Genomic DNA, 51,587 nt, shown 5'->3' with positions numbered 1-51,587 from the left:
GCGTTTCTCGGGACCAAGGCAGGCCCACAGGGTCTGCCAACCGCCGTGAAGGCAATACCGAAGGCCCTCTTGATGGCCTTTAACCCCGACCGCATCCGATCCACGCGTTGCAGCCGATGCAGACGGCTGCGCGGCAATTCGAGAACAAGGCGATATGACAATCTATTATGTGAATCCGGCGATAGGCTCCAACGGCAACAGCGGAACGAGCGAGGACACGCCGTTTTCGTCGTTCTGGGCGGTGGAAAACTTGAAGCTGCAGCCGGGCGACAGCGTGCTGCTCGCCGCCGGAAGCGTGTTCAACGACCAGCTCGATCTGAAATATTCCGGCACAGTGAGTGCCCCGATCACCATCGGCAGCTACGGGGTCGGCGATGCGCCAGTCATCCATAGCCCTGGCGATGGTATTCACAGCCTTTATGCATCGAACATCGTCATCGAGAATATCAAGATCTCGGACACCGGCGGGGCAGCCATCTATGGCGGATATGTTTCGAACTGGACCGTGCGCAATGTTGAGGTCGATCATACCGGCTTGGCAGGCAAGGCCGGTTCGATCACCTTCCGGACCGGCTCGAACATCACCATCGAAAACAGCACGATCAACGACGTGAACGGCGACGGCGTCTGGATCGAGAAGATCAACGGCGTCAATTTTCTCAACAACACCGTCACGAACAGCCATGGCACCACGGCAGATGCCGTCCAGATGAACGACAGCAGCAATATCCTGATCAGCGGGAATTATATCGACCAGACGGGTGCTGCCAGTCCAAAAGGCGACATCACGCTCATCCGGGCGGTGAATGCCGTGGTCGAGGATAATATGCTGGTCGGCGGCGGCTTCGGGGTCAGCGCGCAGGCGGGCACGAACATCGCCATCCACGACAACGATATCTCCGGATATGGCGGTTACAGCTGGTCCTACGCCATCGGCCTTGGCGACACGGGCGACACGCGGGACTACGATATATCAGGCAACTATATCCATGATGGCGTATGGGGCGTGGCGATCAGCGCTGTCGGCACCCCCACTTACGTTCGCGAAGATATCGATATTCACAACAACGTCTTCGACGACCTGTCACAGGCGGCGCTGAAGGTCGACAGGCCGGCAACCGGCTCGTTTCACGACAATGTCATCGCCAGCGATGTCACGCCCTACAGCATCTCCCCCACCATCATCGCCGCGAACACCTTTCCCGTCAGCAACAACACGACGCTCGACGAGGCCCAGGCGACGATGCTTGCGAGCAGCGATAGTCTCGCGGTCGGCGATGTGACGCACACGGACACGGCGCCTGCGCTTGTCGCAACCCATGACAGCCTGAAAATCTCGTCCGATCTGGACGCCGCCCATTACGGCAATCTCCTCGAAAACGACAGCTCGGCCAACGGAACCCTGCTGCTTCGCCGCTTCGATGGCGAATTCGTCGACAAGGACGGTGTGACGCTGACCGGCAAATACGGCACTATCCATGTCGACAGTGACGGCGATTACACCTATACGGTCGATGCGGCGAAGCTCGCCGGGCTCAGCGGAGACGTGAGCGACACCTTCCACTACAAGATCTCCGATGGGACTTCGTTGCATTTTGACACGGATACTTTGAGCGTCTCCATCCATGTGAATGACTGGCTGAGCTGATAGGGATGCTGGCAGCAAATGGCGTTGCATCATCGCGGCGGCAGTCCGCCCAGCACCTGCGAAGTCTCATTGATCGCCGAGCAGGATCCTGATGACGTCGGCTTCGATTTCCGCGCAGATGATCTCGTATTCGGTGATGATTGCGGGATCGGCCGATCTATCCCGGCGCATGCGATCGAGGACGGCACAGGCTTCGCCATAGGTGCCGCATAATTCGTAAAAATGGGGCTGGCTCGCCGCGGCCACTCTGATCGTTCCCCGCGTCGCAGGCAGCCTCATCATCAGCCTGGCCAGCCCCTGTTCCGCGGTTTGCCGGGTGATATGGGCTACGCTTTCTTTCCTGACCATGCCATCATTCCTCGCTGCCTGTGTTTTCGTATCCAGGGGGTACGCAGTACTCGTCCCCGGAGTAGTACGCAGGAATGTTGCATCTGGTTTCATGCCGGATGAAGGATTGTCGACGCTGCGCCGCAAGCAGCCGGTGCTACCAGCGCAGGAGGCGGGGGCCGAGCAGCGCGCCGATCGCACCGGTCAGGAGGATGCCGAGCGAATACCAGAGGGTGACGAAGGGCAGGCCGTTTTCCGTGCAGAACCAGGAATAGACCCAGGCGCCGGATGCGCCGGCGGCAATGCCGGCGATGAAGCCTGTCACCCCGAGGTTGTTCGGCGCGCCGCCACGCAGCACCCAGGTATTTGCGATCAGGATCGGCATGGCAAAGGCAAAGATCAGCAGCGGGCAATGCAGGGCCGAGGAGCCGAGCACCAGCACGGGGTAGCTTGCGGCCGGCGACAAAGCGAGCTGGATGACCGCCATGACGGCGAGGGCGAGTACGATAGCCGCGGCAACCCCGAAAAAGCGGCCTTCCGAGCCATCCGGCCGGTATAGGCGATAAACGGCTGCGAAGGCGGCGATTGCGAGCAGGGCGTTGTAGGCGGACTTGATCCAGAAGACCGGCAGCATCAGCGCCTGCGCCATGTCGGTGCGAAGGCCGACGACGACCAGCATAAGCAGCAGCGAGATTGCCAGAGCAGGCAGGATGGCGAGCGCGAAGCGGCGTTCGAGTGCATGCCTCGGCACCGGCTTCAGATCCCGGACAAGGCTGTCGATCACGTCCTCAGTCTCTCTCACATTCCACCTCGCAATCTTGCCGCCAGCGCCTTGATGCCTCTGTGAACGCCGACCTTGACCGCCGATTCCGACTGTCCGGTGCGGCTTGCCGTATCGGCCACCGACTGCCCCTCGAGCTTGACCTGACGGATCAGATCCTGCTGGTGCTGCGGCAGGCCGCTCAACAGCCGTTCGACATCCATGCGCGCTGCAATCGCATCCTCCCTGAAATCGTCTTCGATCTCCTCGTCCAGCTCCATTTCCGCCTTGTACCGGCCGCCATGCTTTCGGTGGTGGTCGATCAGCTTGTAACGGGCAATCGAGAAGAACCACGCGGTGAACGGCCGCTCCCTGTCATAGGTCGCCCGGCGCGAATGCAGCGCCAGCAACGTCTCCTGCACGAGATCTTCCGTGTCGGATTTCGCGGCAGTGCCGATACGTCCGCCGTAATAACCGACGAGCAGGGCCCGCAACGTCACGAGCAGACGTCGATAGGCCGCCTCGTCCCCGTCAAGGGAAAGAAGCATCAGCATCTTCAGTGCTTGTTCCGAATGGGCGCTCGTCATGTCGTCTGCAATGTCATTCGCGTGGATGACGCTTTGGTTACAGGTCGATTCAAAAATCTTCCGGCGGCAATTCAAAGTGTACAGCGTCCTTTGCGCGTCTCTAAAAGACGCGCGGCCCTGTAGCGCTATCACATAAGCGTGAGGGCTGTAACCGCCTTCGCAAGGGGATCGAATTCAGGACTGTGAGCCGTCGGCGGGTGCTGGCGGATATGTCAATCGATCCGAGGAGACCCTCATGACCAAGATCCTTTCCAGCCTTGCCGCCTGCACCTTCGTCATCGGCCTGTCGCTCGCCGGCGTCGCCAACGCCCAAAGCAGCGATGCCATGAAGAAAGACAGCATGAAGACCGACACGATGTCGAAGGATGCGATGTCGAAGGATGCGATGAAGAAGGACACGATGGCGACCGGCAGCACCAAGGCCGACTGCATGCACAATGCCGGCATGGAGAAGGACACCATGAAGAAGGACACGATGATGAAGGCCTGCGACACGATGAAGTAAGCTTTGGCCGCGGCCGCTGAAACTATTTGGCCGGCGGCCGCGTCTTTTCTCGCGAAGACCTTTTACGCCGATCCGGAGGAATTACGATGGCCACGACCGATGCCGGCATGGCGAGCGGACGCACGCTCTTCTACCGCCATGGCCTGCTGGTGCGCCTGTCGCACTGGGTGAATGTGTTGTGCATGACGGTGCTGCTGTTCAGCGGCCTGCAGATCTTCAACGCCCATCCGGCCCTTTATTGGGGCCAGTATGGCGCTGATGACGATCCGTCCTTCATTTCCATGGAGGCGAAGCAAGAGGGCGATGCGCTGAAGGGAGTGACGCGCGTCGGCGCATTCGCTTTTACAACGACCGGCGTTCTCGGAGTTTCGAACGTCGACGGCGACGCTACTGTGCGCGGTTTTCCGAACTGGCTGACTTTGCCAAGTTACCAGGATCTAGCATCGGGCCGGCGCTGGCATTTCTTCTTTGCTTGGCTGTTCGTCATCAACGGCTTCATCTATCTCGCTTACGGTTTTGTCAGCCGGCATTTCCGCCGCGATCTGCTGCCGGCGGCCGAAGAACTGAAGCCTTCGCATCTCGGCCGTGAGATCGTCAGTCACGCCCGGCTGCGCTTTCCCAAGGGGGCCGAGGCACGCCACTACAATACGCTGCAGAAACTCGCCTATGTCGCCGTGATCTTCGTGCTGCTGCCGTTGATGATCGGGACCGGGCTTACCATGTCGCCAGGCTTCAATGCGGTTGCGCCCTGGCTGCTCGATCTGTTCGGCGGCCGGCAATCGGCCCGCACGCTGCATTTCCTGACCGCCTTCTCGCTCGTTGCCTTCGTCGCGGTGCATGTGGCGATGGTGATGGTTTCGGGCGTGTTCAATAATCTGCGCTCGATGATCACCGGTTATTACGACATCGGGCAGGGAAGAAAGTCATGAGCCGCATCATCACCAGACGTCGCTTCCTGATCGGCGCGAGCATGACGGCATCGGCGCTGGGGCTTGCCGGCTGCGACGCCCTCGTCGAAAGCGATCGGACGAAATCGGTGCTCAAGATCGCCGAAGGCTTCAGCATGAAGACGCAGCGCTTCCTGCTCGGTGACGACGCACTCGCCCGCGAATTCACGGAAGCCGATATCTCGCCGACCTTCCGCGCCAATGGCACGAGCATGCCTGATAATACCCGGTATATCGACTGGATGAACCAGCGGTTTTCAAGCTGGAAGCTCGAGGTCGGCGGGCTGGTCGACAAGCCGATGCAGCTGTCGCTGGCGGAGCTGAAAGCCCTGCCGGCGCGCACGCAGATCACCAGGCATGACTGCGTCGAAGGCTGGAGCGCGATCGGCAAATGGACCGGCGTGCCGCTCGGCGCGCTGCTGCAGTCGGCGGGTCTGAAACCTGAGGCCCGCTACATCGTCTTCCACTGCGCCGACGAATACGAAAAGACGCTGGATGGCAGTGGCTGGTACTACGAAAGCATTGATCTCGTCGATGCGTTCCACCCCCAGACGATCCTTGCCCACACCATGAACGGCCGCGATCTCGAAGTCGCCCATGGTGCGCCGCTCCGACTCCGGGTCGAACGCCAACTCGGCTACAAGCAGGCAAAATACCTGACCGGCATCGAAGCTGTCGCCGATCTCGGCCAGCTTTACGGCGGCAATGGCGGCTTCTGGGAGGATCGCGGTTATGAATGGTATGCGGGCATATAGGCGGCGTGCCCGGGATAGGCCGTCAGGAAGCTTGCCTGCCCGTTTTCATCCGTCAGCTGGCGGCCGCGAAAGGCAAGCCCGCTGATCGCCTCGGCATCGCCAAGTGTACACATCTGCGCAGCCTCGCGGCCGGAATAGATGCCACGGTGATCGGTATGCCAGATTTCGATATCGGCATTTTCGACCGGCCGGCAATCGGCGGCGTGGACGATCCGAACGGCCAGCCGCAAGGGTAGCCCGGTCTTTCCTTCCGAGACGTCCTGACGGGTCGGAATATTGTTGACATGGCAGGGGCCGAGGGTCTGGGCGACGGTCACGACGCAATTCGGACTGCTGCGGAAGAGCGGCGCGGGCAGCTTTTCCACGGCGATCGACTTTGTGCCGCCGCTTAGAAAATCCGTTCCCTTCCAATCGAATGTCCTGGCGGCAACAGTGATATGCCGCCGTGGCCAGATTGCCGCCGCAGCCACGGATGATGCCACGATAGCCGCACCTCCAAGCACAAGGGTTCGCCTTTTCATCTGTCTTCCTTTGCCTCAAGACGCAGGATTTAAGGAGGGTAGACCAGAAATTCCAATTAAACCTGAGCAGAAAAGCTTTATGCCTGTCAGCTCAGCGAGTTTGTCCATGAGCTGGTCCTGGAAGGCCGGGTCCAGAACGTCGGCGGCGGGCCTGTGCCGTTCGCGGTGATACCAGTAGCCACCGGTTCTGGTGGCGGTATTACGTCATCCTCGGCCTTGCGCCTGACATTTTGCTGCGCGGTCTGCAGATGCTCGGGACCAGCCCGAGCATGACGAAAGAGGAGTTGGTCGCCTCAGGGACGCACGGGTTCGCCGCTGTTCTACGGAATGTCACTTCACCGGCATGACAACCGGAGCGTCCTTCTTCTTCAGCAGCACGACGATGAACTTCGCCGGTTTGGACTTGCTCGCATTGCGGCTGACCAGGTGAATGTCGGAAGGACCTTCGTAAAAGGTCTCTCCCGGCGACAAGGTGACTTCCTTTTCGCCCTTGACCTGCATCACGATCGAGCCCTCCAGAACGTAGACGAATGCATTCGCCTCATGTTTGTGAATAGGCGAGGAACCTCCCGGCCCATACTCGACCGATATCATCAGCCCTTCCTTGCCGGGATAATTCGGAAGGTCCTTTTTCATGAGCGGTGTGACGGCAGCGCCGTCTTCGGCGGCAACCGCCAAAGTGCCAAAAAGGCAAACCGTGGCCGACACGCATAGCGATAACAAAGCTGAATTCATTGTCGTAATCCCTCTGCTTGTTGAATGCCGATGTGGATTTGCCTGGACTTACGTCGGCCGTTGGGACTGTCGAAACCAATCCGCAAAGTCGATCTTGCCGAGCCTCGCGCCCTCGCCGGGCACAAGCGAGCGATCGTCCAGTTCAGACCCGAAGTAGCGCGCATGAGCGTCTGCCTGGACTCTCCTCGGATCGTTGATGGCCTTCAGATACCGGGCAACGATCTCGTGCATGTGACCGCGCTCGGGACCGGCAATCTCGATCGTGCCGTTAAGCGGCTTTGAAAGCGCGACATCCGCCATCGCATCGGCAACGTCATCCGATGCGATGGGCTGGAAAGCTGCGGGAGAAAGACGAGCGACGGTGCCGACGGTCGCTTCATCAGCGATGCCCTTCAGGAATTCGAGGAACTGCGTCGAATGGACGATCGTGTAGGGGATCGGCGATGACTTGATGAGTTTCTCCTGGGCGAGTTTGGCACGGAAGTAGCCGTTCTCAGGCAGGCGCTCCGTTCCGACGATGGAGAGCGCAATATGGTGCTTGACGCCGGCCGTGGCTTCCGCGGCGAGCAGATTGCGGCTCGAGGTTTCGAAAAATTCGAGAACCGCCTTGTCCTCCCACGATGGAGAGTTTGCAAGGTCGACGACGACATCGGCGCCGGCCAGCGCTTGCGCCAGGCCCTCGCCGGTGATGGTGTTGACGCCGGTGCTTGGCGAGACGGCCAGCACCTCGTGGCCTTTAGCGCGCAGACGCGCCGCGGTCTTGGACCCGATGAGCCCGGTGCCGCCGATAAGAACGATTTTCATGACGAACCTCCCTGTTGACGCCCCTTCGGGCCAGATGTCTCAGATCTAGATCACGCAAGTCGGAATGAGCCGCGAAAGACGTTTGAGGCTGGACAAGTCGAAGTCGCCGTATGTCGTCGCCATGGCGGAGGTCATCCGAGACCGAACCTGGCATCGCGGTGCCGGGCAGAATCCTCCTTAATGCGATCAGGCGCAACTCAAATGGCGAGGGCGCGGAGATTCAGCGTCGCCACGTGACATGCGCCGGGCGGGTCATTGAGGTGAGGGCGGTTCCAAGCAAGCTCAATACGGCTAGCCCTCAAGGAAATCGCTAGGTGCAGACCCAGCGTTGATAACACAAAGCGAAAATTGTCTCCGGCTGCCTCTGGAGCAGCCGTTGCCAGGCCGGCGGTGTTTGCAGCGCCAAGCGTCTATTCAGATGTGCAAGGACGCTGTAACACTTTGAATTGCTGCATTCTTCCCTAGATCGATTTCGATTTAAGGAAGAATGCAGCAGGCATCCAAGATTCGTTTGCGAGCCGGGGCAGAGGCATATGGAACCAACCCACTTATTCGAGCTCGTCATCGCGATGTTTCTTGCGATCATCGCGCTGCACTATGCGGCCCACAGGCTCGGATTGCCGCCGTCCGTCGCGTTGCTGACGGGTGGTGCTTCGCTGGCGTTTGTGCCGGGGCTGCCGGCGATATCAATTGATCCCGGGCTGGTGCTGGTCATCTTCCTGCCGCCGCTGTTGATGGATGGCGCCTGGTCCATTGCCGCCGGGCGGTTGCGGCGGCATGTGATCGGCATCGCCTCGCTTGCCGTCGGCGCGGTGTTCTTCACCTGCGCGGTCGTCGCCGTTGTGGCCCACCTCATCTTTCCGTCGCTTCCCTGGGCGGCGTGCGCTGCCCTTGGCGCGATCGTTGCGCCGCCTGATGCGGTTGCGGCGCGCGCTGTGCTGCAGCGGGTCAGGCTGCCGCGGCGGCTTCAGATTCTGCTGGAAGGCGAGAGCTTGCTCAACGATGCGAGCGGACTGGTTCTCTTCCGCTTTGCCGTTGCCGCTGCCGCAACGGGCGCCTTCAGCGCGGGGGAGGCGGCCGGCAGCTTCCTCGTGCTGGCGCTCGGCGGCGCCGTCGTCGGCATCGTTGTGGGAACGGCATGGTACAAACTCGTCCGGCGTCTCGGCGACGAATATCTCATCATCGCAGCCTCGGTGCTGCTCGGCTGGATTGCCTATCTGCTCGGCGAGCAGCTGCATGTTTCCGGCGTCATCGCCACGGTTACCGCCGGCCTGATCATGAGCTGGCACCAGCACACCGTGCTTTCAGCCGCAATGCGCATGCGCGGCATCTCGTTCTGGACGGTGATGATCTTCCTGATGGAAGCGGCGGTGTTCATCCTGATCGGGCTGTCGCTCCGGGATGTCGTCGAACGCGGCGGCGGCTTTGCCACCGTGATCGCGACCATGGGATTGCCGATGCTGGCGATCCTCGTGGCGCTCGTGCTCGCTCGTTTTGCCTGGGTCTTCGCCGCCGATTTCGTCATCAGGTTATGCACTGCCCTGGGGTTCACACGCGCCGCGCCGCTCGGCGTCGGCGGCGCCACCGTTCTCAGCTGGGCGGGCGTGCGCGGCGTGGTGACGCTTGCTTTGGCGCTGAGCTTGCCGGAGGGATTTCCGGGCCGGGACTTCATCCTCGTGACGGCCTTCGCCGTCATTCTCGGAACCGTGCTCATACAGGGCACGACATTGGGGCGGGTGATTGCCTGGGCGCGGCTGGTGGAGCCGGAGTCGGAAAGAGCGCGCCTGACAATGAGCCAGGCCGAAGCCGCCATGGCGCAGGCGCAGTTCGGGATCGTCCAGAGCCTGGCATATGATGCGGAGGGGAAACTCATCCATCCGCAATTGCTGGAGCGCTACCAGCGCCGGGCCACGTCGATCGTCGACTATGCCGAGAGAACCGAGCACTACGTACCGATGCTGCATGCGCACTTCGACGTAGTTCTCGAAGCAGTTGCCACGGGACGCCGGGAACTCATCCGCCTCCACCGCGCCGGCGAGATCGATGATGAGACGTTGCGCGAGCTGGAACGGGATCTCGATCTCGAGGAATTGAGCGCGATCTCGGCCAAAGCCTGATGTTCAGCGCCTCGCGCTTTCGACATCTTCGTCAACGCATTGCGATACCGGGGCTGATACCGGCGCGATCCTGATGTCGCCGAGCGGCGTCCTGACCTAAATGGCGATCTGTTCGCCGAGTTCGACGACGCGGTTGGACGGCAAGTTGAAATAGTCGGAAGGATCAATCGCCAAGCCTTCCAGCGCCATGAATATGCGCTCCTGCCAGGCGGGCAGCCCGGTGTTCGGCGTCCTGACGAGATTTCGGCGGCCGAGATAGAAGGAGGTCCTCATGATCTCGAACTTGAAGCCGCCCTCGCGGCAGAGAGCCAGCGCCCTGGTGACATCAGGGTCGTCCATGAAGCCGAAGGTGATGTCGAGGCGGACGAAACGCGGCGAAAGCTGGCTGATCTTGATGCGGCGGCTGTCGGGGACATAAGGTTCGTCCTCGGTCCACACGGTCAGGATGACGTTCTGTTCGTGAAGCACGTGGTTGTGCTTGAGATTGTGGAGCAGCACGTTCGGCGTCCGGTCCGGAACGCTGGTCAGGAACACTGCCGTTCCCGGAACGGTGACCGGCGAATGGTCCGACTTTCGCTCGATCGACCTGATGAAGGAATCGAGCGGGATCTCGTTGTTGGCTCGCAGCCTCTTCAGATAGGCCTGGCCTCGGGTCCATGTCCACATCAGGATCATGATTGCCAGCGCAAGGGCGACCGGAACCCAGCCGCCATCGTAGATCTTCAGCAGATTGGCCGCCAGGAACATGACTTCGATGGTGAAGAGCGGCAGCAGCCAGGCGGCGGCGAGCACGAGGGAGTAGCCCCAGACGACCCGAAGGAACTGGAAGACCAGCATGGTCGAGATGACCATGGTTCCAGTCACGGAGATGCCATAGGCGGTCGCCAGCGACTCGGAGTCGCCGAAGGAAAAGATCAGCATCAGCACGCCGACCAGCAGGAGAAGATTGACGGCCGGCACGTAGATCTGGCCGGTGTTGGTCTCCGACGTGAACTTGATCCTGAGCCTCGGCAGGAAGCCGAGGTGAACCGCCGAGCGGGACAGCGAAAATGCGCCTGTTATCACCGCCTGGCTGGCGATGATCGTCGCCATCGTCGCCAGAAGAACCATCGGCGGCAAGGCCCAGTCGGGATACATCAGAAAGAACGGGTTGCCGGCCGTTTCGGGATGGGCGAGAACCAGCGCACCTTGCCCGAGGTAGTTCAGCAACAATGCGGGAAAGACGAGTACGAACCATGCCATCTGGATCGGGCGGCGTCCGAAATGCCCGAGATCGGCATAGAGCGCCTCGGCACCCGTCACCGTCAGAAAAACGGCGCCGAGCACGATGAGGCCGACGCTGCCGGCATGGGTGAGGAACAGGAATGCATTGGCCGGATTGAGCGCGGCCAGAATCCTCCAGTCGTCGCCGATATGGATGAGGCCGCCGGCCGCCATGGCCAGAAACCACAACACCGTGATCGGCCCGAAAAGCCTGGAGACGGCGGCTGTTCCCCTCGACTGGACGGCAAAGAGGACGACCATGATCGCTGCCGACGCAAGCGGGACGTATTCGGCAAAGGCGGGTGTGATCAATTTCAGGCCCTCGAGCGCCGACATGACCGACAAAGCAGGCGTGATCATCGCATCGCCGATGAAGAGGGCAGCGCCGATCAGGCCGGCGAAGAAGAGCACCGGCACGTTTCGTCCCATCTTCTTCATCAGGAGGGCAAGGAGCGAAAGCGCGCCGCCTTCGCCGTCATTGTCCGCCCTGAGAAGGAAGAGCACATATTTGAAGGTCACGATGATCGTCAGCGTCCAGACCATCAGCGAAATCAGACCGATGACCTCGGTCTCATGCACGCCATCGGCGGCAAAGGGCCTCAACGCCTCGCGAAAGGCATAGAGCGGGCTAGTGCCGATATCGCCATAGACGACGCCGACCGCGCCGATGACCAGTCCGACAAAGCCCTTCCGGCCGACGCCATCCCCCGTCTTATCCATATGCGTCGACGTCATCGTTCCCCGCTCATGCCACTTGCCTATGAGAACAAACATATGCCGCATTGCAGAACGGCAAGCAAATTGATGCGGGTGCGAGTATTTTTGTGGGGGGCGGATGGGGGGATGGGAGCGTTGCGATCCGTTCAATGTCGTCAGTTCGCATCCCCTTGCGATCGCGCTGTCGCATGGTAAAAAGGATGCATGACCTGCGCCCTGAATCTTTCGAGCTTCTATTACACGCTGCTCCCATAGAGCGGCGCAAGGTCATATTCCTGACACTCGAGACGCCGCACGGTCGGCGGCACGTGTGTCAACAGTAGGTCTCCGGCCTGATCGGCCCAAATGGAGACCCTCGTGATACTATCCTCTCGGCCCGCCGGACCTAGATCCGACTTTCTTCGCACTTTGAGCGAGCGCGGCTTCCTGCATCAATGCACCGACTTGGAAGCACTCGACAGCTGGCTTTGTTCAGGAGCCGGCACAGCCTATAACGGCTTCGATCTCACCGCCGACAGCCTTCATGTCGGGCATCTCATTCCGATCATGATGCTGCGGTGGTTCCAGAAGACCGGCAACAAACCCATTGCGTTGCTCGGCGGTGCGACAAGCCGCCTGGGCGATCCGAGCTTCCGCGACACGTCGCGTCCCTTTCTCAGCGAAGAGCAGATCACGAAAAACCTGATCGGCATCCGGCGTGTCTTCGAGCGGTTCCTCGCTTTCGGGGACGGTCCGACAGATGCTGTCATGGTCAACAATGCCGACTGGTTGGGCGGGCTCAACTATCTCGATTTCCTGCGCGATATCGGGCCGCATTTTTCAGTCAACCGGATGCTTACATCGGAGAGTGTGCGCCAACGGTTGGAACGGGAGCAATCGCTGACATTACTGGAATTCAACTACATGGTCATGCAGGCCTACGACTTTCATGTCCTCGCAGAAAGCCGCGGCTGCCTGCTTCAACTTGGTGGCTCCGACCAGTGGGGCAATATCGTCAGCGGCGTCGAATTTGGACGGCGGATTGGCGGACGCGCCCTGTTTGGATTGACTGCCCCGCTGCTGACGACGTCGTCGGGCGCGAAGATGGGCAAGAGCGTTTCGGGGGCGGTTTGGCTAAACGCAGACCGGTTGTCGCCCTATGAGTTCTGGCAATTCTGGAGAAACACCGGGGATGCGGATGTGGGTCGTTTTCTCAGGCTGTTCACCGAGTTACCCTTAGGTGAAATTGCACGCCTCGATGTGCTTCGGGATTCCGAGATCAACGAAGCGAAAAAGATCCTTGCCGACCAAATCACCAGCCTCTGCCACGGGGCAGATGCGGCAGCGCAAGCTTCCGAAACCTCCCGGCGCGCCTTCGAGGCGGGCGAGGTGCCAGCCGGTCTCCCGACGGTTAGGCTGCCGGATAGCCTTCGCGGCAATTTTCCGCTTGTCGAAGCCATGGTTGTTGCCGGGCTCGCCAAGTCGAAAAGCGAAGCACGGCGGTTGATCGTCGGCGGCGGGGTTCGGGTGAACGGTGGCGGTGTAAACGACGAGGCAATGCGGCTTTGCGACTCCGACATCCAGGACGGCGTGATCCGGCTATCAATTGGCAAGAAGCGACACGTCCTCCTTCAGTCGGTTTAGTGTGGTGTCTTCAACTCGGGGAGCGGGCCAAGTCGACCACTTCGTCGCGCTCCCCATTGTTACAAGCTTGATGTGGCAAGCGGTCTTCATGCAACGAGAAAGAAATGTCCAGCAGCAGGACACCTGAGACGTGGGGCGTTCATTATTTCGGAGAACGCCCTCTTCACCCGGACGACCACGAACCGTCTGTTCAAACCGCTCCAGGCTGTTTCACCACTTCGTAGCGAGCCCGGCTCAGGCTGACCAGGCTCGCTATTGCTGCGCAGCCGCCCGCGGTGACGACCGCAAATTCGAGCGCGTTCGACAACGGCAATGTTGCGAAGATGATCGACATGCAGATCCCACCCAGGGTTTGGCCGAGAAGCCGCGCGGTGCCCTGCATGGCGCCGGCGGCGCCGCTTCTGGCTTTCGGTGCCGACAGAAGGAGAATTCGGTTGTTCGGCGTCTGGAACAGTCCGAAACCGAGGCCGGCGATCACAGTACCGACGAGAAACGCGATACCTCTCGGGTCGGGCGGGGTGAATCCGACCATCAGTAGGCCCAGGGCGAGCAGCGCGCCGCCGATGGCGCAAAGCCATGCCGTCTTGACGCGGTTTGCCAAACGTCCCGAAATGGGCGCGATGATCGCGGTCGCGGCAGGCCAGGGCATCATGTATAGACCGGCCAAAACCGGCGTCATGTGCAACGTGTGTTGAAGGTAAAAGGGTAGCGCGATGTAGCTCAGCATCTGGCCGCAGAAGCACGATATCGAGGCGATGATCGCCACGCGGAATGCTGGTTCCGCCAGCAGGTCCGTGGGAACGATTGGTGCGTCACTGTTCCGTTCAAGGCGCAGCAGGACGAAAAGGCAGGCCAGCGAGGCGGCGATGAGGACGGCACCGCTTATCGGCGCGATCGCTATCCGTTCGGCGCCGCAGAAGAAAAGGATGAACATCAGCGTGTTGGCCAGCATCACTTTTGCGTTCAGCTTTCGCTTTGCGCCCTGAATTTGCCCGAGCAGACCGCCGCCGAGCAGAACGATGGCGCCGAGTGGTATATTGACTGCAAACAGCCAAGGCCAGGTCGTGACGGAAAGGATGGCGCCGGCAATGCCGGGGCCGGCAGCGGAAGAAATGGCGATGACCATGGCGTTGATGCCTATGATCGGACCCAGCATGTGCTGCGGGACGGCCGAGCGCAGGTTCATCATGGCAAGCGCCATGATCGCGCCACCTCCCAAGCCCTGCGCGAAACGAGCAAGGATCAGTAAGGGAAGGTCGCCCGCGAAGGCGCAGGCTGCGGAAGCCGCGGTGAACAGCGCGACGCCGATCAGGAAGACCCGCCGCGCGCCGTAGATTTCACCCAGCGCACCACATGGAAGAATGGCAACAAGCACGGCCAGCTGATAGGCCGAGACGACCCATACGGTGTTACCCGCCTCCGCGTGCAGTGAGACCGCGATCGAGGGTAAGGCGACATTGGCAATGGCTCCGTCCAAAACGACAAGAACAAGCGTAAGGAGCAACATGGCAATAGCCAGGTACCGTCGAGGCGACGCCAGGCCGTCTTGAGAAATTGGTGCGGTGTAGGTGAGGGACATGAGAACTCCTCGATGTTTGTTGGACGGTCGACTACTTAGGCTTTGCTGATTGCCCGCGCCAGACGCAACAAAATCAATCGACCGTTGCGTAATGCGCCATGCTTGAATAGAATTGAGCCATGTCTGATCTCGATCTTAACCTCTTGGTGGCACTGGATGCGTTGCTGCGCGAGCAGAGCGTGTCGGCCGCCGCCCGTCGGCTTGGCCTCAGCACGTCCGCCATGAGCCGGACGCTGTCACGGTTGAGGACCGCGCTAGGTGATCCGATTCTTGTGCCGGCCGGGCGCGGCATGGTTGCGACGCCTCATGCCCTTGCGATTGGTGCCGAGGTACATTTGTTGAAAGAAGCCGTGCAAGCCGTCCTTAGTCCGCCATCGACCGTGGAGATTCGGGAGGTGCGGCGCCACTTCACGATCCGTGCCAATGAAGCATTCGTGCTTCTCTGCGCCGCGGGTCTGAGCGCCGCTGTGACGAACGCTGCGCCGGGGATAAGGCTTCGCTTTGCGCCGAGATCGGACAAGGACGTTCAGGCTTTGAGGGACGCGGCGATAGATTTGGACATCGGTGTCCTCCCGCGAGACAGCGGGGAGCTGCGTTGCCAAACTCTTTTCGAGGATCGCTATGTCGGTCTCGCAAGGGTAGGGCACCCGATATTCGATGCTGATCGGCTAACGGCCGAGCGCTATGCCGCCTGGGGTCACGTGCTCTTCTCGATGCACGAGGATTTCGCCGGTCCGATCGACAGGGCACTCGCCGAATTGGGCCATGTCCGTGATGTCAGGCTGATCGTGCCAAGCTTTCCGGCGGTGATAGCAGTTGCGGCGGCATCCGATTTGATCGGCTCGATTCCGAAGTCATATTGCAAATCCGCCGCGATAAGCCATATCAAAACCTTTGACCTGCCCGTGGCCGTGCCGGGTTTCAACATCGTGCAGGCGTGGCACCCCCGCATGGACGCAGATCCCGTGCATCGCTGGCTGAGGGCGCTGATTTTTGAGACGTTCCACTCGATGAATTGAGTGCGTGGCCCGTCAAATCAAGCGCTTCGTTCCCATTCCGCAGACGTGATCCGCGATCTTATGCAGTGCAGCCTCTCGTTGATGCAGGGAGCGAGAATTGCTGCTCGGCACCGCCGAATGGTGATCGCTGATGGCGCCAATAAGCGGACACCAGTCGTGAGCGGCTGCTGTGAAATTACCGGCGGCTGCATCATGCTGACACTGGCTGTCAGCAATGGTGGTCGATAATCCTGAGACCGCGGGTGTCCGAGCCAGTCGCCATTTCGTCGGAATGTCGGGCTATGCCGTCGGATGCCTGGGCTTCAATCCCGCCCCAATCGGAGCAGAGTCCCCGAGATGAAGCCGCACCAGCGTATTTTCTTCATTCAGTTTGCCGTGGCCCTTTCCCTGGGGGCGTTTGTTTCGCGGCTGCCCGACCTTCAGCTTAAGTTCAGCCTTACGGAAGGGGAGCTTGGCCTGCTGCTCGCCGTCATGTCCTCCGGGGTTCTCTGCGGGTTGACGTTCTCGGTGAGGTTCATCGAGAGGCTCGGTGCGCGCACCACCGCTTTCGTCACCGTCTTCGGTGCGTCGTTGTTTTTCGCGCTGATCCCCTGGATGCCTTCAGCTCTTCTGGCGGTGCCATTGTTCTTCATTGCCGGCGTTTTCACCGGAGCATTCGAGATCAACGCCAATATCGAAACCGATCGCCATGAGGCGCTGCTTGGGTACCGCATCATGAGCCGGGCTCACGGTATGTGGAGCCTCGGCTTCTGCATCACCGCCCTTGTTGCCGCCGGCATGCGGCAGGCTGCCGTCTCCATCGAACTGCATACCTTCATCGTCCTCGTGACGGTCTTGATTGCCGGGTCGATCGTCTTCGCCGGGATCGAGAATGCGCCCCGGCGGCAGGACGCTCACTCCGGAGATACGCCGATCATCGCTTTTCCCACGATCGGACTGCTCCCCCTTTGCCTTGTCGCCGCAGCTCCGCTTCTTGCCGAAGGCGCAAGCGTCGATTGGTCGGCTATCTATATGCGGGACGTGTTCGCGGTCGAACCCTTCGTCGGCGGGCTCAGCGTGACCATTTTCTCCTCGTTCATCGCCATCGGGCGGCTCGGCATGGACCCTGTCATCGACCGCTTCAATCCGCGCCCTGTCGCAATCACTCTGCTTGGGATCGCGGCCATCGGTGTTGTCATGGTTGCGACGGCGACACACCCTGTTGTCGCGCTCGCAGGCTTTGGCCTGACAGGTATCGGCTGCTCTTCAGTTTATCCGCTTGCCATCTCGGCTGCGGCCCGACGCACGGATCGACCCGCACCCGTCAACGTTGCAGCGCTTGGGCAGACGACGTTCCTTGTGTTTTTCGCCGGGCCGCCACTGCTCGGTTTCGTTGCCGAACACTTCGGCATCCGCTTTTCGTACTGGGCGGTCGTCCCTGTTCTCGCCGCAGCATTGCTGGTCACCAGGGCACTTGCCGCTGATCCGGCCCCGGTCACAGGCCAACCCGAACCGGCGCAACCACGCGGTTGACACGCCACGCCGGCCTCCGCTCTCCTAAGCTCCTTCACGTCCGCACCGGAGGGGCAACCTCCGGCTTTCGCTGGTGAATCGGGCGAGCGCAATGTATTTCCCATCGCGCCCAAGTATTATAAGTGGCCATCGGAAATATAGCTCGTATAGGTGAGGAGCTAATTCCGCGTGCTGTCGTCAACTCTTGGCGAATGGTTTTGCTGCTCAAGCATTGCGAACACAGTCCATCTCGTCTGAATGGACCTGATTGGGATGGCGAAACTCCAGCCTTTCCGCCCCGAAAAACATAKGTTTTGCGGGGTTTGTGATGGCCGTGTCCGGCCCCAAAGGGAGGCTCGCCGACAGAGTTCTGCGCCTCGCTTCGGACAAATTTCCGCCGCCAAAATGCCAGTATTAGTTGTTTCTAAATCACGCCATAATTCACATCTACGTTGCCGCGCCTGTTTTATTCTTCGCCACATTTCGGAATTTCAACATTATACAAACAATGGTGGGTAACTATGAAGGTTATTCTCGTCATCGTCCTCACGGTGCTTGCCGTGCCCTGTGAGGCGGACATGCTCGGCACGGCGTCCAAGTACAAGAGCATGCATGAACGCTCCATCTCCTTCCTCAGCATCAATCCGCGCAGAGTATCGTGGTGCGGGGCGTTCCTGGCCTTTGTCGCCAAGCGATCTTCGCGGGAACCGCCGCCCAACCCCAATATGGCGGCGTCTTGGAGAAAGTTCGGCAAGCCGGTGTTCTTCCGCGCCGCCAGGCGAGGGGATGTCGTGGTGATCCGCACCGGTCGACGCTTTCATGTCAGCCTGTTCGATCACATCGACCAGCGCCGCCAGTACGTCTACCTGTTTGGCGGCAATCAATCCAACCGGGTGCAGCTGTCGCGCTATCGCGCCAGCTCGGTGGTCGCCGTGCGACGATGATGTTGGGTGAGAACTCACCTTCCTTCCAAACCTAGATGGCGGCGGGAAAACAGGCCTTACGCCTTGCGCGCCCTGACGTGGAGGAAGATCGGTGCGATGCGGGTATCGGCGACCATTGGCTCGGCGAGAGCCACCTCGACTGACGCCATGGGCTCGCCGAAAGCATCGATCGTCAGTCCCGCTTCGACGATCATCGACACCCAGGTCGACAGCGTCCGGTGAAAGCGCGGGACGGCAAACGGCGTCAGCGTCGCCCGTTCGGCCTCGGGGATAGAGGAGAAGATCCAGCGATCGATCCGGCCGTCGCTCTCGTCGAAATAATCGGCGATCTCAACCGCGACGGGCTCGCCGGCCTGATTGCGGATATTTCGGCGTGTCGGCGGCACGAAACAGGGGTGCAGGATCGAAAACTGCAGGAAGCCGCCCGGCTTCAGGACCCGGTGGATGCCCTTCAGCACCTCGCGCTGGTCGGCCATGTCCATCATCGACATGAAGGCGGTGACGAAATCGAAGCTCGCCTCCGGGAAATCGATGCTCTGGCCGTCGCCGAGCACATAGTCGATGCCGAGCGGCGCTTCTGCCTCGCTCTCGCGGGCATAGCGAATGAAGGTCGGGGCTATGTCGAGCCCGGTCATGCGGGCGCCGAGGCGGGCGACGGCGCGAGTATTGGAGCCTTCGCCGCAGCCTAGGTCGAGCCCCGCTAAGCCGGTGACCGGCGGCAGCATCTCCAGAAAGGCCGGCGTGTTCAGCGCGTCGCGGTATTTGTCGTAGCCGGCGCGGCTGTAGATCGTCCAGGTCTCGGCATTGCTCTCCCAATGGGCGGCGACATCATTGGCGTTCATGGCTCTCCTCCTTGTGCGATCGGAACGGGCGGGGAGCTATAAGCGGAGCGTGTGGCAATGGGAAGACGGGCGGTCCACTGTAAGCGGTTCACGCCTATGGATCATGACCAAGTTCGCGTGCACTATCATTCGATCGAGAGGATAGGGGGCTGCTGTGTCCGACGAAGTGATCATCCGCGAGCTGGTCGGCCTCGATCAGACGATGACAATTATCCCGCGGCCCCCGCAGCTTGGCCGCAAGTGCCACCACTAGCGCAAAGCGGGACGGACGGAAGAATTGCCCGCCTTGTGCTGGCGGCGATTTTACGGTCGCATGAACAGGCTTAGAGATGCCGGGGCACCTTTGCCTTCAGCAGTTGCACGAGCGCGGGGTCCATGAAATCGTAATCATCAGGAATATGAAGGCAGATCAACCGCTTGTCCTTGAGAGCTGACCGGTACTTGCCCTGGACTTTCGCACGGTGAGCCTTCTCCATGACAAAGACGATATCGGCCCATTCGACCAGCTCGTTCGATAACGGATTTTCGGCATCCTTGTTCGTACCTGCCGAGGAGACTTCGATTTCAGGCCAGTTCGCGAAGACCTGTTCGGCCGTCGGGCTGCGAAGCTTGTTCTGACTGCAGACGAACAGCACGTTTTTCACGTTTCTATCTCTCTTCAAGTGAATAGGGCCGGCGATAGCACAATTCCGTGTCCGGGCGAACCAAGGGAGTTGATGCATCACCCTCGGCTGACACTCTTGAACGCAGCGATGATGCTTTGTGCGGCGAGTTGCGCCTCATCTGACGTCGTCTGGAAATTGGTGACGGAGAGGCGCAGGACGTCGCGGCCGCGCCATTTGGCGCCGCCGGCGAAGATCATGCCGTCCGCCTGGATCTTTTCGATCGTCTTTCGCGTCAGCGCGTCGCCTTCTTCGGAGGGCAGGTCCGTTCCGAAGCGGATGACGAGCTGGTTCAGCACGACGTCGTTCAATATGCCGATGCCCGGTTGCAGCGACAGGAGATCTGCGATCAGCCGCGCTGAGGTGCAGCACTGATCGATGAGGGTGGTGATGCCGTCGCGGCCGAGATGTTTCAGCATCGCCCAGGTGGCAAAGCCGCGTGCTCTTCTCGAAAGCTCGGGCACGTAATGGGAGGGATCGCGTTCGCCTTGGCCGGCGAGCGGCAGATAGCTCGCGGCAATCGTCATGGCGCGGCGATGAGCGAGTTCGTCGCGGACGATGGCATAGCCGCAATCATAGGGCGTCTGCAGCCATTTGTGGCCGTCGGTCGCCCAGCTGTCGGCCGCTTCGATGCCGCGGCTGAGGTGGCTGGTCTTCATCGATGCCTGCGCCCAGAGGCCAAAGGCACCATCGACATGCACCCAGGCGCCTTTTGCCTTCAACAGCGGGATGATGGCGGCGAAATCGTCGAAGGCGCCAGTATTGATCTGCCCCGCCTGGAGAATGGCGATGGCGGGACCGGAGACCGTATCGAGCGCGCCCGCCAGCGCGGCCGGGTCTATCCGGCCTACCGGATCGGTGCGCACGCGCAGCACGCGATCGTGGCCGAGGCCTAGGAATTGCAGCGCGGAGAATACCGTCGTGTGGGCATCGTCGCCAATCAGCACGGTAATCTCGGGGGCGCCGAACAGGCCGTTGGCATCGGCATCCCAGCCCACCTGGCGCAGCACCTCGCCGCGCGCGGCGGCAAGGCAGGTGAAGTTCGCCACCGTCGCACCCGTGACGAAACCGACCGAGCTTTCGGCCGGCAGCTGCAAGAGATCGAGAAGCCATCTCGCCGCGACGGTCTCGACGGCGGACGCGGCCGGGGCAACGGCATGGTTTCCGGCATTTTGGCCCCAGGCGCTGGTGAGGAAATCAGCCGCGACGCCGACCGGATGGGAGCCGCCGATGACCCAGCCGAAAAAGCGCGGCCCTGTGGTTGCGTGCAGCCCGGGTTCGGCGCCGTCCGAGAGACGCCTGATGACATCAAGCATATCGGAACCGGCCGCCGGCAGCGGTTCGTCGAAACAGGCAAGCGAGGCTGCGTAGTCGTGGGTGGGCACGTGGCGGGCGGGCGTTGCCTGCCGGAATCCCGCCGCAAGGCGGGCGGCTTCCTGAAACAGAGATGCAATTGCCGTCATGCGGATCCCCCTGCCGCCATCGATCCTGGAGGGGCACACCCTCGAAAGCAGGCTGCCGGCACACGCAATCTAGCCGATATCGCCGGGGCTGTCTTTGCCGTGGGCGATCCCGGATATGGGCTCCGGGGCCTTCCTTGGGCTTGCCCAGACCTCAAGATAAATTGAGCATCGGGGATGCGCTTCCTAAATATCTACAATAACTACCTTATCCCGTTCTGTCCATTTTTGAAATTTCGTGGCTCTTGTTGAAAATGATTGCCTTTTTTTAAGTATCGTTCAATAATGAGGAAATATCATTTGCACCATTGTCAAGTTGGTGCTGCCAATTAGCGAGGGATGTGCACTGAAATATTTCCTTCTCTACGCGCTGACGTGCACGTTGGTCGGGATAGTTCTTCTCTTCATTATCCGTGAAGTTGTGCCATTCGCGATCGACAAGCCAACCGAGCAATCAGCGGCCGGACCAACCGGTGAGCCGTTGAACGCGGCAACCGGCGAGCCGGCGCCCGCGGCAACCGGAGAGTCGGTGCCCGGGCCAACAACCGATCAATCCGCCGTCCAGCCAGCCGATCCCTTGGTCGTCCGGTCTACCGGCCAGCCGGTCGACGGGCCAGCCCGTGAACCGGTGGTCGGGCCAACCGGTGAACCGGCTACGGGGCCGACCGATCAATTGAGGGGCGGTCCGAGCGGTGAACCGGCCGTCCGGAAGGGCGGTCGGCTGGGGAGCCCGGCGCAGTGATCGGCGCTTGAGATGATTGATTTCCGTTCGATCTCGTAACTCCGAGCCTAGGCTGAAGTACGAAGCTTGCTGACACCGGTTGACGGCTGGAGCCATCTGTATTGAGAGTAGCTCTCATCTTGCAGGAGGTCCCGATGGATGGAAGCGGCACGACGATCAGGCATATCCAGGCAGACGAAGTGGAGGCTTTCCGGCGCATCCGTCTGGAAGCGCTTCGCACCGAACCGTCTCTCTTTGCAAGCCGCTACGAAGACTGGGCGGCTCTTTCTCTCGAGGAGTGGCGCAATCGCTTGAACGAGCCGGTTTTCATCGCCTTTCAGGATGGTGAACCCGTCGGCATAACAGGCCTGCTCCGGCAGCGGTCGAGCAAGATGGCTCATCGCGCGACGATCATCATGGTCTACGTCAGACGGAGCCTGCGTGGAACGGGCCTTGCCGCGAAGCTGCTCAGCGCGGTGGCCGATCACGCGCGTGATATCGGTATCCTGCAGCTGGAACTCTTCGTCAGTGCGGAGAACCCGGCGGCAATACGGTTCTATCAGCGGGAAGGCTTTTCCGAGATCGGCAGAATTCCCGGCGGGGTTCTGGAGGAGGGCAGGGAGATCGACGACGTCATGATGGCTCTCCGTCTGGTCGGTTAGCTCTCACGCGATGTTTCGGCGCATATCGGTTTGCCTGAGCTATTGACCTCAAGCGGGGTTGGGGTTGCAGGATGCCGGTATGGGCTGGAGGGTTGGCTGTGACGAAAATCCTGAAAGACGAGGATCTTGTCGGTAGCGGGTTGATGGCGGTCGCGATCGATGCGCTCGAGACCGCTTTTCTCGCCAGAGCCGGCAATCGGCTGATCTCTCCGCCCCGGCATCATATCTCGTTTCCCGATCGGGGCGATCTCGTCTTCACCGTCGGTGGCATCCTTGGCGAGAAACCGCTCGCGGGCTTTCGGGTCTATGAAACATTCGACGGGGTGGAGCATTCGCAGATCGTCGCTGTGTGGTCGGCCGACGACGCCAGGCTCAAAGGCATCGTTCTCGGAGAGCGCCTCGGTAGCCTCAGAACCGGTGCGATCGGAGGTCTCGCCATCCGCCACCTCAGCGCGCCGGATGCCAAGACCGTCGGGATCCTCGGCAGCGGAGCCCAAGCGCAAACCCAGCTTGCCGCGGCTGCCACCGTTCGGAAACTGGACCGCGCACGCGTCTATAGCCGCGACGAGAAAAATCGCACCGCCTTCGCAGCTGAGATGCAGCACGCCTTGGGCATTGAGGTGGAGCCTGCCGGCAGCGCCTCTGAAGCCGTTGATGACGCCGACATCGTCATCTGCGCGACGACGAGCCAAACACCGGTCATCCATGCGCGGGATTTGAAGCCCGGGATGCACGTCAACACCGTTGGCCCGAAAACACATCAGGGATACGAACTGGGCCTGGATATCGCCGATGTCGCAGCCGTGATCGCGACGGACTCTCCCGAACAGACGCGCGCCTATGCTTCGCCCTTTTTCCTCGTCGGCTCCGGGAATGAGCATCGCATGGCCGATCTTGCCGATATCATTGCCGGGAAAGCGGCCGGTCGGGGATCGCCGGAGGATACGACCCTGTTTTGCTCCGTCGGGCTGGCCGGAACCGAAGTCGTCGTCGCCTCGGCAATCCTTGATAGCTTATAGGCCAGTTTCTCAGGCCAGCTCGAGAACATCTCCCATTGTGTATTCGCCGGGTGCGCGCCCTGCGACCCAGCGGGCGGCGGCAAGTGCGCCGCGGGCGAACATGCCGCGATCGAGAGCCGAATGGGAGAGCGTCACGACTTCCTCGGCGGCGGCAAACAGGACGCTGTGTTCTCCGACGATCCCGCCGGCGCGCAAGACGGCGAAGCCGATTTCGCCGGTCGGGCGCTCACCGGTGATGCCGTCACGCCCGCGCCGCTCGACGGATGCGAGGGAAACCCCGCGGCCCTCGGCGGCGGCTTCGCCGAGCATCAGCGCCGTACCGGACGGCGCGTCGATCTTCCTGTTGTGATGGGCTTCGAGGATTTCGATATCCCAGGCATGCGCGGGAAGGGCGCGGGCCGCCTGGGCGACGAGGCCGACCAGCATGTTGACGCCGATGGAGAAATTGCCGGAGCGCAGGATCGGAATCGTGCGAGCAGCCTCTGCGATCCGTTCGAGTTCATCCGGCTCGAAACCCGTCGCCCCGATCACCAGGGCCGGTCCACCGGCCAAAGCGCACAAGCCGGCAAGTTCGGCGGCAGCGTTTCCCGTCGTGAAATCCAGGATCACGTCGGCCGCTCCGATCGCGGCCGACCGGTCGATCAGCCCGGCGCCGATGGCGCCCTCACGGCCGATGCCGCCGACGAACGCAAAATCCGGATCGGCCGCCAGCAGCGGCAGGATGGCGCGCCCCATGCGGCCGTTCGCGCCGGAGACGGCTATTTTGATTGGTGAGGTCACGGTCTTTCCTTGGCTCGCGATGTTTTCGGCTGAGCGGCTATTTACATCCAGCATTCGTGCCGGAGAAGGCGACCTGCAACTATTGCATTCCGCTCCCGGCGCAAAACCGTATCTCCTGTGGTCCGTTTGGTCGTCCGGCGCTTACCAGTTGCCGGGATCGGCTGTGTGATCGATGCTGGCGAATTCGTCGGCCTTGTGCCGGTCCAGCTTCACCTCCGTTGTCGCCTTCGTCTCGTCGGTGACGGAGTAGCGGTCAGGGATCGGTCCCGTTGATAGTTCCTGATACATGAGCAAGGCGGCCTCCTCGGCGGTATCGGCCTCGATCTCTCGGGTGATTGATACTGTGAACTTGTGCATGGCTTCGGCCCTCTCGATCGATGCGGCGGGGTGCGCAGTTTGCACAGTCTGACACGAGTTTTGTGTCGATGACACTAAAACTGCTCACTTAGAATTTGATTCATGCGATGGCTTCAGGTCTTTGTTTTTATGAATGTCGTGGTGCCCGGCCGCCAGACAGTTTCGGGCGAAGTCAGTTGAGGGGGGATAGGTCATGCGCTTGAATCAAGTAACCGTTACGATGCCTGACCTTGATGCGGGCTGGAACTTCTACTGCATTCTCGGTCTCAGACCCGTTGTCGACGCCCGTCCCCGGTATGCGCGCTTTGTCTGCCCGGACGGAGACAGCACCTTCTCTTTGGATCAGGGCGTAAGTGGTGGTGGCGGAACCATGGTGTATTTCGAGTGCGAGAACCTGGACGAGACGGTCGGCAGTCTCAGCGAAGCCGGTCTTCGTTTCGTGAGCGGGCCGGAGGACAAGAGTTGGCTCTGGCGTGAAGCGGAGCTGTTCGACCCCGGCGGCAACCGCATCATTCTCTATTCCGCCGGTTCGAACCGCCTCGATCCGCCGTGGCGGGTGGATCAAGGTCGGCCCGCTTGAGGTAGGTGCTCGGCCGTCCCCGAATTGACGAATCGCGGCCGCCTCGGCATCTTTGCTTCGGCGTGGCCTAACGCCGAACCTCTCCAGACCTTCCCCAGCAGGGTCTTCAACCGGAGGCAAAGGGACTTTCGTCTCGGGTCGTGATCTTGGTCCTGATGTTTTGGGCTGTTGCTGGGGAACGATGTCCGGAACGTGAGAGGCCCTGATATGACTGAGAATGGAAATTTCAAACGGCGGGTGCGCGCGCGCGCCGCCAAGACGGGTGAATCCTACACCACCGCCCGCATGCATGTTCTCCCCAAGTCGGCGAACGACGCARCGCCTGAGGCAAGACGCCTGCGTCTGGCCGTGGCGCAGACTACCTATGCGGACGATCCCCGCGATATCGACAAGCTTCGCCAAAGCGGACAGGAGATGCGCCTGCTGATGCGGCAGGCGCGGGAGGCAGGCGCGCGGCTCGTCCATTTTCCCGAAGGGGCGACATCATCGCCCAACAAACGCATCATGTCGGAAATCGGGCCGCGGGAGATCGGGCCCTCCGATTGGCGGCGGTTCGAATGGGCCGTGCTTCGCGAGGAGTTGGATTCAACGCGCAGGCTGGCGCACGAGTTGGGGCTCTGGGCGGTCATCGGCTCGGTGCATCCGCTGACGGCGCCGCACCGGCCGCACAACAGCCTCTATGTCGTCTCCGACCGCGGCGAACTGGTGACGCGCTACGACGAGCGCCTACTGTCGAACACCAAGATCTCCTTCATGTACACGCCGGGTTCGATCCCCGTGACCTTCGAGGTCGACGGCATCCGCTTTGGTTGCTCGCTCGGTATGGAGTGCAACTTTCCCGAAATTTTCACTGAATACGAGCGGCTCGATGTCCACTGCGTGCTGTTTTCGTCGACTGGGGGGACGCCGGCCAACGATACCTCCTTCGCCGCGGAGGTGCAGGGGTATGCGGCGAGCAACAGGTACTGGGTGAGTTTTTCCATACTCGCACATCCGGGTTTAGCTGATCCTGTGTCTTCCGGGATCGTCGCGCCCGGTGGCCAGTGGGCGGCGCAATGCCCTGCGGATGGAACGGCGTCGATATCGCTCGCCGATATCGACGACAATCCCGGCGATATTGCCAGGCCGTGGCGGCGTAAGGCGCGGAGCGGCCTCTACGAGCCGCATCGCGTGGCGGGCGATCCGCGCAGCGATGCGCGGAATATGTTTTAGATCGCGTCGCGTCCACGGCATGCGCGCCAAGTGAATGCAGATGACGCTGAATGCACTTGCGGAACTGTAATCCACAGTTCCGCAATCTTCCACTTGCAAAAGTATCTCGTGCGCCCAAGGACTTGGGCGCACTGGATCCCTCTGACGAGCACGGGGATGAAGAAAGGGGAGGTATGGCGGCGCCTCCACCAATTTAAGCGCTCGGCAATCATCCGCGTGAAATCGCGCGGACTGGGCTGGAGAAAGACGGTTTGCCTCTTATGTCACTGAAAAATGCGAAACGAAGAGCGAAAGGACCGCGCAATGGCAAAGAACACGATCTGCGTATGGTACGACAAAGAGGCTGAGGCGGCTGCCCGCTTCTATGCCGCGACTTTTCCCGATAGCGCCGTGGGTGCCGTTATTCGTGCACCGGGAGATTATCCTGACGGCAAGCAAGGAGACGTACTGGTCGTGGAATTCACCGTTGCGGGCGTTCCTTGCATCGGCCTGAACGGCGGTCCTGTGTTCAAACACAACGAAGCCTTCTCATTTCAGATCGCAACCGACGATCAGGAAGAAACCGATCGCTATTGGAACGCCATCGTCGGCAATGGCGGCCAGGAAAGCGGGTGTGGCTGGTGCAAAGACAAGTGGGGCGTGTCCTGGCAGATTACGCCGCGGGTCCTCTCCGAAGCCCTCTCGGCAGGCGGTGGCCAGGCAAAGCGCGCTTTTGACGCGATGATGACCATGAGGAAGATCGACATTGCGGCGATCGAGGCGGCGCGGCATGGCTGAGGTGGTCTTGCGCAGAACGATCTTTTATCGGGTTCGCATCTGACGCGATCCGGCGGTGTGTCGATCTTCGCAGTCTGCTCAGAACCACAGATCGCGTACGCAGCGCCCTTTGGAAGGCAGGTCCTCAAACGTGTCCAGGCCGTCGAAATGATCGATTGGCAGATCGTGAACGAGATCCGGCGGCGCAAGCCGCATGTTGACGGCCATGCGCCGACGGCCATCCTTTCGAAGCCGCAGGCCGCGCCAGCTCAAGACACAGGCGCAGGATGGGCAGAACAAGATCTCGAGAGACGGCTCGTCCCTGTCTGTGCGGGTGTAGGAGGCGGTCTCACCGGTGAGAGCGATGCGCTCTCCTTCGTAGTCATAAGCCCACAGTGTGCCGTATCGTTTGCAGAGCGTGCAGTTGCAGGCGGTGATCGAGCCGGGATCACCCTCAAGTGTCCAGCCCGCCTTGCCGCAATGACATGAGCCCGTCAGCATGAGCGTAGGTTCCGTCCTGTACCATACAACGATCGCAATCTGCCCCAACCCCTTGACGACCGCAATTGGCGCTTTTCGCCGCCGCCTGCTTCCTGCGCTTGCGACCGATACCTCCTGGCGGCAGATTTTCTGAAATTTCTAATTGAGATGGCAGCCGGAAGATGGTTTTCTGCGACCCAGCGTAGCTGAGTCCACGCCTCCTCCCGATTTTTGATCCGAGCGGCCCATGTCGATTTCAGATGCGATCTATCGTCCCTTCGAAACCTTGATCCGGCCGCTCGACATCCCCTACCGGCCGATGCCCACCAAGGGGCCCGTGGCAGTCCTCATACACTTCATCGCGATGTTTCGGGGCGTCATCATCACCATGGCGCTGACCTCGATGGCCATCGAAGCCATCAACCTTACGATCATCTGGGGTCTTTCAGTCATTGTCGACGGAGTGACGACACAAGGCGTAGAACTCTTCGTCGACAGTAATTTCCGGCTGCTGGCAGTCCTTGCCTTTCTGCTTTTTCCGGTGATGCCCATTCTCTTCTACATCACCAATATTCTCAATTCGCACACGATCGGCATCAGCCTGCCCGTTGCGATTCAATGGCAGGGGCACAAGGCCGTCGAGCGGCAGGACCTCGCCTTCTTCCATGATCTTTTCGCCGGCCAGGTCGCATCCCGGCTCGGTCAGGTCGCCAATGCCGTTCAGCAACAGATCCTGATCGCATTCCAGACGGCACCGCGCTTTCTGCTTCAGATCATCGGCTCCGTTGTTCTTCTGCTCGCGCTCTCCTGGCAGCTTGCGCTGCCAGTCATCGTCTGGGTTGCCTTCAACGTGCTCTTTGCGATCAAGGTCGTTCCGGATTTTACGGAGCGCGCCCGCCGCTCGGCAAAGCAGAACAGCCTCATTTCCGGTGCCCTGACGGACATCTACGGCAACATCCAGATGGTCAAGCAGTTTGCAGCTGAAGACAGCGAGGCAGGTGCGCTAAGAAAGATCATGTCCAAGGGGGTCGATACGCTTCACCACGAACAGCGCATCTACCGGACAACCGAACTCGTCGTCATCAGCCTCAACATGGTGCTCTGGCTCGTCATGCTCGGCATTGGTTTCTGGGGGCTGTTTGACCGATTCCTGACCGTGGGCGATTTCGCCGCAACGGTTTACATCCTCCAACGCCTCTCGGCAGGGTCCTTCACCTTCCTGCAAATGGGACAGCAGATCTTCCGCGCGCTCGGCACGATCAAGGACGCCATGCCGGTCATGACAACACCGCCCACCATCACCGATCGGCCGGATGCGGCCGAACTGACGGTCAGCCGTGGGGAGATCCATTTCGAGAACGTCCGCTTCGCCTACAAGTCCGGCAAACCTGTCATCGATGACCTGTCGCTGACGGTTCGGCCCGGCGAAAAGGTAGGGCTCGTCGGCCTCTCAGGTGCCGGCAAGACGACGCTGGTCAGCCTGCTGCTGCGTTTTTACGACATAGAGGACGGCGCGATCCTGATCGACGGGCAGGACATCCGCGCGGTCACACAGGCAAGCCTTCGCCGCGCCATCGGCGTCATCGCGCAGGACGTCGCGCTGCTGCATCGTTCGGTCGGCGACAATATCCGCTACGGCCGGCCGGAGGCGACGACGGACGAGATCGAAGCGGTGGCGAAGATGGCCAGCGCCGATGTCTTCATCGCCGATCTTTCCGACGGCGAAGGCCGCAGCGGCTATGATGCCTTCGTCGGCGACCGCGGGATCAAACTCTCAGGCGGCCAGCGCCAGCGTGTGGCGATCGCCCGCGTTCTCCTGAAGGACGCGCCGATCCTGGTGCTGGACGAGGCGACCTCTGCCCTTGACAGCGAATCCGAAGCCGCCATCCAGGAAAGGCTGAACCTCGTCATGGAGGGAAAGACGGTGATCGCCATCGCCCACCGCCTGTCGACCATTGCCAGGATGGACCGGATCGTCGTGCTCGATCACGGGCGCATCGTGGAGGAGGGCAGGCCGGACGAACTGGTCGAGCGCGACGGCTTGTTTGCCCGCCTGTGGAAACGCCAGACCGGCGGCTTCATTCCCGAAGACATCGACGAACCCTTGCCGGTCTCGCCTGCGACCTAACCGAGTGGCCTATGACGGCAACGCGAGGCCTCTCCTCGGACGACCTCTGCCCTGCAGGTCGAAGTGCTCGCATTGCACCCGAATGGCGGGGCGACCGTGCCACATGCCCTGTGTTGCTACGAGCGCCGCTATATCCCCCTCGCTCAAGTGCTCGTCACRGGAATCCAGCCCGCCGCGGCAGACTGGCGCTACTYGACAAGCCCGAAGATAGGGCCGTAGCCGCCGTGCCAAGACCGGTCGTTGCGGCCCATTTCAGGATTGTAAAGTCCGACACCCCGTCCGCCATCGAGAAACAACGCGTCTGGGCATTTCAAATGATCGCGGAAGAGGCGTGCAAAATCATGGAAATTCACTCCGTCTTCGCTGATCGCGAAACGAACCGAGCCGCGCTCGCAGGTTCCGACACCGCTGCGGCGGGTCCGGTCTGTCGAGCCGACGATGAAGATCGGGTTCAGCTTGTTGGCGATGACAAGCATCGGGCCGGACTGGGTGGCGAACCGCACCTTTGGCCGGCGTTTCAGAAATTCCTCGGTCGGGAGTATTCCAGCGCCTGCTTGACCCAGAAAGAACACGCCGTTCGGCTTCTTATAAAAATTCGGCACCTGACCGGCTGAGCTTTCGGCCTCCGTCGTATTGGCGGGGTTCAATTCCCTGCCGTTCTCGACATAAAGTCCCATCGGCGAAAAATCGGCCCGATACATCCCGGCGTTGACGGCGAAAGTCAGCGTTCGCCCTTCGGCGCGAACGGCTTCGGCTAGGCTTGAAAAAGCGCGGTATGGCGCGCCATCGGCGTTCTTCCAGAACAATCGCAGGTCGGCATTGCCCGGTTCCAGAGTGCAGACAACGTATTTCGCCTCTTCGAAGCTCTCCTGCTCGCATGGTTGGGCATGCGCCTGATGCAGGGATGTCATCGTTGCTGCCAGCATGATGGCCGCGGCGAACACGCCATGTTTGAGACAGGTCATTGGTGCTACGTCCTCGAGCTGCTCACCATGTGCCTGACAAAGCCGTGCAGGCGAGCAGCACCCCGGTCAGGATATTCGCCAGGAACAGGCGATAATTCATGTCCGGGCGGGCAAGATCGATCCGCCGGGTCTGCCAGGCAAGATGGACGGCGATCACCAGCATTCCGACAGTATAAGGCGGCGACATTTCCAACAGCCAGCCCCCGAGCGACCACGCGCCGACCGCCAGAGCATAGAATAGGCCGATAAAGGTCTTGCCGTGCCGGCCGAACAGAATTGCCGTCGATTTCAGGCCAAGACGGGTGTCATCCTTTAGATCGACATAGGCATAGATCGTATCATAGCCGATCTGCCAGGCGATGGCCCCGGCCCACATCAGCACGGCGCCGACCGGGATATGTCCGGCAGCCTCGGCCCATGCCATCAGCATCCCCCAATTGAACGCCGCGCCCAGGACGGCCTGCGGCCAGTGGGTGAAGCGCTTGCAGAGCGGATAGACAAAGACGAGCGGCAGCACATATATCGCGATGAGGCGGGTGTAAGGCGTCAGGAAAAACAGAAGCGAAGCCGCCAGTGCGAGTTCAACGGTCAGGAAGATAAAGGCCGGCAGCGTGGCGATCTCTCCGCTTGCCAAGGGCCGAAAGCGGGTCCGCTCGACATGGCCGTCAAACTTCCGATCAGCGATGTCGTTGACCGTGGAACCGGCGCTTCTCATCAGAAGAGCGCCGAGAGAGAAGATCGCCAATTGCCTGAGGTCTGGGAGACCGTGGGATGCTTGGATAAGGGCGGCCCAGCACGGGAAGAGCGTCAGCCATATTCCGACCGGGCGATCCAGCCGCGCCAACCGCGTATATGGCCGCCATGCGATGGGCAGCCGGCGATCCACCCAGTCGCCACGGTGGATATCGCTGAGATCGGGGCGGCTCAGAGTCGTCATGATGTGATCCAAATTTCCTGTCGCAAATAGCCGTGAAGCCTCAGGTTTTAGTCGCCATCGGCGTTGCCCAGAATAGGAATTTTTGCAGACACGGCAATAACCGTCCGTTTGCGATTGGTCGCTGACCTTCTGCGGAAAACGCAGCTATATGTTCTTGTTGTGTTCACATGCTTGCGATATGAATTCTCCCGATCTTGGAGCAGCGAAAGGGAAGACCATGAGTGTCTACGCAACCGTCGGCGCAATCGATTCCGTCAAATCGAATGGCTTCTATGATGCGAGCTTGGCAACGATCGGATGGAGCAAACATCGAGAGTTTCCCGGGTGGAGCGCCTATTCCGAAGGCGGGAAGGGTGAAGGTTTCGTTCTATGGGTTTGCACGCCGTTCGACGGCGAACCGGCGAGCGCCGGAAATGGCTCGATGGTTGGTTTCATGGCCAAGTCCCGCGCCGAGGTGGACGCTTTTTACGACGCTGCCATGACCAACGGCGGAACGGACGAGGGCGCGCCTGGTCTACGTCCGCACTACGGACCAAACTGGTATTCCGCTTACGTGCGTGACCCCGCCGGAAACAAGATTGCTGTCGTCTACGACGGCTGAGGCCAGCTCGATTGCCGTAACTCGACATCTCGGGGATTTCCCTATTTCCCGGCGAATATGACGTGGGGACCGGCGCCGCGATCCGGCGCATCCCTGGGGAGGCCGAAGAAGCGTTTTGCCATTTCGGTCGGACCGATATCCTCCAGGGATGTGAAGCCCAAGCTCAGCAATCGGTTCGCAAGGTCCTCGGGATCGAAGTGCGTCAGCCATGGCTCGCCGGCCGCGGCTGTGCGCGCTCCCATTTCCGCGGCGCGGGCACGGCGTTCGGGCGAATAGTTTTCGAGGGGTTCGCCATAGTCGAAGACGATGGATGCGCTCGGCAGGCCGACGACGAAGCGTAGCAAGGCAAAGACCGACGGCTGAGCATACGGGAGATTGGTCGCCGCTCCGGCGTCTCGGCTCCGGCGGCGTATCACTATTTCAACAGCCTGGATGCCATCGCGGCAGCACTCGCCGAACAAGGGTTTGTCGAACTCAGCGAAAGCATCGATGCCGCCCTAGCCGGTCCTCGGCGCAATCTGCTTGCCGGCGGCATCGCCTATGTCGCCTTTGCCCGCGCGAATCCCGGTCTCTACCGGCTGATGTTCGGGGAGGGTTTTCAGGCCTATTCCAAGGGAAACGAAGCGATACGCGCCCGGCGGATGCAGGTCTACCGGCAGATGAAGGACTACCTCGAAAAGCGGCTGACGCCCGGCGACGTGCCGAACGCCGCGCTCTTTCTCTGGTCTCTGACGCATGGCCTTGCCTTGCTGATGATAGACGGCCAGGTCGAACCCGGCGCCGATCCCGACGCAAAGGTCGAGGATATCCTGAAGCTCGCCGGCATGGGGCTGCCTGCCGCGAGCTAAGCTGTCGACGCGCTCGGCTTCATCCATCTCCGCGTGGGCGATCCAGCCAGGATTGCTTCGATCCTATTGTCGACGGCGATGCGGCGACATTAATCCCTACCAGGCGGTACGGGCGGTGCCGAGCGCTGTTGTATGAGAGGATGAGACCTGGGCGACGTGCGCCTTGAGCGACACGACGCAGTTTCCCGGAAAGCTGAGATTGTGCAACGTCAAGTGTTTCAGCAATGTCTCCGCATCGCGCTTTTCGGTTAGCGGAAATGTCACAGTCATGCGAGTTCTCCAACGAATAAACTGAGCATCCGAGAAAATTAATGTCTAAATTCTTGTGCGCCGCAACAAGAAAATTTTAACGATAAAATTAAAATCGATTAACTTGCCGAGCTGCTTTTTTAAAATCGTTTGAAATTGGATTCGCGCTTCTCCTTGGATGCCTTGACTGCCCCGGTCAGCCACGAAGGAAGGTGCCGTCAATGTGGGCATTAGTCGTGAGCGTTAGTGCGCTGAAGATCGAGCGGTCATCTGCCGTTGCGGGCCGCCCAGCTCCTGAGCCGCAAGCCGTTGAGCCTGATGAAGCCTTCGGCATCATGATGATCGTAGGCGATGGCGCTTTCCTCGAAGGTGACGAGGTCGGCGGAGTAGAGTGACAAGGGGGAGGCGCGGGAGATGACCGAGGCGCTTCCCTTGTAGAGCCTGAGCGTCACCTCGCCGCTGACGAAAGCCTGGCTGTGGTCGATCAGCGCTTGCAGCATTTCCCGCTCGGGAGCGAACCAGAAGCCGTTATAGATCAGCTCGGCGTAGCGGGGCATGATCTCGTCCTTCAGATGCGCCGCGGCGCGATCGAGCGTGATCGATTCAATGCCGCGGTGTGCCGCGAGCAGGATCGTCCCTCCCGGCGTTTCGTATATTCCCCTCGACTTCATGCCGATGAAGCGGTTTTCGACCAGATCGAGCCGCCCGATGCCATGCCGGCCGCCCAGTCCATTGAGCTCAGTCAGCAATGCGGCCGGTGTCATGGACTTGCCGTTCACCGAAACCGGATCGCCCCTCTCGAAACCGATGGTGATGATCTCAGGCGTGTCGGGAGCGTCGACGGGATCGACCGTGCGCTGATAGACATGATCGGGCGCGACTTCCGCCRGATTTTCGAGAATCTTGCCTTCGGTCGAGGTGTGCAGCAGGTTGGCGTCGATCGAGAACGGCGCCTCGCCGCGCTTGTCGCTCGGCACCGGGATCCGATGCTTCTCGGCATATTCCAGAAGCTGCATGCGGGAGCGGATGTTCCATTGGCGCCAGGGAGCAATGACCTTAAGCGACGGGTCGAGTGCATTGACGGCCAGCTCGAACCGGACCTGATCATTGCCCTTGCCTGTCGCACCGTGGGCAACGGCATGCGCGCCAACCTCCCGGGCTATGCCGACCAGATGCTTGGCGATCAGCGGCCGTGCGATGGAACTGCCCAGCAGATACTGCCCCTCATAGAGCGCGTTCGCCCGCAGCATCGGAAAGACGAAATCGCGGACGAACTCCTCACGCAGATCGACGATGCGGATGTCCTTGACCCCTGACATCGCCGCCTTGGCGCGCGCCGGTTCGAGCTCCTCGCCCTGGCCGAGATCGGCGGTGAAAGTCACCACCTCGCATCCGTAGGTCTCCTGCAACCATTTGAGAATGATCGAGGTATCCAGCCCGCCCGAATAAGAAAGCACAATTTTCTCTATCTTCGTCATCAGCCCATCTCCATCATGATGCTGAAACGATAGGCCAAGTCCCGCGCAATGAGCTTGCAAAGCTTCTTCAAAATTACCAAAATTTGGCATATTCTGCCATTTGAAGAATGCTTGGAGCTATGAAATGCCAATCACGTTGGACCCAATCGATCGCCATATCCTGCGCGTGCTTCAGCGTGACGGGCGTATTTCGAACGTCGATCTGGCGAAGGAGGTAGGCCTGTCGCCATCGCCGTGCCTGCGTCGTGTGCGGCTGCTGGAAGAGGCCGGGATCATCGATCGCTACGTCGCCGTGCTGGACCCTGCAAAGGTCGGGGCGGGGCTGACGGTGTTTGCTCGCGTGTGGTTCAAGACCCAGGACGCCGAGGTGACGCTCCGGTTCGCCGAAGCCGTCAGGCGGTTTCCCGAGGTGATGGAATGCTACCTGACGACAGGGGAATGCGATGCCGTGCTTCGGATTGTCACCGCCGACCTGCACAGCTACTGGCGTTTTCAGGCCGATCACCTGACGCGCATCCCAAGCGTCCTCAGCGTCAAGACCGACGTGCCGATGGAAACGCTGAAGCGAAGCTTCGAACTGCCGTTGGGATAGGCGTCGTGGCTCGATCCCTATCCTAGGGGAGAGGCGTTCCGGTTCCTTGCCAGCCAGGCGAGGCCGGTGACCAGGAGCAGGATCATCACGGCATGGGTGATGTAATCGAGCGTGGTTTGCGGGCCGACACCGACGGCGATGGTGAAGGCGCCGACGAGGGTGCCGAGGAGGGCGAAGGACTGGGCCGAGATCGCAGCCGTTCGGCTCCACGGTCGGTCAAGGCCGAGCGAGATCAGGCCGAGGAGAAGGACGGCCGATATCACCGCTTCGGCGATCATCGCCTGCCGATGTTCGTGGCCTTCGAGGACGAACCCGGCATGGGTGAGCGAGGCAGTGACATAAAGACAGATTTCGATCAGGAAGAGGATCGCGAGGGCTGAACGCATGGCATGGCTCCCTGAGGGATGTCGCCTGGGGCGGCTGCAGCGGCGATTGCCGGACTTCCGTTTATCATTGCATGGAGGGCAGACGGCGGACACCGCCGCCTGCGACTTTGTTTGCAATTACGCCTTCAGCGCTGCGGCATAATCTGCCGCGTAAGTCTTCAACGAACGCGGTGCCTTGCCCGTCAGCGTCTCGACATCGCCGGTCACGACGGCCGTCCAGCCTTGGCGAACCGGATAGAAGATTGAAGCGAGGAAGCTCGCATAGTCGGCCGGTACACCAGCGCCGGTGAGAATGCCGATGAAGGCGTCGTCCGTGATGGCGTTGTAAGCGATCGGCTTGCCGATGACCGCGGAAAGGATGGCGGCGGCCTCGGCATAGGACAGGGCTTCCGGCCCGGTCAGGTTGAACGCCTTGCCGTCGAAGGCCGCGGAGGTAAGGGCGACCACGGCGCTTGCCGCGATGTCGCGGGCGTCGATGAAGCCGGACTTACCCTCGGCGGCCGGAAGCGCGATCTGGCCATGGTCGATACCGGCCTTCCAGAAGGTGTGAAAATTGTCGGCGAACCAGTTCGGGCGCAGGATGACGTAAGGTGTGCCTGATGTTTCCAGGGCGATCTCGACCTGGCGATAGGGAATGGAGTCGTCCGCGTCGACGCCGAAAACGCTCTGGAACACGACCTTTACCTTGCGGCTGGCGGCCGCTTCGATAATGGGCAGCAGCAGGCCCTTGGCATCGACATAACCGGAAGGCAGAAGCACATGGGCGCGGTCGACGCCTTCGAAGGCTGGGCCATGGGTTTCCGGCTTGCCATGGTCGAAGATGACGCCCTCGGCGCCGGCCACGGGCTTGCCCGTGCGGGAAGCGGCCTTGACGGCCTCGCCCTTCGCCAGAAGCCCATCCACCAGATGTTTGCCGACGGTGCCTGTCGCGCCGAGAACGAGAATCTTGCTGCTCATGTCACTCTCCTTGGTATCTATTGGAAACTATCTTTCTGTGGGTTAGATACAGGGAAATTCGGATTAGAAAAGAGAGCACTTTTTTGTCACATGGTTTCCTCTGGGAAACCGCACCGGGAAGGAAAGAACAGATGACGGCGATGCAACAGGCCTACAATGTCTATGAGGACCGCTGCCCGACGCGGCTGGTGCTGGATCGGCTGGCGGATAAATGGGCGCTGCTTATCCTCGACCGGTTGGAAGGCGACCCCGTGCGTTTCAATCATATCCGCCGCGACATCAAGGGCATATCGCAGAAGGTTCTTGCGCAGACGCTGCGGAAGCTGGAGCGCAACGGGCTGATCTCTCGCACGATCTTCCCGACCGTGCCGGTGACCGTAGAATATGCGCTGACGCCGCTGGGGCGCACGCTGACGGATACCGTTTCCGCCCTTGCCCACTGGGCGGAGAAGAATATGGACGCCATATTTGCTGCACAGCGTGCCTATGACGAAACCCACCCAGTTTGACAACTCGGGAAAGGAGCCGCGACGGCGATCTATACTGCGCGCCGCCGCTCCTGAGGGTCTGGGCCAGAGGAACCGGCGAGAGAATCACTCGACCTGGATATGAATATGGTCGTCGTGGCGGGCGGCGCGGCAGCCTTGAAAGCGGACATGGCTGTCGGTGATCCCAAGCGCGTTCTTCAGATGCGGCTCGATGAAGATCTTTTGCAAGCCGAAGCGCGTCACACCTTCGTTCGTCAACCAGCCGATCGCGGCCGATGTGCGCTGCTCCTCGATCCGATAGGCCGGAAACAGGGGCTGCAGCGCATCAAAGTTCCAGCGGGTGGTGAGCCAGTCGTTGCGCCCTTGGCATGGCAGTTCGTCGCCGGAGGCGGGTTGCTCGAAGGCGAAATAGCCGATCGGAGAGCGAGTGGCGCCATTCAGGAAGGTACCGTCCACGTCCTTGTAATAATAGGCGAAGTCGAGCTTTTTCCCGTCGGCATGCGACAGATGCGGTAGCAGCGGAAAGCCTCTCACGAAGGGGAAATTGGCATCCAGCGCGACCGTGACGGTTCCCGGAAATTCCTTATCCATGTGGGCGGCAAGCGCGTTTGCCAGATCGCGCACGTCTGGAGTGACGTAGTTCCGGTTTAGCAGGCAATAGATCGGGGAGCGGACCATGAGCCTGTCTGCAGCGCTGGCGACGCAGGAGAGGGGAACCCGTCCGAAGATCGGAGCGACGAGGCTTGCGGCAAGCGTGGCGCTGCCATAGCAAAGCAGGAAGATTGTAAGCTTTGCCGGAAATCGCCGTAGGCCGCAGGCGCGTGAGGCGGCCAGCGCCACGAGATAGGCGATGCCGCCGATCTGCGTCAGCAACGTCAGAATGAGAACGATCACGGCGTGGAAAGCAAAACGGAACACGGAAGGGGCGGCCTTGAGAACGTTGCCATTCCCATAGGCGAGGGGATAGTGGCGCGCAAGGCGGATGGCGGCGTGCGCGGCTCATTTGCGCGTCCCTTGGAGTGCTTTGAATTGACAGGATCAATTATCTGACTAAAGTCAGACACTATGACTTGCGATCCTATCTCTCGTGTCCGTCGCTTCAACCGTGCCGTCACCTCCGAAGTCGGCGCTCTCGATACGTCTTTTCTCGGACGCGGCCGTCCGCTGGGTGCTGCGCGCGTCCTCAATTCGATCGGCCGGGGGCAATCGGATGTTGCGGTGATCCGCGATTATCTCGGTCTCGACTCTGGCTTGATGAGCCGTCTGCTGCGCAGTCTGGAAGAGGAGGGGCTCATCGAGACGGTGTCGAACCCGCAGGACGCGCGTCGCCGCGTTGCCAGGCTGACTGAAACCGGCCGTTCCGAGTTTCTGGCTTATGAAGCGCTTTCTAATGCGCAGGCGAAATCGCTTCTGGCGCGCCATCGTCGCCCGGACGAACTGCTGCGCGCCATGGATATCGTCGCTTCCTCGCTGAGACGTGAGCAGATCGTGCTCGAGGAGAAAGACCCTCGGCACGAGGACGCCAGCTATTGTCTTAACGAATACTACGGCGAACTTGCACGCCGCTTCGAGAAGGGTTTCGATGTGGCGCTTTCTCGCGATCCCGACGCCAAGGATATGATCCGTCCGCACGGTGCGTTCCTGGTGGCCATGTCGGATGGCCTGCCGATCGGCTGTGTCGGGCTGAAGGGCAATGGCGGTGAAGTCGCGGAGATCAAAAGGCTCTGGGTCGCCCCGTCCGCGCGTGGCCTTGGGCTCGCAACGCGCCTTATGACGGCCGCCGAGAACATCGCTCGCGAGCTGTCCATCAAGCTCCTGCGTCTGGATACGAATAGCGCTCTGCCCGAGGCAACACGGCTTTATCGCGGAACCGGCTGGAGTGAGATCGACCGTTTCAATGATGACCCATACCCGGACACGTTCTTTGAAAAACGCCTTTAAGCGAAGGTCGCTTTGTGCTGCCCAAATGTTGATCGTGCGCACGTTCGTGTTTTTGGCCCTTCGGCAATTTGAAACGGAACACCAGTCAAGGTGACGCAGATGCTCCCCATTCTCCTCCCTCCTTCCTGTGGCGAGCACAGGAAAGAGGGAGGGAGGCGCCGCTGCTGCCCCTTCGCATGGCTCAGGGCGTTCGGCCCTGCGATCGATTCACTGGATCCTCACCCTGCCGGTCAGGCGGCGAAGCGCGCCGCTATCGGGCGGCGGCGCAGGTTCGGCTGTGCCACCGCAGGCGGGTTGTAGGCTGCCTCCAACGGGCCGGTGTCGGTGCCGGGTGGGACGATCGCGTCGATCCGGTCGAGGATCTCGTCCGTCAGGCTCACCCCGGCGCCCGCAAGCAGATCGTCGAAGTGCTCCATCGTGCGCGGGCCGATGATTGCCGAGGTGACGGCGGGATGGGCGATAGCGAAGGCCATCGCCATGTGTGCCAGCGAAAGCCCTGCCTGCTGCGCGAGCGGGATGAGCCGTTCGACCGCGTCCAGCCGGCGCTCGTCGTTCATCTGCCTGGGGAAGCGTTTGGCGCGGGCGCTGTCGGGTTGCGGCGCGCCCTTGCGGTATTTGCCGGTGAGCATGCCCATCGCCAGCGGGCTCCGCACCATCGCGCCCATTCCGTAACGCTCGCAGGTGGGCAGAACCTCGCGTTCTATACCGCGGTTGAGGATCGAATAGGGCGGCTGCTCCACGCGGAAGCGGGCCAGCCCGCGGCGCTCGGAAACCCATTGCGCCTCGACGATTTCCGAAACGGGAAAGGTCGACGATCCCAGCGCCCGCACCTTTCCCGCCCGCATGAGGTCGGTGAGTGCAGACAGCGTCTCCTCGATGTCGGTATCGGGGGCTGGCCGGTGGATCAGGTAGAGATCGATATGGTCGGTCTGCAGGCGGCGGAGCGAATCCTCGACCGCGCGAGTCAGCCAGCGGCGTGAATTGCCCTGCCGGTTCGGGTCGTCGCCCATCGGCAGATGCGCCTTGGTGGCGAGCACGACGTCGTCGCGCCGTCCCTTGAGCGCCTTGCCGACGATCTCCTCGGATTCGCCGCGGCTGTAGATATCGGCGGTGTCGATGAAGTTTATGCCGGCATCGAGCGCCTTGTGGATGATCCGGATCGAATCCTCGTGGTCGGGATTGCCAGCGGCGCCGAACATCATCGCGCCGAGGCAATAGGGGCTGACCTTGATTCCGGTTCTTCCAAGCGTGCGGTATTGCATGGTCTGTTCCTTTTATTGGGGAGGCGGACTTCGTGCGCGTCGATGTGGCCAACACCGTCACGCCATGTTACATAAGCGGAACCGCATTCCGTTTATATACGGAACAATGTTCCGTTTCGCAAGTGAGTGAATGATGAGCGACGAGAGAAAAGAGCAGGAGGACGGCCGGCGAGCTGGGGAAAGAGCGGAGAAGCCCGTGCGCGCCGACGCCAAACGCAATCTCGACGGACTGCTTCAGGCGGCAATGGCGGTATTTGCGACCTCTGGCGTCGACGCCCCAGTGCGCGAGATTGCGGAGAAGGCCGGCGTCGGCATCGGCACCGTCTACCGGCATTTCCCCGAGCGTTCCGATCTTGTCGTCGCTGTCTTCCGCCGCGAAATCGATGCCTGCGCCGACGCCGCGCCGATCCTTGCAGCCGAACATGCGCCGGGCGAGGCACTGGCCAGATGGATGCAGCGGTTCGTGGATTTCATCGCGGCCAAGCGCGGGCTTGCGGCGGCCCTGCACTCCGGCAACCCGGCCTTCGATCCCTTGCCCGCCTACTTCCAGCAGCGACTGCATCCCGCCCTTCGCTCGCTTCTCGACGCCGCCGCTGCCGCCGGCGAGGTGCGCACCGATATCGCTGCCGAGGATCTTCTGAATGCGGCCGCCAGCCTCAGCATGCACGCCTACGCCCAAGGGCCTGAACATGCCCGGCGCATGGTTTCCCTGCTGGTCGATGGGCTGCGCTACGGCGCGGTTCCGAGATGAAGATGCGCCGATGAAACGGGCTGTCGCCCGCCGCCGCTATGCGTTGGGGCGGCGGGCGACAGCCTGGGATCATCAGGTCCGCATCGACAGCTCAATATCTTCTTCGAATGGCGTCGAGAGGTAGCCGGCTGCGGGCGAGCGTACRCGGGCGAGGTATTCCGGGCAGAGGTCGGCATTGTCGGCGACGATAAGGGCGCCTGGCCTCAGGCGGTCTTCGACCAGTTCCAGGATATCGCGATAGAGCGCCTTGGCGCCATCGAGGAAGAGCAGGTCGATCGTCTCCGGGAGATCGGTGCTCAGGGTCTTAAGGGCATCGCCTTCGCGGATCTCGACGAGGTCGATGAGGCCGCCGGCCGTCAGGTTGGCGCGGGCGCGGACCAGCTTCGACGGCTCGAACTCGCTGGTGATCAGCCGGCCGCCGCCATTGTCGCGCAGCGCGGCTGCGAGATGGAGGGTCGAGATGCCGAAGGATGTGCCGAATTCGACGATCGTACGTGCGCGGCTGCTTCGCGCCAGCATGTAGAGCAGCGCGCCGGCCTCCCTGGAGACGGGAAGCCAGAGATCCCTGAGGCGCCCGTAAAGGTCGAAATATTCGGTCTTGCTGCCGATCAGGCGCATTCGCTCATCACCTGACAGGGCCGACATTGCCGGGCTCGTCGCCGTGGCGGCCTCTTCGAATAGGCCATCGAGCAGGGGCGCCAGCGGGGCGGTGGTCAGTGTCGTCATGTCATATCTCCTTGGTGACAGGTTCTTGTGTGGAGTGAAAAATACGAGTAATTCGTCGCATCTGCTATTCGCATTGCGGAGCGCTGCCATGACCGATCGCCCAAGAGCCCGGATTTCCTCGCGAAAACAGCCCAAGCAGGCCCGCTCGGCGGAACTCGTGGCGGCGATCCTGGATGCCGCTGCTCAGGTTTTGGCGCGGGAAGGCGCGCAACGCTTCACCACGGCGCGGGTGGCCGAAAGGGCGGGCGTCAGCATCGGATCGCTCTACCAGTATTTCCCCAACAAGGCGGCGATCCTCTTCCGGCTGCAGAGCGACGAATGGCGGCAGACAACGGACATGCTCGGCGGCATCCTCGCCGATGCGCAAAGGCCGCCGCTCGAACGGCTGCGCCGCCTCGTCCATGCCTTCCTCCGCTCGGAGTGCGAGGAGGCGGCGATGCGCGTGGCGCTCCATGACGCAGCACCCCTTTATCGCGATGCGCCGGAGGCGCAGGCGGCGAGGGCATCGGGGGACCGCATCGTCGAGCTATTCATGCAGGAGGCTTTACCCTACGCGCCGGAGGCGACCCGGACCCTTGCCGGCGACCTGATCACCACGACGCTCGGCACGGTGGGCAAGCAGTTCTCGGAGGCACCCCGAAGCGCTGCCGAGATCGACGCCTATGCCGACGCCATGGCCGATATGTTCTGTGCCTACCTCGAACAGCTTGGGGCTGGCCGGGACGGGGCATGATGTTCCGGCTGCGCTCCATTGGGCCCGGTGCTCCCAACACCCTGGTACTCCGGGGCGCTGGCGCGAGGTGGCGGTGTGAGGGGATGGCAAGCGAAAGCGCTGCATTCCAGCGCCTGTCATCGCAGAATGCTATGGTGCCTCAATGGATGGAGTAGGTCCTACTGGTGGTCCAGTTGCTTCGACAGCGCGGCAAAAAGCCTGTCGCAGTCGGTGTTCATCTGGACGAGATCGACGGCGACGGTGATGGCGTGGCGTCCTTCGATGCTGTCGATGTCGAGCTTCCTCTCGCAGCACCATTGCCGAACGGCATCGGTGACGATGGTTATTTCATCATCATTGAGCGAGATGAGCGACAGGAGCATCTTCGTACCCTCCATGAAGCGGCAAGAGCACCTATGGTCTCTCAAGCGGTCGTGTCGATGTTCCGATGGCGTTTACTCTACGCTCATTCCGCGGCAATACCACGGCCATTTTGACACGGCTTGGTGACAGCCGAACGATCCCGGCAGGCGGCCGTGAGCGGGTCACCTGCCAGGATTGTTTGATCTTCTGCAATGGGATTTTCGTCTTGATGTTGCGGACGCCTTCGATGCGGCCGAGGTATTCCATCTGGACGCGCCTAGGATACCGACCGGGGCGCGTTTATTTCGCGAGCACGATATGCGTGGCGTGTTCGGTTGCGACATGCTCGGCAACACGGAAGCCGAGGGCCGGTAGGTCGATGCCCGTGAACATCGCTTCGCCCTTGCCGAGGACGACCGGCGAGATGGCGAAATGCAATTCGTCGATCAGGCCAGCCTGCAGATATTGGCGGACGGTGCTGACGCCGCCACCGATTTTCACGTCCTTGTCGCCGGCCGCAGCAACCGCCTTGTCAAGCGCTTCCTCGATGCCGCCGGTGACGAAGTGAAACGTCGTGCCGCCCTCCATGACGATCGGTTCGCGGGGATAATGCGACAGGATATAGGTCGGCGCGTGATAGGGCGGGTTCGGTCCCCACCAGCCTTTCCAGGCGTCATCCGGCCACTCGCCGCGGATGGGGCCGAACATGTTGCGCCCGAGAATGAAGGCGCCGAAATTGGCCATGCCGCGAGCCGCATAATCCTCGTCAACGCCTTCGGAACCGCCGTCCTTTCCGATCATGGCGCGAAAGGTGCGGGTGCGGAAAAACCATTCGAACATCTCCGTCCCCCGCTTGCCCAGCGGATCGCTCATGCTTTGCTCCGGCCCGGCGCCGAAACCATCTACGGAAAGGGAAAATGCTGCGACACGAACCTTGGGCATGCTCTCCTCCATATGATTGCAATTTGAAACTGGTTGCGTTGTCGCATAAGTGATCCTATATTGCAACCAGTTTGTAATAGGAGAATATCGTGGATATCGAACTGCGGTCGGGTTGCCCGATCAACCTGACGATGGAAGTGCTGGGCGACCGGTGGAGCCTCATCATCATCAGGGACATCATGTTTGGCAATCGCCGCCATTTCCGCGATCTTCTGACTCATTCGGAGGAGGGGATCGCCTCCAACATTCTCGCCGCCAGGCTGAAGCGTCTGCTTTCGCTAGGGTTCATCAGCAAGCGGGACGATCCGAGCCACAGTCAGAAAGCGATCTACAGCCTCCTGGAGCCGGCGATTCAGCTCGTTCCCGTCTTCGCCATGATCGGCGCTTGGGGGCGGCGCCATCTACCTGTGAGCGAGGAACTGAGCATCCGCGCGCAGCTTCTCGAAGAAGGCGGGCCGCCGCTCTGGGACGAGTTCATGGACGATCTCAGGCAGATCCACATCGTCGATCCGATCGGCGGCGCCAACGGAACATGCACCTCGCCCGTGCTGGCGAAGCTGACGGCGGCATTCCTAGAGGTTCGCGCGCGATCGTTGTCGCAGGCATCCTGAATATACAGGAAAGCAGTCAGCCCGATCAGCCTCCGGCACCCTGGTATTTGCCGGTGGCGTAGCGCCAATGAGCGATTGATATCAGCACCCAGATCGGGCCGGCCACAAGAGATGCAGGCCCAGCCCAATTCCCGAGGATCGGGATCGGCTTGCCGAGCAGGGCGCCGACAGGGACGGAACTGGTCAGGGCGAGCGGAACCGCGGTTATGAGGATGGTTTGTATGCCGCCGGGGAAAATGTTGAGCGGGTAGCGCGTCAATTCCCAAAAGCCGAAGAAGATCGAGAACAGGTGGTTGGAGCGTACCCAGATCAGCGCCGTGGCGCCGATCATGGTAATAAGGGCAGCGGTCAGCAGCGTTGCGCTGATGAGCACAGCAACGAGGAACGACACGGACCAGACCGACCAGGCGAAGTCGACGGACAGGACCGCCCAGCCCATCAGCACCACAGCGAGGATGACGTGGCCGGTATAGCCGATATTGAGGCCGGAAAAGACCAGATAGGCCCAGGGGCTGAAAGGCTTGACCAACAGCGTGTCGAAAGTGCCGAGCCGCACCAGTTCTTCGAGATCGCGCAATTGCACGAAACTCATCGCGGCGCCGAGCGAATAAGCCAGCAGCTGGAAACTAAAGAGCAGGGCAAGCTCCGGCCAGGTCCAACCGCCGAGCGTGTCGAAGCGGGCGAGCAGGATGCCTATGGTGGCGAAGACGCTGCCATAGGAAAGGATCTGTGCAAGACGGTCGAGCCAGAAGGCGCCGCGATATTCCATCTGGGAGCGGACATGCATCCGGACCAGCAGCGGAAGGACGCGCAGGTGATGAATGAGCACGATCAACCTCCCTGCACGGTAATGCGGCCGGAGGCCCGGCGCCACAGCCAGAGGACGCCGGCAAGGAACAATGCGGCCCAGGCAAGGCCCAGGCCGAGATGGAGCCAGACATCGGCGGTAGAAAGCCTGCCGAGATAGACGGCATTGGGATAATAGACCACCCAGGCGAAGGGCAGGTGGCGGGCAATCGTAGCCAGCGGCTCGGGGAAGAACCAGAACGGTATCAGCAGGCCCGAGAACAATTGTAGAAGGGCGCCCAGGATCCAGTCCAGCGAGAAGCTCGTCATCAGCCAGAAGGCGACGAGGCCGAAGAGCGCCGACATCAGGAACAGCAGCGTAAAGGATAGCGCCCAGAAGGCGATGAACATCAGGCCATCGAACAGGCTTGCCGGCGGCAGCATGCCGTAAAACAACGCGGTGAAGGCGACGGTCGGAATGACCTGGGTCATCAGGCGATAACCAAAGCTGCCGCATTCGTTGGCGAAGAGATAGAGCGGATAGGATAGGGGCTTGAGCAGCCAGACCGCGACATCGCCTGTTTTGAGCGACCGGCCGATCTCGCCAATGATCCTTTCGGGGCGGGTTGCACCCATCACGGCGCCGCCGAGCAGGGCATAGGTCACCATCTGCTGCAGGGAGACCCCGTCGACCACGATTGCGCCGACGCCGGCATAGGCCGCCTGCCAGATAGCGACACGCGCAAAGACCTGCACGAGTTTGCCGAAGATATTGGCCCATACTTCGTTGCGGTAGGCGAGTTGCGAATGGAAGGAACTGCGCGCGAAGGCGAAATAGGCGCTCATGATGCCCGGGCCTTGGCATTGCTACGCTGGTCGGCGTTGCGGCGCTGGTAGAAGGTGCGGATGACCTCTTCGATGTCGGGCTCGTGCAGCGCCACGTCCTTGAGGTCGCGCCCGCTACCGACCTCCGACAGGATTGCGACCAGCGAGATGTCTTCACGCTCGATGAGATAGTTCTTGCGCAAGCCCTCGTCGCTGACGAGGGCCGCTGTGCGCAATGGGAGCGGTCCAGGGTCACTGGCAAATTCGAGTGTCAGCCGCCGGGCAGAGCCCAATGCCGCGCGCAGGCTCTTCAACTCGCCGTCGAAGATGAGCCTGCTGTGATCGACCATGATCAGCCGCGGGCAGATGGTCTCGATGTCCTGCAGATCATGGGTGGTGAGAATGATGGTGACGCCGCGCTCGCGGTTGATTTCGGCGAGAAAGCGCCGAACCGCATCCTTGGCGACCACATCAAGACCGATGGTCGGTTCGTCCAGAAAGAGGATCTTGGGGTCGTGCAGCAGTGACATCACGATCTCGGCGCGCATGCGCTGACCGAGGCTGAGCTGGCGCACCGCGCGGTCGAGAAAGGGCGTCAAATCCAGCAATTCGCTGAATCGCCGGAGATTATCCGCATAACGCGCGACGGGGATATCATAGATGCGCTGGTGCAAGGTAAAACTGTCGACCAACGGCAGGTCCCACCACAGCTGGCTGCGTTGGCCGAAGACAACGCCGATCTCGCGCGCATTGTCCATCCGCCTGAGATGTGGCGTCCGGCCGAGCACCGAGAGCGCGCCGGCGCTCGGGACCAGGATGCCGGTCATCATCTTGATCATCGTGGATTTGCCAGCGCCATTGGGGCCGAGATAGCCAACGGCTTCGCCCGCCGCGATGTCGAAACCGATGTCGGAAACGGCCAGGACTTCCGTATATTCGTTGGTCACCAACGTTTTCAGCGCGCCCAGCAAGCCCGGAAATCGCTTGTGCTGCCGGAAGCGTTTGCTGACGCCCCGTGCCTCGATCAAAGCCGTCATGTGTATTTCCTCGAGGGTAATTCCAGCCGATTCGGCAGCAGCATCCAAGCTAACGCGGGGTTCGGCCAGTTCAAGCAAAAGTCGCTTTTTTGGCGTTACTCAATCGAACCTGGCCTTTTGCGTTGACAGCCATGATCAATCGATTCCTGTTAGGATCATGAGGATTCTCGCAATATCCGGCAGCGCCCGGCTCAATTCCACCAATACGGCTATGCTGCGGGCGATCCGTGCCATAGCGCCCAGTGATATCGAGGTTTCGATCTTCGATGGCGTCGGACGGTTGCCGGTATTCTCGCCTGACCTCGAGGGAGAATCTCTACCGGAGGCGGTGCGGGATTTCATAGATGTGATCGCCAAGAGCGACGGGGTGATCATTGCCAGCCCGGAATATGTGCGATCCATACCCGGCGGCCTCAAGAATGCGATCGACTGGCTCGTATCGGGAGATGAGATCGTTCATAAGCCGATCGCCTTGCTGCACGCCTCGCATCGAGGTGATGACATGCTGGCAGGTCTTCGCACCGTTCTTGCGACCATCACCGACCGTTTCGCGGAGGATATCTTCCTCCGGCTCCCTTTGATGAAACTGGATCCAGCCGAGGTGCTTCGAAGCATCGAGACAGCGGAGAACCGTTCCAGGGTGCAGGCCTATCTTCACGCATTCTCGGCCTATTGCAGGGCAGACGCCGAGACTGCCTGAGGCTCGCCTCTCCATCATCGAACCTCCATCAGAAGGCCGCTCTCGAACGCCGATTTGTCGTGAAGCGTGTGCAGAATGACGAGTGGGGCTGCGAGCAGTGCGGCGAGGATGAAGGCGGAGAGGAAGTGTCTCGTCAGGAGACGAAGGATAGGTCGGATCATCTTGATCTCCAGCTGCCGCGAATATTCTTTGTGCTGGACCTCAACAATTGCAGCAGCATGACCGGCTGCCTTGCAAGCTCCGCAATGCTGCCGCAACCCTTGTGGCGGACAGAGGGGGAGAGCGAGACAATGGACGGGCGATGCGGATACTGCTGATAGAGGATGAGAGGGAACTGGCCGAGGCGCTGTCGGCCGCGCTCGGCAAACATGGGATCGTCACCGACCACACGATGCATCTGGCAGACGCCGTCGAGTTGACGCGGCAGAACCTCTACGATGCGATCCTGCTTGACCGGCGCCTGCCTGACGGGGAGGGGCTGAGCTTCATTCCGGAACTCAGGCGGACGGGCAAGGATACGCCGATCATCGTGCTGACGGCGCGCAACGAACCGAAGGAGCGGATTGAAGGCCTCGACCTCGGGGCCGACGACTATCTCGGCAAGCCGTTCCTGGTCGAGGAGCTGATGGCGCGGTTGAGAGCCGTGCTGCGGCGATCGCCTGAACTGGCCGAACTCAAGATCACTGCCGGACGGATGGTGATCGACCCGCTGCATCTGAGCGTCACCGTCGATGCCGTGCCGCTGGACCTGCCCCGGCGCGAACTTCTGGTGCTGGCGGCCCTCGCAAGGCGCAAGGAGAAGACCGTGCTGCGCTCGACGCTGGAAGCGGCTGTCTACAACTACGAAGAGGAAATCCAGTCGAACGCGCTCGACGCGCATATATCGCGGCTGCGCAAGCGGCTGATCGATGCCGGCGCCGGCGTCGCGATCCATAATATTCGCGGCGTCGGTTACCTCATGAAGGAAGAATGATGACCAAGGCGCAATACACCAATCCGTCGCTTTGGTGGCGGCTGAGCTGGCAACTCAGCATTGTATTCGTCGCCGTGGTGGCGGCGGTGATCTTCGGTCTCTGTGTTTATGGTGCGACGATCCTTTCTCCCAACGTCGCGCTGGAGGATCATGTCACCGCGGTACTGGCCCGGTCCGTCGCGCTCGATGCGCAGGGCCAGCTTGAAATACGAGATACGCCAGAGCTGGCGTCGCTCAAGGAGCAGTATGACGGGCTTTGGTATGTCGCCGCCACGACGAACGGTTCTTCGGTATCCTATGGCGCCATTCCTGCAGCCTATAGTGAACTTGCGCATCTCACCCATTTGTTCCAGGGCGCAGACATCAGGGGATCGGTCGGCACCAACGAGATCGCGTCCGTTGAAAACGTGGAGACTGCCATAGGCGAGCTCCGAGTTCTGTTTGGCGGCGTCGCCGACAAGGGTTGGCCCGTTCTTGTCCTTATGGGCGCCGTCTATCCGATCTATGTCTCGCTGCTCACCGTCGCCTTGCCGGCGGTTTTTCTTGCCGTTCCGCGAATTGTCAGGCGTGCCCTGGCCAGTGTCAGCGAGGTTGCCCGCAAGGCATCGGAGATCGAACCTCGCCGCTACGATGCACGCCTGCCTCTGGACGGCATCCCCAAGGAGGTGGCCCCGCTGGTGATTGCCTTCAACGAGGCGCTTGACCGGCTGGAAAATGAATTCCGCAAACGGCAACACTTCCTTATCGATGCCGCGCATGAACTCAGGACGCCGATCGCGATCATGCAGACGCGGATCGACGGAACACCCGAGGGCCAGGACCGCAGGCGATTGCTCGATGACGTCGCGCGCCTCGCCGAGACTGCCGAACAACTGCTCGATTTCGAGCGTAACAATCAGGCGATCGATCTGCACGAAACGATCGATCTCGTCGAAGTCGCCCGAACGGTCGTTGCCGATCTCGCGCCGCTGGCGATTGCCGACGGCTATCAAATCTCATTTCTATGCGAGGCGGAGAGCCTTGAACGCCGGGGCAGCCCTTCCGCCCTGCCGCGGGCGATGAGCAACTTGGTGCGCAACGCCATCGACCACGGCGGCAACAGGGGGATGATCACGGTTTCGGTATCACGCTCGCCTTCCGGCGGCGGCCGGATCAGTGTCGCCGACGAAGGGCCGGGTATTCCGGCCGAACATCGAGAGCTGGTGTTCGAGCCCTTCTATCGCGTCACCCCGAAAAGCAGGGGCGCCGGTCTCGGCCTCAGCCTCGTCAAACAGGTCGCCGCAAACCATGGCGGCGAGGTCAGCATCGAGAGCAGTGCTGCCGGAACGCGGGTGACGATCGAACTCGCATAGGTCAGGCCTGCTTGAGTAGAATCCACCTTGGTTCTGATCAGGAAAGGCTCTAGGAAGCGATCTGTAATGTTGCGGCAATTGTCGACCGCCACTTTCGCCCGACACTAGAGCGCCGCGCGTCCGACAAGACGCGCTAGGACGCTCTAGCACTTTAAACTGCGCATGATCCTTTCCGAAAATCGATTTCGATTTTAGGGGTTATGCGCTATCGGCGACGGAGGCCAGACAGCGTGCGCAGCAATCCATTCCCATTTTCCTTCCCATTGGCGTCGAGAGGCTTGTGTCTCGCACTGCCCTTGGCGCTCGCCATGGCCGCGGCCGGTTGCAGCTCGGTGCCACTGAAGGAGGCCGGCACGCTTTCTTCCTATGGCAATCTCGGCGCGCCGAAGGGCAAGCTGTCGAAATCGCGCGTCTATGTCGATGGGACGCGCCTTAGCCCGGCAAAGACGGTGAGTATCGTGCCGACGACCTTCGCCTTCAACGCCGCGACCCGCGTCAAATCGGACGCCGACCGCGTGATGGTGGCGAACGCGCTGGACCGGGCGCTCTGCATTTCGCTCAGCGACAAATATCAGCTGGTCTCAGCCGGCCAGCCGGCGGACCTGACAATCCGCTCGGTCGTCACCGACATCGTGCCGACCAACAAGGCGATGGCCGGTGTTTCGACCGTCGTGACCGTCGGTACCGGTTTCGTGCTGCCGGTCGGCGTGCCGCGGCTGCCGGCCGGCCTGGGCGGACTGGCGGTCGAGGCGGAAGCCGTCGACAGCGGTGGCGTGCAGCGGGCGGCCATCGTCTGGTCGCGCGGGGCAAACTCGCTGCAGAACAACCCCCGCGTTTCCGAAGTCGGCGACGCCTATAGCCTGGCTTCGAAATTCAGCAGCGAGTTTTCCCGCATGCTGATCAAAGGCAAGGAGCCGAAGGGATTGGATATCTCGCTGCCATCGGGGCAGCGGATGAAATCGTGGCTCGGCGGAAAACCGAAATACGCCGCCTGCGACGCCTTCGGCCGACCGCCCGGACTGATGGGGGCTGTGGCTGCCAAATACGGCGCGCCGCCGCAATGGACCGAGAAGAAGCCGAAACCGGCCGCGACCTATTGAGAGA

General features: G+C 61.1%; 55 protein-coding genes and 3 pseudogenes. 28 read left to right on the top strand and 30 right to left on the bottom strand.

Annotation, left to right across the window (positions count from 1 at the left end):
* The first annotated feature begins 154 nt into the window (after positions 1-154).
* On the top strand, positions 155-1,648 hold the full coding sequence (locus AC1D1Z_RS15985; RefSeq protein ID WP_130748004.1) for a right-handed parallel beta-helix repeat-containing protein: 1,494 nt from the start codon (positions 155-157) through the stop codon (positions 1,646-1,648).
* 66 nt (positions 1,649-1,714) lie between these two features.
* Here AC1D1Z_RS15985 and AC1D1Z_RS15980 read toward each other — a convergent pair whose 3' ends face one another.
* The 3 genes from AC1D1Z_RS15980 to AC1D1Z_RS15970 form a co-directional block, all read right to left on the bottom strand.
* Positions 1,715-1,996, bottom strand: coding sequence for a nodulation protein (locus tag AC1D1Z_RS15980; protein ID WP_130652649.1), 282 nt, complete (start codon positions 1,994-1,996; stop codon positions 1,715-1,717).
* Positions 1,997-2,132: 136 nt separating this feature from the next.
* Positions 2,133-2,777: an NrsF family protein gene (locus AC1D1Z_RS15975; protein WP_130652648.1), complete on the bottom strand. Its 645-nt coding sequence runs from the start codon at positions 2,775-2,777 to the stop codon at positions 2,133-2,135.
* The gene (locus tag AC1D1Z_RS15970) at positions 2,774-3,322 is read right to left on the bottom strand and encodes a sigma-70 family RNA polymerase sigma factor (protein ID WP_113543616.1); all 549 of its coding nucleotides are present in this window, start codon (positions 3,320-3,322) and stop codon (positions 2,774-2,776) included. The genes AC1D1Z_RS15975 and AC1D1Z_RS15970 overlap by 4 nt, the downstream gene beginning before the upstream one ends.
* A gap of 235 nt (positions 3,323-3,557) precedes the next feature.
* Between AC1D1Z_RS15970 and AC1D1Z_RS15965 the strand changes: the two genes are divergently transcribed.
* From AC1D1Z_RS15965 to AC1D1Z_RS15955, 3 genes are all read left to right on the top strand, one after another.
* A complete protein-coding gene (locus AC1D1Z_RS15965; RefSeq protein ID WP_027683989.1) occupies positions 3,558-3,827 on the top strand; it encodes a pentapeptide MXKDX repeat protein in 270 nt (89 codons plus the stop codon).
* Positions 3,828-3,913: 86 nt separating this feature from the next.
* Positions 3,914-4,756: a cytochrome b/b6 domain-containing protein gene (locus AC1D1Z_RS15960; protein ID WP_130652646.1), complete on the top strand. Its 843-nt coding sequence runs from the start codon at positions 3,914-3,916 to the stop codon at positions 4,754-4,756.
* Entirely contained in the window at positions 4,753-5,529 is a 777-nt protein-coding gene (locus AC1D1Z_RS15955) for a molybdopterin-binding protein (RefSeq protein ID WP_018242599.1), read from the top strand. Before AC1D1Z_RS15960 ends, AC1D1Z_RS15955 begins: the two co-directional genes overlap by 4 nt.
* Before the next feature lie 8 nt (positions 5,530-5,537).
* Here the strand turns inward: AC1D1Z_RS15955 and AC1D1Z_RS15950 are convergent.
* From AC1D1Z_RS15950 to AC1D1Z_RS15940, 3 genes and pseudogenes are all read right to left on the bottom strand, one after another.
* Positions 5,538-6,050: pseudogene (locus AC1D1Z_RS15950) on the bottom strand (dioxygenase family protein); the annotation flags it as partial.
* Between the two features lie 330 nt (positions 6,051-6,380).
* Complete coding sequence (locus tag AC1D1Z_RS15945) at positions 6,381-6,785, bottom strand: cupin domain-containing protein (RefSeq protein WP_157213656.1); 405 nt, start codon at positions 6,783-6,785, stop codon at positions 6,381-6,383.
* 48 nt (positions 6,786-6,833) lie between these two features.
* On the bottom strand, positions 6,834-7,589 hold the full coding sequence (locus AC1D1Z_RS15940; RefSeq protein WP_130652645.1) for an SDR family oxidoreductase: 756 nt from the start codon (positions 7,587-7,589) through the stop codon (positions 6,834-6,836).
* A 533-nt stretch (positions 7,590-8,122) separates the two neighbouring features.
* On the opposite strand from AC1D1Z_RS15940, the gene AC1D1Z_RS15935 reads away from it, so the two are divergent.
* Positions 8,123-9,706 (top strand): Na+/H+ antiporter, encoded by a 1,584-nt coding sequence (locus tag AC1D1Z_RS15935; protein ID WP_113543578.1) that lies wholly within the window; start codon positions 8,123-8,125, stop codon positions 9,704-9,706.
* 96 nt (positions 9,707-9,802) lie between these two features.
* On the opposite strand, the gene AC1D1Z_RS15930 is transcribed toward AC1D1Z_RS15935, so the two are convergent.
* On the bottom strand, positions 9,803-11,704 hold the full coding sequence (locus tag AC1D1Z_RS15930; protein ID WP_130652644.1) for a potassium transporter Kup: 1,902 nt from the start codon (positions 11,702-11,704) through the stop codon (positions 9,803-9,805).
* Between the two features lie 327 nt (positions 11,705-12,031).
* On the opposite strand from AC1D1Z_RS15930, the gene tyrS reads away from it, so the two are divergent.
* Positions 12,032-13,309, top strand: coding sequence for a tyrosine--tRNA ligase (gene tyrS / locus AC1D1Z_RS15925; RefSeq protein ID WP_130652643.1), 1,278 nt, complete (start codon positions 12,032-12,034; stop codon positions 13,307-13,309).
* A gap of 190 nt (positions 13,310-13,499) precedes the next feature.
* On the opposite strand, the gene AC1D1Z_RS15920 is transcribed toward tyrS, so the two are convergent.
* Positions 13,500-14,816 (bottom strand): MFS transporter, encoded by a 1,317-nt coding sequence (locus AC1D1Z_RS15920; RefSeq protein ID WP_065277439.1) that lies wholly within the window; start codon positions 14,814-14,816, stop codon positions 13,500-13,502.
* A gap of 191 nt (positions 14,817-15,007) precedes the next feature.
* On the opposite strand from AC1D1Z_RS15920, the gene AC1D1Z_RS15915 reads away from it, so the two are divergent.
* From AC1D1Z_RS15915 to AC1D1Z_RS15905, 3 genes are all read left to right on the top strand, one after another.
* The gene (locus AC1D1Z_RS15915; RefSeq protein WP_130652642.1) at positions 15,008-15,907 is read left to right on the top strand and encodes a LysR family transcriptional regulator; all 900 of its coding nucleotides are present in this window, start codon (positions 15,008-15,010) and stop codon (positions 15,905-15,907) included.
* Between the two features lie 336 nt (positions 15,908-16,243).
* Positions 16,244-17,419: an MFS transporter gene (locus AC1D1Z_RS15910; RefSeq protein WP_065277438.1), complete on the top strand. Its 1,176-nt coding sequence runs from the start codon at positions 16,244-16,246 to the stop codon at positions 17,417-17,419.
* A gap of 500 nt (positions 17,420-17,919) precedes the next feature.
* A complete protein-coding gene (locus AC1D1Z_RS15905) occupies positions 17,920-18,342 on the top strand; it encodes a TIGR02594 family protein (protein WP_018242589.1) in 423 nt (140 codons plus the stop codon).
* A 56-nt stretch (positions 18,343-18,398) separates the two neighbouring features.
* Here AC1D1Z_RS15905 and AC1D1Z_RS15900 read toward each other — a convergent pair whose 3' ends face one another.
* The 3 genes from AC1D1Z_RS15900 to AC1D1Z_RS15890 form a co-directional block, all read right to left on the bottom strand.
* A complete protein-coding gene (locus AC1D1Z_RS15900) occupies positions 18,399-19,184 on the bottom strand; it encodes a class I SAM-dependent methyltransferase (RefSeq protein ID WP_065277437.1) in 786 nt (261 codons plus the stop codon).
* A gap of 323 nt (positions 19,185-19,507) precedes the next feature.
* A complete protein-coding gene (locus tag AC1D1Z_RS15895) occupies positions 19,508-19,828 on the bottom strand; it encodes a low molecular weight protein tyrosine phosphatase family protein (protein ID WP_026188445.1) in 321 nt (106 codons plus the stop codon).
* A gap of 77 nt (positions 19,829-19,905) precedes the next feature.
* Positions 19,906-21,309, bottom strand: a complete 1,404-nt coding sequence (locus AC1D1Z_RS15890; protein WP_130652641.1) for a pyridoxal phosphate-dependent decarboxylase family protein — start codon at positions 21,307-21,309, stop codon at positions 19,906-19,908.
* 313 nt (positions 21,310-21,622) lie between these two features.
* On the opposite strand from AC1D1Z_RS15890, the gene AC1D1Z_RS15885 reads away from it, so the two are divergent.
* The 3 genes from AC1D1Z_RS15885 (at position 21,623) to AC1D1Z_RS15875 (ending at position 23,708) form a co-directional block, all read left to right on the top strand.
* The gene (locus tag AC1D1Z_RS15885; protein WP_018242585.1) at positions 21,623-22,048 is read left to right on the top strand and encodes a hypothetical protein; all 426 of its coding nucleotides are present in this window, start codon (positions 21,623-21,625) and stop codon (positions 22,046-22,048) included.
* A 134-nt stretch (positions 22,049-22,182) separates the two neighbouring features.
* Positions 22,183-22,689, top strand: a complete 507-nt coding sequence (locus AC1D1Z_RS15880; RefSeq protein WP_018242584.1) for a GNAT family N-acetyltransferase — start codon at positions 22,183-22,185, stop codon at positions 22,687-22,689.
* A 98-nt stretch (positions 22,690-22,787) separates the two neighbouring features.
* A complete protein-coding gene (locus tag AC1D1Z_RS15875; RefSeq protein WP_130652640.1) occupies positions 22,788-23,708 on the top strand; it encodes an ornithine cyclodeaminase family protein in 921 nt (306 codons plus the stop codon).
* A gap of 9 nt (positions 23,709-23,717) precedes the next feature.
* Here AC1D1Z_RS15875 and dapB read toward each other — a convergent pair whose 3' ends face one another.
* Complete coding sequence (dapB, locus tag AC1D1Z_RS15870) at positions 23,718-24,542, bottom strand: 4-hydroxy-tetrahydrodipicolinate reductase (protein WP_018242582.1); 825 nt, start codon at positions 24,540-24,542, stop codon at positions 23,718-23,720.
* An 87-nt stretch (positions 24,543-24,629) separates the two neighbouring features.
* Entirely contained in the window at positions 24,630-24,845 is a 216-nt protein-coding gene (locus AC1D1Z_RS15865; protein WP_028733211.1) for a hypothetical protein, read from the bottom strand.
* A gap of 193 nt (positions 24,846-25,038) precedes the next feature.
* On the opposite strand from AC1D1Z_RS15865, the gene AC1D1Z_RS15860 reads away from it, so the two are divergent.
* From AC1D1Z_RS15860 to AC1D1Z_RS15850, 3 genes are all read left to right on the top strand, one after another.
* Complete coding sequence (locus AC1D1Z_RS15860) at positions 25,039-25,425, top strand: VOC family protein (RefSeq protein ID WP_130652639.1); 387 nt, start codon at positions 25,039-25,041, stop codon at positions 25,423-25,425.
* A 207-nt stretch (positions 25,426-25,632) separates the two neighbouring features.
* The gene (locus AC1D1Z_RS15855; RefSeq protein ID WP_477851125.1) at positions 25,633-26,637 is read left to right on the top strand and encodes a carbon-nitrogen hydrolase family protein; all 1,005 of its coding nucleotides are present in this window, start codon (positions 25,633-25,635) and stop codon (positions 26,635-26,637) included.
* A 303-nt stretch (positions 26,638-26,940) separates the two neighbouring features.
* Positions 26,941-27,414, top strand: a complete 474-nt coding sequence (locus AC1D1Z_RS15850; RefSeq protein ID WP_130652637.1) for a VOC family protein — start codon at positions 26,941-26,943, stop codon at positions 27,412-27,414.
* Between the two features lie 78 nt (positions 27,415-27,492).
* On the opposite strand, the gene AC1D1Z_RS15845 is transcribed toward AC1D1Z_RS15850, so the two are convergent.
* Positions 27,493-27,894 carry a GFA family protein gene (locus tag AC1D1Z_RS15845; RefSeq protein ID WP_130652636.1) on the bottom strand — a complete coding sequence of 134 codons (402 nt, stop codon included), beginning with the start codon at positions 27,892-27,894 and terminating at the stop codon, positions 27,493-27,495.
* A 226-nt stretch (positions 27,895-28,120) separates the two neighbouring features.
* Between AC1D1Z_RS15845 and AC1D1Z_RS15840 the strand changes: the two genes are divergently transcribed.
* Positions 28,121-30,001, top strand: coding sequence for an ABC transporter ATP-binding protein (locus tag AC1D1Z_RS15840; RefSeq protein ID WP_113543593.1), 1,881 nt, complete (start codon positions 28,121-28,123; stop codon positions 29,999-30,001).
* A gap of 188 nt (positions 30,002-30,189) precedes the next feature.
* Here the strand turns inward: AC1D1Z_RS15840 and AC1D1Z_RS15835 are convergent, their stop codons facing one another.
* Together AC1D1Z_RS15835 and ubiA are read right to left on the bottom strand one after the other, a co-directional pair.
* Positions 30,190-30,966 carry a phosphodiester glycosidase family protein gene (locus tag AC1D1Z_RS15835; RefSeq protein WP_477851122.1) on the bottom strand — a complete coding sequence of 259 codons (777 nt, stop codon included), beginning with the start codon at positions 30,964-30,966 and terminating at the stop codon, positions 30,190-30,192.
* A 22-nt stretch (positions 30,967-30,988) separates the two neighbouring features.
* A complete protein-coding gene (ubiA, locus tag AC1D1Z_RS15830; protein ID WP_113543594.1) occupies positions 30,989-31,903 on the bottom strand; it encodes a 4-hydroxybenzoate octaprenyltransferase in 915 nt (304 codons plus the stop codon).
* A 217-nt stretch (positions 31,904-32,120) separates the two neighbouring features.
* Here ubiA and AC1D1Z_RS15825 point away from each other — a divergent pair, with 217 nt between their 5' ends.
* Positions 32,121-32,504 (top strand): VOC family protein, encoded by a 384-nt coding sequence (locus AC1D1Z_RS15825; RefSeq protein WP_047621102.1) that lies wholly within the window; start codon positions 32,121-32,123, stop codon positions 32,502-32,504.
* A gap of 41 nt (positions 32,505-32,545) precedes the next feature.
* Here the strand turns inward: AC1D1Z_RS15825 and AC1D1Z_RS15820 are convergent.
* Positions 32,546-32,869, bottom strand: a pseudogene (locus AC1D1Z_RS15820) (SAM-dependent methyltransferase); the annotation flags it as partial.
* Here AC1D1Z_RS15820 and AC1D1Z_RS15815 point away from each other — a divergent pair.
* Positions 32,858-33,352, top strand: a pseudogene (locus AC1D1Z_RS15815) (TetR/AcrR family transcriptional regulator); the annotation flags it as partial. The pseudogenes AC1D1Z_RS15820 and AC1D1Z_RS15815 sit on opposite strands and share 12 nt — an antisense overlap.
* Positions 33,353-33,448: 96 nt before the next feature.
* Here AC1D1Z_RS15815 and AC1D1Z_RS15810 read toward each other — a convergent pair.
* Positions 33,449-33,622, bottom strand: a complete 174-nt coding sequence (locus tag AC1D1Z_RS15810; protein ID WP_018242568.1) for a hypothetical protein — start codon at positions 33,620-33,622, stop codon at positions 33,449-33,451.
* Positions 33,623-33,867: 245 nt separating this feature from the next.
* On the bottom strand, positions 33,868-35,079 hold the full coding sequence (locus AC1D1Z_RS15805) for an argininosuccinate synthase (protein WP_477851119.1): 1,212 nt from the start codon (positions 35,077-35,079) through the stop codon (positions 33,868-33,870).
* 124 nt (positions 35,080-35,203) lie between these two features.
* Between AC1D1Z_RS15805 and AC1D1Z_RS15800 the strand changes: the two genes are divergently transcribed.
* A complete protein-coding gene (locus tag AC1D1Z_RS15800) occupies positions 35,204-35,671 on the top strand; it encodes an Lrp/AsnC family transcriptional regulator (RefSeq protein ID WP_113543596.1) in 468 nt (155 codons plus the stop codon).
* Between the two features lie 17 nt (positions 35,672-35,688).
* Here the strand turns inward: AC1D1Z_RS15800 and AC1D1Z_RS15795 are convergent, their stop codons facing one another.
* Positions 35,689-36,057: a hypothetical protein gene (locus tag AC1D1Z_RS15795; RefSeq protein WP_113543597.1), complete on the bottom strand. Its 369-nt coding sequence runs from the start codon at positions 36,055-36,057 to the stop codon at positions 35,689-35,691.
* 117 nt (positions 36,058-36,174) lie between these two features.
* Positions 36,175-37,014 carry an SDR family oxidoreductase gene (locus AC1D1Z_RS15790; protein WP_113543598.1) on the bottom strand — a complete coding sequence of 280 codons (840 nt, stop codon included), beginning with the start codon at positions 37,012-37,014 and terminating at the stop codon, positions 36,175-36,177.
* Between the two features lie 131 nt (positions 37,015-37,145).
* On the opposite strand from AC1D1Z_RS15790, the gene AC1D1Z_RS15785 reads away from it, so the two are divergent.
* Positions 37,146-37,523: a winged helix-turn-helix transcriptional regulator gene (locus AC1D1Z_RS15785; protein ID WP_183619136.1), complete on the top strand. Its 378-nt coding sequence runs from the start codon at positions 37,146-37,148 to the stop codon at positions 37,521-37,523.
* Between the two features lie 84 nt (positions 37,524-37,607).
* Here the strand turns inward: AC1D1Z_RS15785 and AC1D1Z_RS15780 are convergent, their stop codons facing one another.
* A complete protein-coding gene (locus tag AC1D1Z_RS15780; RefSeq protein WP_047621094.1) occupies positions 37,608-38,420 on the bottom strand; it encodes a hypothetical protein in 813 nt (270 codons plus the stop codon).
* A gap of 147 nt (positions 38,421-38,567) precedes the next feature.
* Between AC1D1Z_RS15780 and AC1D1Z_RS15775 the strand changes: the two genes are divergently transcribed.
* Positions 38,568-39,443 (top strand): bifunctional helix-turn-helix transcriptional regulator/GNAT family N-acetyltransferase, encoded by an 876-nt coding sequence (locus tag AC1D1Z_RS15775; protein ID WP_130652635.1) that lies wholly within the window; start codon positions 38,568-38,570, stop codon positions 39,441-39,443.
* 230 nt (positions 39,444-39,673) lie between these two features.
* Here AC1D1Z_RS15775 and AC1D1Z_RS15770 read toward each other — a convergent pair whose 3' ends face one another.
* Positions 39,674-40,705 (bottom strand): aldo/keto reductase, encoded by a 1,032-nt coding sequence (locus AC1D1Z_RS15770; protein ID WP_130652634.1) that lies wholly within the window; start codon positions 40,703-40,705, stop codon positions 39,674-39,676.
* 130 nt (positions 40,706-40,835) lie between these two features.
* Between AC1D1Z_RS15770 and AC1D1Z_RS15765 the strand changes: the two genes are divergently transcribed.
* Complete coding sequence (locus AC1D1Z_RS15765) at positions 40,836-41,456, top strand: TetR/AcrR family transcriptional regulator (protein ID WP_113543600.1); 621 nt, start codon at positions 40,836-40,838, stop codon at positions 41,454-41,456.
* A 72-nt stretch (positions 41,457-41,528) separates the two neighbouring features.
* Here AC1D1Z_RS15765 and AC1D1Z_RS15760 read toward each other — a convergent pair whose 3' ends face one another.
* Positions 41,529-42,182, bottom strand: coding sequence for an O-methyltransferase (locus AC1D1Z_RS15760; RefSeq protein ID WP_113543601.1), 654 nt, complete (start codon positions 42,180-42,182; stop codon positions 41,529-41,531).
* Between the two features lie 88 nt (positions 42,183-42,270).
* Between AC1D1Z_RS15760 and AC1D1Z_RS15755 the strand changes: the two genes are divergently transcribed.
* Positions 42,271-42,915, top strand: a complete 645-nt coding sequence (locus AC1D1Z_RS15755; protein ID WP_018242558.1) for a TetR/AcrR family transcriptional regulator — start codon at positions 42,271-42,273, stop codon at positions 42,913-42,915.
* Between the two features lie 158 nt (positions 42,916-43,073).
* Here the strand turns inward: AC1D1Z_RS15755 and AC1D1Z_RS15750 are convergent, their stop codons facing one another.
* Entirely contained in the window at positions 43,074-43,277 is a 204-nt protein-coding gene (locus tag AC1D1Z_RS15750) for a hypothetical protein (protein ID WP_047621227.1), read from the bottom strand.
* 280 nt (positions 43,278-43,557) lie between these two features.
* The gene (locus AC1D1Z_RS15745) at positions 43,558-44,199 is read right to left on the bottom strand and encodes a dihydrofolate reductase family protein (RefSeq protein ID WP_047621088.1); all 642 of its coding nucleotides are present in this window, start codon (positions 44,197-44,199) and stop codon (positions 43,558-43,560) included.
* Positions 44,200-44,288: 89 nt separating this feature from the next.
* Here AC1D1Z_RS15745 and AC1D1Z_RS15740 point away from each other — a divergent pair, with 89 nt between their 5' ends.
* Entirely contained in the window at positions 44,289-44,810 is a 522-nt protein-coding gene (locus AC1D1Z_RS15740) for a winged helix-turn-helix transcriptional regulator (protein WP_027684032.1), read from the top strand.
* A 25-nt stretch (positions 44,811-44,835) separates the two neighbouring features.
* On the opposite strand, the gene AC1D1Z_RS15735 is transcribed toward AC1D1Z_RS15740, so the two are convergent.
* The 3 genes from AC1D1Z_RS15735 to AC1D1Z_RS15725 are packed head-to-tail and all read right to left on the bottom strand — an operon-like array spanning position 44,836 to position 47,458.
* Entirely contained in the window at positions 44,836-45,639 is an 804-nt protein-coding gene (locus tag AC1D1Z_RS15735; protein ID WP_130652632.1) for an ABC transporter permease, read from the bottom strand.
* Positions 45,640-45,641: 2 nt separating this feature from the next.
* Positions 45,642-46,442 (bottom strand): ABC transporter permease, encoded by an 801-nt coding sequence (locus AC1D1Z_RS15730; RefSeq protein ID WP_130652631.1) that lies wholly within the window; start codon positions 46,440-46,442, stop codon positions 45,642-45,644.
* On the bottom strand, positions 46,439-47,458 hold the full coding sequence (locus tag AC1D1Z_RS15725; protein ID WP_130652630.1) for an ABC transporter ATP-binding protein: 1,020 nt from the start codon (positions 47,456-47,458) through the stop codon (positions 46,439-46,441). The genes AC1D1Z_RS15730 and AC1D1Z_RS15725 overlap by 4 nt, the downstream gene beginning before the upstream one ends.
* Before the next feature lie 157 nt (positions 47,459-47,615).
* Between AC1D1Z_RS15725 and AC1D1Z_RS15720 the strand changes: the two genes are divergently transcribed.
* Positions 47,616-48,158: an NADPH-dependent FMN reductase gene (locus AC1D1Z_RS15720; RefSeq protein WP_018447178.1), complete on the top strand. Its 543-nt coding sequence runs from the start codon at positions 47,616-47,618 to the stop codon at positions 48,156-48,158.
* Between the two features lie 14 nt (positions 48,159-48,172).
* Here the strand turns inward: AC1D1Z_RS15720 and AC1D1Z_RS15715 are convergent, their stop codons facing one another.
* Positions 48,173-48,319, bottom strand: a complete 147-nt coding sequence (locus tag AC1D1Z_RS15715; RefSeq protein ID WP_018242550.1) for a hypothetical protein — start codon at positions 48,317-48,319, stop codon at positions 48,173-48,175.
* A gap of 140 nt (positions 48,320-48,459) precedes the next feature.
* On the opposite strand from AC1D1Z_RS15715, the gene AC1D1Z_RS15710 reads away from it, so the two are divergent.
* The 3 genes from AC1D1Z_RS15710 to AC1D1Z_RS15700 all read left to right on the top strand — a co-directional run bounded on the left by AC1D1Z_RS15710 (position 48,460) and on the right by AC1D1Z_RS15700 (position 51,583).
* Entirely contained in the window at positions 48,460-49,131 is a 672-nt protein-coding gene (locus AC1D1Z_RS15710) for a response regulator transcription factor (protein WP_018242549.1), read from the top strand.
* Entirely contained in the window at positions 49,128-50,483 is a 1,356-nt protein-coding gene (locus AC1D1Z_RS15705; RefSeq protein WP_130652629.1) for a sensor histidine kinase, read from the top strand. Before AC1D1Z_RS15710 ends, AC1D1Z_RS15705 begins: the two co-directional genes overlap by 4 nt.
* Positions 50,484-50,683: 200 nt before the next feature.
* Positions 50,684-51,583, top strand: a complete 900-nt coding sequence (locus AC1D1Z_RS15700; RefSeq protein WP_130652628.1) for a DUF3313 domain-containing protein — start codon at positions 50,684-50,686, stop codon at positions 51,581-51,583.
* The last annotated feature ends 4 nt before the right edge of the window (positions 51,584-51,587 follow it).

It is taken from the genome of Rhizobium sp. P1_E1, assembly GCF_056406015.1.
This window is presented reverse-complemented; position numbering and strand designations above follow the sequence as displayed.

What these genes read in the sequence shown, in the direction of transcription:
- AC1D1Z_RS15945 (WP_157213656.1), bottom strand. Translation starts at nt 6,785, where the DNA reads ATGAATTCAGCTTTGTTATCGCTATGCGTGTCGGCCACGGTTTGCCTT.
- AC1D1Z_RS15940 (WP_130652645.1), bottom strand. Translation starts at nt 7,589, where the DNA reads ATGAAAATCGTTCTTATCGGCGGCACCGGGCTCATCGGGTCCAAGACC.
- AC1D1Z_RS15985 (WP_130748004.1), top strand. Translation starts at nt 155, where the DNA reads ATGACAATCTATTATGTGAATCCGGCGATAGGCTCCAACGGCAACAGC.
- AC1D1Z_RS15845 (WP_130652636.1), bottom strand. Translation starts at nt 27,894, where the DNA reads ATGCTGACGGGCTCATGTCATTGCGGCAAGGCGGGCTGGACACTTGAG.
- AC1D1Z_RS15785 (WP_183619136.1), top strand. Translation starts at nt 37,146, where the DNA reads ATGACGGCGATGCAACAGGCCTACAATGTCTATGAGGACCGCTGCCCG.
- dapB (WP_018242582.1), bottom strand. Translation starts at nt 24,542, where the DNA reads ATGCTGGATGTAAATAGCCGCTCAGCCGAAAACATCGCGAGCCAAGGA.
- AC1D1Z_RS15725 (WP_130652630.1), bottom strand. Translation starts at nt 47,458, where the DNA reads ATGACGGCTTTGATCGAGGCACGGGGCGTCAGCAAACGCTTCCGGCAG.
- AC1D1Z_RS15860 (WP_130652639.1), top strand. Translation starts at nt 25,039, where the DNA reads ATGCGCTTGAATCAAGTAACCGTTACGATGCCTGACCTTGATGCGGGC.
- AC1D1Z_RS15720 (WP_018447178.1), top strand. Translation starts at nt 47,616, where the DNA reads ATGAGGATTCTCGCAATATCCGGCAGCGCCCGGCTCAATTCCACCAAT.
- AC1D1Z_RS15710 (WP_018242549.1), top strand. Translation starts at nt 48,460, where the DNA reads ATGCGGATACTGCTGATAGAGGATGAGAGGGAACTGGCCGAGGCGCTG.
- AC1D1Z_RS15910 (WP_065277438.1), top strand. Translation starts at nt 16,244, where the DNA reads ATGAAGCCGCACCAGCGTATTTTCTTCATTCAGTTTGCCGTGGCCCTT.
- AC1D1Z_RS15825 (WP_047621102.1), top strand. Translation starts at nt 32,121, where the DNA reads ATGAGTGTCTACGCAACCGTCGGCGCAATCGATTCCGTCAAATCGAAT.
- AC1D1Z_RS15700 (WP_130652628.1), top strand. Translation starts at nt 50,684, where the DNA reads ATGCGCTATCGGCGACGGAGGCCAGACAGCGTGCGCAGCAATCCATTC.
- AC1D1Z_RS15770 (WP_130652634.1), bottom strand. Translation starts at nt 40,705, where the DNA reads ATGCAATACCGCACGCTTGGAAGAACCGGAATCAAGGTCAGCCCCTAT.
- AC1D1Z_RS15955 (WP_018242599.1), top strand. Translation starts at nt 4,753, where the DNA reads ATGAGCCGCATCATCACCAGACGTCGCTTCCTGATCGGCGCGAGCATG.
- AC1D1Z_RS15960 (WP_130652646.1), top strand. Translation starts at nt 3,914, where the DNA reads ATGGCCACGACCGATGCCGGCATGGCGAGCGGACGCACGCTCTTCTAC.
- tyrS (WP_130652643.1), top strand. Translation starts at nt 12,032, where the DNA reads ATGGAGACCCTCGTGATACTATCCTCTCGGCCCGCCGGACCTAGATCC.
- AC1D1Z_RS15915 (WP_130652642.1), top strand. Translation starts at nt 15,008, where the DNA reads ATGTCTGATCTCGATCTTAACCTCTTGGTGGCACTGGATGCGTTGCTG.
- AC1D1Z_RS15890 (WP_130652641.1), bottom strand. Translation starts at nt 21,309, where the DNA reads ATGACGGCAATTGCATCTCTGTTTCAGGAAGCCGCCCGCCTTGCGGCG.
- AC1D1Z_RS15765 (WP_113543600.1), top strand. Translation starts at nt 40,836, where the DNA reads ATGATGAGCGACGAGAGAAAAGAGCAGGAGGACGGCCGGCGAGCTGGG.
- AC1D1Z_RS15935 (WP_113543578.1), top strand. Translation starts at nt 8,123, where the DNA reads ATGGAACCAACCCACTTATTCGAGCTCGTCATCGCGATGTTTCTTGCG.
- AC1D1Z_RS15840 (WP_113543593.1), top strand. Translation starts at nt 28,121, where the DNA reads ATGTCGATTTCAGATGCGATCTATCGTCCCTTCGAAACCTTGATCCGG.
- AC1D1Z_RS15905 (WP_018242589.1), top strand. Translation starts at nt 17,920, where the DNA reads ATGAAGGTTATTCTCGTCATCGTCCTCACGGTGCTTGCCGTGCCCTGT.
- AC1D1Z_RS15850 (WP_130652637.1), top strand. Translation starts at nt 26,941, where the DNA reads ATGGCAAAGAACACGATCTGCGTATGGTACGACAAAGAGGCTGAGGCG.
- AC1D1Z_RS15705 (WP_130652629.1), top strand. Translation starts at nt 49,128, where the DNA reads ATGATGACCAAGGCGCAATACACCAATCCGTCGCTTTGGTGGCGGCTG.
- AC1D1Z_RS15795 (WP_113543597.1), bottom strand. Translation starts at nt 36,057, where the DNA reads ATGCGTTCAGCCCTCGCGATCCTCTTCCTGATCGAAATCTGTCTTTAT.
- AC1D1Z_RS15970 (WP_113543616.1), bottom strand. Translation starts at nt 3,322, where the DNA reads ATGACGAGCGCCCATTCGGAACAAGCACTGAAGATGCTGATGCTTCTT.
- AC1D1Z_RS15865 (WP_028733211.1), bottom strand. Translation starts at nt 24,845, where the DNA reads ATGCACAAGTTCACAGTATCAATCACCCGAGAGATCGAGGCCGATACC.
- AC1D1Z_RS15745 (WP_047621088.1), bottom strand. Translation starts at nt 44,199, where the DNA reads ATGCCCAAGGTTCGTGTCGCAGCATTTTCCCTTTCCGTAGATGGTTTC.
- AC1D1Z_RS15980 (WP_130652649.1), bottom strand. Translation starts at nt 1,996, where the DNA reads ATGGTCAGGAAAGAAAGCGTAGCCCATATCACCCGGCAAACCGCGGAA.
- AC1D1Z_RS15730 (WP_130652631.1), bottom strand. Translation starts at nt 46,442, where the DNA reads ATGAGCGCCTATTTCGCCTTCGCGCGCAGTTCCTTCCATTCGCAACTC.
- AC1D1Z_RS15920 (WP_065277439.1), bottom strand. Translation starts at nt 14,816, where the DNA reads ATGTTGCTCCTTACGCTTGTTCTTGTCGTTTTGGACGGAGCCATTGCC.
- ubiA (WP_113543594.1), bottom strand. Translation starts at nt 31,903, where the DNA reads ATGACGACTCTGAGCCGCCCCGATCTCAGCGATATCCACCGTGGCGAC.
- AC1D1Z_RS15715 (WP_018242550.1), bottom strand. Translation starts at nt 48,319, where the DNA reads ATGATCCGACCTATCCTTCGTCTCCTGACGAGACACTTCCTCTCCGCC.
- AC1D1Z_RS15800 (WP_113543596.1), top strand. Translation starts at nt 35,204, where the DNA reads ATGCCAATCACGTTGGACCCAATCGATCGCCATATCCTGCGCGTGCTT.
- AC1D1Z_RS15810 (WP_018242568.1), bottom strand. Translation starts at nt 33,622, where the DNA reads ATGACTGTGACATTTCCGCTAACCGAAAAGCGCGATGCGGAGACATTG.
- AC1D1Z_RS15775 (WP_130652635.1), top strand. Translation starts at nt 38,568, where the DNA reads ATGACTTGCGATCCTATCTCTCGTGTCCGTCGCTTCAACCGTGCCGTC.
- AC1D1Z_RS15965 (WP_027683989.1), top strand. Translation starts at nt 3,558, where the DNA reads ATGACCAAGATCCTTTCCAGCCTTGCCGCCTGCACCTTCGTCATCGGC.
- AC1D1Z_RS15790 (WP_113543598.1), bottom strand. Translation starts at nt 37,014, where the DNA reads ATGAGCAGCAAGATTCTCGTTCTCGGCGCGACAGGCACCGTCGGCAAA.
- AC1D1Z_RS15750 (WP_047621227.1), bottom strand. Translation starts at nt 43,277, where the DNA reads ATGCTCCTGTCGCTCATCTCGCTCAATGATGATGAAATAACCATCGTC.
- AC1D1Z_RS15900 (WP_065277437.1), bottom strand. Translation starts at nt 19,184, where the DNA reads ATGAACGCCAATGATGTCGCCGCCCATTGGGAGAGCAATGCCGAGACC.
- AC1D1Z_RS15880 (WP_018242584.1), top strand. Translation starts at nt 22,183, where the DNA reads ATGGATGGAAGCGGCACGACGATCAGGCATATCCAGGCAGACGAAGTG.
- AC1D1Z_RS15930 (WP_130652644.1), bottom strand. Translation starts at nt 11,704, where the DNA reads ATGACGTCGACGCATATGGATAAGACGGGGGATGGCGTCGGCCGGAAG.
- AC1D1Z_RS15755 (WP_018242558.1), top strand. Translation starts at nt 42,271, where the DNA reads ATGACCGATCGCCCAAGAGCCCGGATTTCCTCGCGAAAACAGCCCAAG.